Origin of the sequence: Nocardia sp. NPDC059228 (assembly GCF_042754245.1) — a bacterium.
Classification (GTDB): Bacteria; Actinomycetota; Actinomycetes; order Mycobacteriales; family Mycobacteriaceae; genus Nocardia.
Genome location: NZ_JBHZAL010000005.1, coordinates 360,265 through 413,922 on the forward strand (window position 1 = coordinate 360,265; position 53,658 = coordinate 413,922).

The following is a 53,658-nucleotide window of genomic DNA, read 5'->3' on the forward strand; positions in this document are numbered from 1 at the left end:
CCCGTTGGGGGGTTGTGTTCTTGGGGTGTGGGGGGGGGGGGGGGGGGGGGGGGCGGGGGGGGGGCGGGGGGGGGGCCCCCCCCCCCCCCGCCGCCAGGGGCGGAAACAGCCGCCCTGTTCCTCGACCTGCCAGGCCGGGCCATCGGCGACGGTGCCGATGGCGGTGAAGGATTTGATCGGTTCGCCCTCGCGCATGCCGGTGCGGGGCGAGTAGTAGACCAGTCCGTCCCCGGCCTTCATGCGTTCCACGGCCGCGCGCTTGCCGTGATTGGCCTGCGCGAAGCCGAGTTCCACACCCCGGCGGACATGATCGCGGGAGACAACCGCGAGCCAGTACCTGGTGCTCATACCAGCACCGCCTCGGCGGCCGCGACCAGCGCCTCGACATCGCCCTGCAGGGACTTGGCGAGATTGCCGCCCATGATCTTGTTCCAGAGGCCGCGCAGCGGCCCCTCCATGGTGATGCGGACCTGCACGGTGGTGCGCTCACCGTCGCTGGTGACCTCGTGGGCGAAGATCAGCCGCGCGCCGATCAGCTTGGACGAGTCGATGAATTCGGTATCGGTGAGCTTGGTGACGACGAACTTGGTCTTGGGACCGCCCTTGGGCTTGATAACGCCGGTCGCGCCCTGCTCGAACTTGCCGTCGAGCTCGGCCCATTCGGTGTCCTGGTTCCACTCGGGCCAGGTGGCCATGTCGGCCCACTTGGTGAAGAAGGCGGCGGGGGTGGCGGTCGAGGTGGCGGAGGCTTCAGCGATGAACGTCATGCAATTAGTATGCGCGCTTAGTACTTCTGCGTCAACCCCTGATCTTCGATCGGTTCGGAACGGCGTCGATCGGCTCACAACCGACCCTCCGCGGGGAACACGATCCGCGGCGAGTATGTTGCACCGACCGTGACTGCTACCGATCTGACCATGTACTCGACGACCTGGTGCGGCTACTGCCGTCGCCTCAAGAAGCAGCTCGACGAGGCCGGCATCACCTACGAGGTGATCGACATCGAGGACCACCCCGATGCCGCCGAATTCGTGGGCAGTGTGAACAACGGCAATCACGTTGTGCCGACCGTGAAGTACCGCGACGGCTCGACGGCCACCAACCCGACCCTGGTACAGGTGAAAGAGGCCCTCGCCGCCATCGGCTAGCCCCGGGGATGAAGAAAGAAGCCGCACACCAGTAGGTGTGCGGCTTCTTGTTGTGCCCGATCAGCTTTCGGCGGCCCAGGATTCGACAATGGTCCGGGCGATCGAAATCGACCCCGGCAGCAGCAGTTTCGCCTCGCCGCCGGTGGCGCCGGTGGGCGACCCCCACGCGCCCGCGGCCAGCGCGGCCCGCACCTCGTCGCGGGTGAACCAGTAGGCCTCGGCGATCTCACCGTCGTGGAAGGACAGCGGCTGGTCCGGGTCGGCGACGGCGGCGAAGCCGAGCATGAGCGAGCGCGGGAAGGGCCAGGGCTGGCTGCCCAGGTAGCGGATCTCGTGGACGTCGACGCCGACCTCCTCCTTGATCTCGCGTTCGACGCAGCGTTCCAGCGACTCCCCCGCCTCCACGAAACCGGCCAGCAGCGAGAACAACCCCTGCGGCCAGGTGTGCTGGCGGGCCAGCAGCACGCGGTCGCCGCCGTCGTGGATGAGGCAGATGACGGCCGGATCGGTACGCGGGAAATCCTCGTGCCCGGTTTCGCTGATGCGCGACCAGCCGCCGTTGGCAGAGGTGGTGGGGGTGCCGTCGACGGCGCTGAAGGCCGCCTTGTCGTGCCAGTTCAGCAGGGCGATGGCGGTGGAGAGCAGGCCGGTGCCGAAATCGTCGAGGTCCAGGGTGGAGCCGTAGGCGCGCAGGTCGGCCAGCGTGCCCTCGATGGTGTTGTCGCGCACGGCCCACAGGTGGGTGCCGTCGTCGACGCCGAGGAAGACGGCCTCGGGCGCACGTTCGGGGGCGAGGGTGAGCGCGGGCTCGAGCACCACGGTCCCGTTGTCGGCGCGGACCTGGCCGCGCTTGTTCATTCGCAGGAGTTTGGCCTGGGCCCAGCCCTCTTTCAGGGCCTGTTCGTCGGAGCGGAGGTCTTCGGCCCGGTCGAGTGAGGTACGGGACAGCACCGGAACGGCATTCAGCTGGAAACCTGACACACCCCGAGATTAGACGGGCGCGATGGTCAGGCGTGGACGCGGCGCAGATAGAGGAGCTTGTCCCCGGTCTCGAGGGCGTCGGTCTCGGGATCGCCGACGCGGATGAGGCGGCCGTCGCGGACCACGCCCAGCACGATGTCGCGCAGGTGACGCGGGGAGCCGCCGATCTCCTCGGTCTCCACGTCGCGTTCGGCGATGGCGAAACCGGCCTCGGGGGTGAGCAGGTCTTCGATCATGTCGACCACCGCCGGGGTGGTGGTGGCGATGCCGAGCAGGCGGCCGGCGGTCTCGGAGGACACCACCACGGAGTCGGCGCCGGATTGACGCAGCAGGTGGGTGTTCTCGGCCTCGCGCACCGCCGCGGAAATCTTTGCCCTGGGATTGATTTCGCGGGCGGTGAGCGTGACCAGGACGGCGGTGTCGTCGCGGTTGGCGGCCACCACGACGGCCGCGGCGTGCTGAACTCCGGCCAGCCGCAACACATCCGACTTGGTGGCCGAGCCATGCACCGTCACCAGCCCGGCATTGGCGGCGAATTCGAGCACCTGCGGGTCGGTGTCGACCACCACGATGTCGCCGGCCTGCGCGCCGTCGGCCAGCATGGCGTCCACTGCGGTGCGGCCCTTGGTGCCGTAGCCGACTACCACGGTGTGATTACGCACGGTGCGCCTCCATCGCTGAATCTTGAACGCCTGCCGGGACCGTTCGGTGAGTACCGCCAGGGTGGTGCCGACCAGGACGATGAGGAACAGGATCCGCAGCGGCGTGACAATGAGGATATTGATCAGCCGCGCGGTGGGGGTGACCGGTGTGATGTCGCCGTAGCCGGTGGTCGACAGCGACACCGTGGCGTAGTAGGCGCAGTCCAGCAGGCCCATCCGGTCGCGGGCATTGTCGTGGTAGCCGTCACGTCCGATGTAGACCACCAGGGTGGCCGCCACCAGCAGCAGCACCGCCACGCCCAGCCGTCGCACCAGGGAGTACCAGGGGCTGGACTGGGCGGAGGGGACCCGCAGGACGCCGACCAGCGCGTGGTCGGGCCGCTCGGTGAGACCGGCCAGCCCGCGCGAGGAGTCACCGAACACGTGAATCACCGGTCATTTCGGGCACTTCTGGCTGCGGCACAGGTCCGGAGCGTACCGGGCGAAACGCCGTGCGGCGGTTTCGGCGGGCGCGCGTCGCGAAGTCGCGCGACGGTCCGGGACTCAGTACAGCGGGTCCGGCGGCACCGATTCCGGATCGGGTGGCGGCTCGAAATCGGGTGGGAAATCGAAGCCCGGCACCGGATTCCGGTGCGAGCCCGGGTGGGCATCGGCGCGCTCGGTGGGCATCGGCGCCGAGGGCGGTGGCGCATCGGAGCTGAGTGGCGCATCCGGGACGGGTGGCGCTTCCGGGTCGGGCGGTGGTTCGAGCCCGGGCGCGGGTTCATCGTCGAATCCGGCGGGTGCGGATCGTCCCGAAGCGGCCGGGAGACGCAGCATTTCGACATCGGTGGGCTCGGCAGGACCCGGGTCGTCGTCGTCCGGCTCGGGCGGGAGCGGGGGTTCGGGCGGGGTCGGCGGAATCCGGCGGGGGGCCGCGTCGGTGATGATGGCGGCGAGTTCGGCTGGGCCGGGCAGGTGTTCGGGGGCGATGGTGCGGCCGGTGCGGACGTAGTGGAAGGCGGCGACCGTCTCGGCCAGCAGGTCGGATTCGGCGCGGCCGCTGCGGGCGGCCTCCAGACGGGCCCAGGCCAGCCGGTAGACGGCGAGCTGGACGGCGACCGAATCCTCGTCGGCGCGTTGCGGTTCCGCGCCGGTCTTCCAGTCGACGATGACCCAGATGCCGTCGGGGCGGCGGAAGACGGCATCCATGCGGCCGCGAATCACGGTGCCCGCGATGGTGGTTTCGAAGGAGACCTCCACCTCGACGGGATTGCGGTCGGCCCACGGTGAGGCGAGGAAGGCCTCCTGCAGGCGCATGAGGTCGGCGTCGGCGTCGCTGATGTCGGCCGCGCCGGGCAGTTCCTCGAAGCCGAGCAGGCGCGCGCCGCCGAACCAGCGCTGCAGCCAGGCGTGGAAGGCGGTGCCGCGGCGGGTGTAGGGACTGGGTGGGTACGGGAGCGGACGGCGCAGGCGCGCGGCGAGTTTCGCGGGGTCGGCGCTCAGGTCGACCAGGGCGGTCGCGGCGAGCTGGCCGGGCAGTTCGACCTCGCGTACGGCCTGTTCGGCGGCGCGGTGCTCGGCGATGAGGGCGCTGACATCCTCGGCCCAGCCTTCGGGATCCTCGTCCTCCGGCTCGGGATCGGCTGCGGCGCCGCCGAATTCGGGCCCGAAGTCGAGTTCCGTCTGCTGTGGGCGGGATTCGGCGCGCAGGGTGTCGAGTGCGGCCTTGACCAGGGTCACCCCTTCCTCCACGAATTCGCGGCGGGAGCCGAGCGGGTCGCGCGGCCAGGTGGCGGTCTGCGGGTTGTCGGTGAAGGGGTTGGGGGTGTCGGGCAGGGGCGGATCGTCCCAGCGGTCGATGCGCGCACCGCGCGCCAGCTCCGAGCCCGGGGCCTCGGTCTCGTGTTTGAGCTCGAGCAGAAAAGCGGAGGGGCCCTTGGGTTTCGAGCCGGTTTCCGACCAGTGGTGGGCGGAGACGAACAGGGCGCGCTCGGTGCGGGTGAGGGCCACGTAGAACAGCCGGCGTTCCTCGTCGAGGCGGCGGGCCGCGAGGGCCTTCTTATGGTCGTCGAGGGCGCGTTCCAGGTCGGCGCGGTCGTAGAGGTCGGCCAGGTCGAGGACGGGGACGCCGTCGGTGGCGTCCTCCTGCTCGCGGTCACCGCGCAGCGCGGTCGGGAGTTCGGCGAGCGCGCCCATCCAGGTGGCGGTGCCGGTGCCGGACGGGAAGGTGCCGTCCACCACGTGCGGGACCGCGACCACCTCCCACTCCAGGCCCTTGGCCGCATGCACGGTGAGCACCTGGACGCGGTCGTGGGCGACCTCGACTTCGCCCGGCTCCAAACCGTTTTCGACCTCTTCGGCGGCGGCGAGGAAGTCGAGCAGGCCGGACAGGGAGGAGCGGTGGTCGGCGGAGTATCCGGCCACCACCTCGGCGAAGGCGTCGAGGTGCTCGCGCCCGGCGGCGGCGTGGGTGCGGCGGGCCTGGGTCTCCACGCCGATGCCGATGGTGCGCTCCACATCGGCGACCAGTTCGGCCAGCGGCTGGCCGGCCCGCTCGCGCAGCGCGGAGAGCTCGCGGCCGAGCGCCGTGATGCGGGCGAAGCCCTGGGCCGAATACTGTTCCGGCTCACCGGGATCGGCGATGGCGTCGCCGAGACCGGCCTTCTCCGCGGGTTCGGGCGCGACCTCGCGCAGCGCCTCGTCCAGGGTGGCGGTGTCGGTGATGGCGTCGGTCTGCCCGGCGGGGCGGCGGATGGACAGCTCCCGCGCACGGCGGGACAGGGCCGCGATGTCCGCGACGCCGATCCGCCAGCGGGCACCGGTCAGAATGCGCACCGCCGCGCTACCGGCGGACGGGTCGGCGACCAGGCGCAGGGTGGCGACGATATCGGCGACCTCCGGCGTGTGCAGCAGCCCGCCCAGGCCGACGATCTCCACGGGTAATCCGCGGTCTCGCAGGGCTTCCGCGAGCGGCGCGGCATCGGCATTGCGCCGCACCAGCACCGCGGAGGTGGGCGGCGGGTCGCCCGCGTCGTTCGCGGTCTCCCATTCGGCGGCGATCCGCTCTGCGACCCACTCCCGTTCCACCGCAACGGTTTCCGCGAGCGCCATGGCGACCAGTCCGGCGGTGGCGTCCGGGCGGGGCCGCAGCGCGTCCACCGTCACTCCCCCGCCGCGCGCCGCCCGCTCGCGCAGGGGATCCGACACCAGGTTGGCCAGATCCAGGGCCTCCGGCGGATTCCGCCAGCTGGTGAGCAGCGGCAGGATCGGCGCGGGAATCCCCGGGGCACTGCAGAAGTCGGTGGCGAAGCGCGGCAGATTGGCCGCCGACGCGCCACGCCAGCCGTAGATCGACTGCATGGGGTCGCCGACCGCGGTCACGGCCAGCGGTTGCCGGGTCGGCGCCGCTGCCGGGTCGGGCGGAGCCGTCGCACCGAAGAGGGAGGAGAGCAGGATGCGCTGGGAGTGACCGGTGTCCTGGTATTCGTCCAGGAGGACCAGGCGGAAACGATCGCGTTCGGCCGCACCGACTTCCGCGTGGGTGGCGGCCAGGCGGGCGGACAAGGACATTTGCGCGCCGAAGTCCAGGGCGCCGCGGCGGCGCAGTTCCTCGGCGAGGCGATCCACCAGGGGCAGCAGGGCGACGCGCTCGTGCTGGGCTTCGAGGAGGTCGAGGAGCGCCTTCTTGGGGCCGCCCTTCTGCCGGGGTCCGGCGGGGAGGGTGTGGACGAGGCGCTCCAATTCCAGGTGGGCCGAGGCCAATTGGTGCGGTTCCACCAGGTGTTCGGCGAGCTGGCCGGAGAGGGCGAGCACGGCCTCGGTGACGCCGACGGGGCTGCGGTCGGTGTCGAGGTCGCCGTCCCAGGTGGAGACGACCCGGTAGGCGAGCTGCCACAGCTGGGTCTGGGTGAGCAGGGTGGCGGTGGGTTCGACCGGCAGCAGCAGGCCGTATTCGGTGAGCAGGCGGCCCGCGTAGGAATGGTAGGTGCTGATCTCCGGTTCGGACGCGGTGAGCTGGGCGCGCAGGTGGCCGGTGGGGTCGATGTCGCGCAGCACCGGTGCGCCGGCCAGCCGGGCCAGCCGGGTGCGGATGCGCTGGGTGAGCTGCTGGGCGGCCTTGCGGGTGAAGGTCAGTCCCAGCACCTGTTCGGGTTCGACCAGGCCGTTGGCCACCATCCAGACCACGCGGGCGGCCATGGTCTCGGTCTTGCCCGCGCCCGCGCCCGCCACCACCAGGGTGGGCCCCGGCGGGGCGGCGATGACGGCGGCTTGTTCGTCGGTGGGCGGCGGCAGGCCCAGCGCGTCGGCGAGCTGACGCGGGGTGACGCGCACTAGTCCGTCACCTGCCGGCCGGTGTCCTGCACGGGGCAGCTGCCGGCGACCTTGCAGTGACGGCAGCCGTCATTGCGCATGGCGAGGTAGCTGGGGCCCTTGGAGGCATCGGCGGCGTCGTGGATGACGGTGCGCCAGGTCTCGATTCCGTCCGCGTCCAGCGGCGGCTGGGTGCGCTGGGTCGCGCCCTCCTTGCTACTGGGCTTGGCCACGTACACCAGGCGCGCGCCGCCGGGCTCGCCCTCGCCGAGCGCGCCCTCGGCGGCGGCGACCTGATAGGTGGCCAGCTGTGCGTGCTCCTCGGCGGCCTGCTTGGAGATGGGGGTCTTGCCGGTCTTCACGTCGACGATGACGAAGCGGCCCAGGGCATCTCGCTCCACCCGGTCGACCCGGCCGCTGATCCGCACCGGCTGTTCGCCGGGGCCGCGGGCGGGCAGCACGCAGTCCACCGGCACCTCGACGCCGATGGCGGTGAGCTCGTCGCGGGTATTGCGCAGCCAGGCCAGGAAGGTGTCGACCATGGTCTCGGTGCGGCGCAGTTCCGCCCGGGAGTGCCAGTTCTCGCCGTCGCGGGCGGTGGGGTCGACCTTCTTCCACGCCTTGGCCAGGGCCTGTTTGACCTGGTCCTCGCTGACCTGCCCGGCCAGCGCCTGTACCAGGGTGTGCACCAGATTGCCCTTGAGCGCGTGCGGGTTCTCGCCGTCCCCGCCGCCGTGCCGCTCCAGCGCCCAGCGCAGCGGGCAGGTCTTCAGCTGATCCACGGTGGACGGCGACAGCGAGATCGCGCCGTCCTCGCTGTCCCACAGCGGATTCGTGGAGGAGAGCTCCGCGGTGCCGTACCAGTCGTCCGGGTGTGCGCCGCGCACCCCGGCCTCCGCCAGCCGCGCCAGCTGCCGGGCCGCGCGCAGCCGGCGCTCCGGCGCGGTCTCGGGATCGCAGGCGGCGGCACGCAATTCGGCGATGAGGGCGTGCATGGCCAGGGCGCGGCCCGGGTCCACCGGCGGCGGAATCCGGCCCGGCTGCCCATCGGCGGCCTCGCCGTCCATGTCGGCCAGAAACCGCGATGGCACGAGATCCTGGTCCCCCGTGACGGATTCGACCGCGGTCACCAGCAGTGACCGGCACGCCCGGCTGCACGCCACCAGCAGCAGTCGCCGCTCCTCCGCGAGCAGCGGCGCGGCCCGGCTCACCTTCTCCCCCGAACCGCCCACGCCCGCAAGCAGATCCACCAGATCCTCGACGCCGAGCAGGGTGCCGCGCGGCCGCAGATTGGGCCAGATGCCCTCCTGCACGGCCGCCACCGCCACGGTGTCCCACTCCCGCCCGGCGGCCGCGTGCGCGCTGCAGATGGTCACCGCCTCGCCCGGATCGGTGACCGGCGCGCTGTCCTGCGGAATCTCCTGCTGCTCCAGGTATTCCACGAACCCTTCGATGGTGGCGCGCGGCAGCCGGTCCACATACGCCGCGGCCGCCTCGAACAACCCGACCACCGCGTCGAGATCCCGATCGGACTGCATCCCGACCGCTCCCCCGCGCTCGGACTGCCCCACCCACCGCCGCTCCAGCGTGGAGCCCGTCCACACCCCCCACATCACGTCTTCCAGCCCGCCCCCGTCCCGCCGCACCTTCCGCGCCCGGCCCAGCGCCTTCAGCACCCGCCGCAGCGGCGCGGCCTCCACCGGCGTGAGCTTCTCCAGCACCACCCGATTCCCGGCCCCCACCAGCAGATCCCGCAGAATCTCCGCCGACGACCGGTCCAGGTCGGCGAATCGCTCCGCGTCCCGGTCGTATTCGGCATCCGGTCGCGGCCGGACCGGGCTGTCGCCACGCGGCGGTGTGGCAGCGGACGAAGGGCCCGCACCCGCGCCGGGCGACTCGGAGGGCCGCCCGCTGTCCGCCGGATCCGATTCCGTCGCATCGGATTCGGCCGCGCCGATCGAATCGCGCTCGGCGTCGTCCTCGGTCGCACGCTCCGGATATCCGAGCTCCATGACCGTGCGCCGGATGCCGCGCCGCAGCCGCCGCAGGCTGATCTGGTCGGCCGCGCCCAGCGGTCCGGCCAGCAGGTCGAGCGCGTCGTCGGCGGTGAACGCAATCGGCCGCGGATGCCGCACCGAGGTCGGATCGCCCGCGGTTACCGCCCGCAGCGCCAGCAACATCCACACCGCGCCCCGCCGCCGCGCGAGCGGAACATCCGCGGGCGGCTGTCGCACCGGCACACCGGCGGCCAGCAGCGCCCGCCGCAGCGGCGCCAGCGACAGCGGCACCGACCGCACGATCACCGCCATGTGCGACCAGGGCACCCCGTGGGTGAGATGCGCGCGCCGCAGATGATCGGCGATCAGTGCCGCCTCCTTGGCCGGTGTGGTCAGCACCTGCACCCGCACCTCGCCACCGGACTGCGAACCGCCCCGGGCATTCCCGGATCGGCCGCGTTCATCGGTACCCCCGGCCGAGCGCCGCGCCGAATCGCTCGCTCCGACCTGACTTCGCCCGGTGCCGCCCCGATCGCCTGCGCCGGCCTGGTGCGGCGGGGCCGCGGCGGCGGGCCGGAGGCCGTTCGAACGGCGTGTGCCGCCGTTGGCAGTCGTGGACGTCGTGTCGTTCGGTCCCGATGTGCCGGCTGGGCCGTCGATGTGCGGCGGGGTTGCGGCACCGCGAGATTCGTCGCCGTCCACGAGGCCGGCGGCGATCTCGTGCAGGAAATCGAAGGTGGCGGCAGTGGGGCGCGGATCGGGCGGTGGCGTGCGATGGGGCGCGGCGCCGGGGAGGCGGGCGGCGATGCGGTCGGCTACTTCCTGGATAGCCGGGGTGGAGCGGTGGTTGTGGCGCAGGATGATGCGGCGGTCGGCGGGAGCGTCGGGGTCGGCGGCGAAGCGGGGGTCGGCACCGCGGAAGGTGTAGACGGCCTGGTCGGGGTCGGCGGCGATGACCGTGGTGGCGGCGCCGCTGCCCAGGGCGCGGATGAGCTGGGCGGCATGGGGATCGAGGTGCTGGGCGTCGTCGGCGAGGATGCAGTGCAGCCGATTGCGTTCGGCGGCAAGGAGTTCGGGGTCGGTGTAGAAGGCGTCGAGGGCGGCGGTGACGAGTTCGGCGGCGTCGAGGGCCGGGGCGCTGGCCTCGGGCACGTCCATGCCGACCGACCAGCGCAGCATCATGATCTGCTCGTAGCGTTCGGCGAAGCGCCCGGCGGCGACCCATTCCGGATGGCCGTGGGCGCGCCCGAGTTCGATGAGATCCTCGGGGCCCAGACCGCGTTCGGTGGCCCGCAGCATGAGGTCCCGCAATTGTTCGGCGAATCCGGCGGCGGGCAGCGCGGGATGCAGCCTTTCGGGCCATGCGGCGGCGCCGTCGGCGAGGTCGCCGCGCAGCAGTTCGCGCACCACGATGTCCTGCTCGGATCCGGTGAGCAGACGCGGCGGCGGATTGCCGTGCGCCGCCGCGAAGGAACGCAGCAGTCCGAAGGCGTAGGAGTGGATGGTCCGCACCAGCGGCCCGCGGGTGGCGCCGGGCACCCCGCCCAGTTCCGGATCCGCCGTGGCGACGCGGGCGGTGATGGCGGCGCGCACGGCGGTCGCGGCGCGCTTGGTGTAGGTGAGCACCAGCACCGATTCGGGTGCGGCCCCGGCCAGGATGCGCGCGGCGGCCACATCGACCAGCAGTGCGGTCTTGCCGGTCCCGGGTCCGCCGAGCACCTGCCAGGGCCGCCAGCCGGGGTCGGCGCCGAGGTCGTCGAACAGCGGCCGGAGGGTGGCGTCCCACTCCCGTGAGGGGGTCGCCGCCTCGGCCCGGCGCACCAATTGCACCGAGCTATCCGATCGCATCACGTCGGCTATTTCAACAGACTGCCCCGACAGGTTTCGTTTGCCATGAGTTGGCCGTGCCGCCGATCACAGTCCGGAAGCTGTTCATATCGGGCCCAGGCAGCAGAATGGGCAGCGTGGTGGAGCTTCATAGTCATCGTTTCGGTCCCCCGACCGGTCCGGTCGTGCTGGCGTTGCACGGGTTGACGGGCCACGGCCGGCGCTGGCAGGCGCTGGCCGACGAGCATCTCCCCGATGTCCGGATCATTGCACCGGATCTGCGGGGGCACGGGAGGTCGCCCGGCGTGCCGCCCTGGGATTTCGAAACTCTCGTCGATGATCTCGCGGCGCTGCTGGAGCACGAGACGAGCGAACCCGTGGTGGTGCTCGGGCATTCGTTCGGCGCGGCCACCGCGGTGCATCTGGCGCATCGCCGCCCGGAGCTGGTGCGCGGGCTGGTACTGCTGGATCCGGCCATCGGCCTGGAACCCGAGCGCATGCTGACCATCGCGAATTCCATGCTGGCGGCGCCGGATTACGAGAGTATCGAACAGGCCCGGTTCGACAAGCTGGAGACGTCCTGGGCCGAGGTGGACCCGGCGGTCCTGGATGCCGAGCTGGCGGAGCACCTGGTGCCCACCGCGAACGGCCGGGTCGGCTGGCGCATGACCATGCCGGCGATCATCGCCTTCTGGGGTGAGATCGCCCGGGACTTCGTGCTGCCGCCCCGCGAGATGCCGACGGTCATGGTGCAGGCGATGAAGGTGAACCCGCCGCTGGTGTCTCCGGACTTCCGGGCGGCGCTCACCGCTCATCTGGGTGACCGGCTCACCGTCCACGAATTCGATTGCGACCACATGGTCGCGCAGGCGCGGCCGGTGCGGACCGCCGCGCTGGTCCGTGCCCTGCTCTGACCCAGGAGGCGCGAAATGCCAACCACCGAAGCCGAAGTCGAGCGAGTGCGCGAATTGGTCGCGGCCATTCCGCCCGGCCGGGTCGCCACCTACGGCGATATCGCGGCCGCGGCGGGTCTGTCCACGCCCCGCACGGTCGGCTGGATCATGCGCACCGATTCCGCGGACCTGCCGTGGCACCGGGTGCTGCGCGCAAACGGCACGCCCGCACCACATTTGGCGCATCGACAGCTGGCCGAGCTGGCCGCGGAGGGCTGCCCGATCGCGGACGGCCGGGTGGACCTGCGGCGCGCCCGTTATCGGTTCGCCGAAACCTGATACGCGCCACCCCGCCCGCCGGTTACCGTGAAAAGATGTCCACCCGTCTGGCCTGCGTGGTGTTCGATGCGGTCGAGCCCAGGGCGGCGGCCCGCTTCTGGGCCGAGCTGCTGGGCTGGGAGGTGACGGTGGACCGTCCAGGCGAGGTCGATGTCGCCGCACCGGACCCGGACGCTCCGGACGTGGCACTCACCTTCCTCCCGTCGCGGCGGCCCAAGACCGCCAAGAACCGCATCCACCTTGATCTGTGCAGCCGCTCGCTGGATCATCAGCGGCTGCAGGTGGACCGGGCGCTGGCCCTGGGCGCCCGCCGACTGGACATCGGCCAGGGCGCGGTGCCGTGGACGGTGCTGGCCGATCCCGAGGGCAATGAGTTCTGTGTGCTGGAGCCGCGTGAGCAGTACGTGGACACCGGTGCGGTCGCGGCCATCGTGATGGATACCCGGGACCCGTCGCGGCTGGCCGAGTTCTGGTCCGCCGCCTGCGGCTGGCCGCTCACCCACCGGACCGCCGGCTACGCGGGTATCCGGGCCGCTACCGGGCAGGGCCCGTGGCTGGAATTCCTGCTCGAGCCGGCGGCGCCGGGTGAGCGCAGCCGTCTCCATCTGGATCTCGTCGCCTTCCCCAGCGACGATCCCGTCGTGGAGGCGGCCCGGTTGCGGGCCGCGGGCGCGGTTCCGGTCGGCCCCGACGCACCGCCGTCCGGCGGTGAGTCACCGGCTGTCGAGCCGGTTCTGGTCCTGGCCGATCCGGAGACCAATGAATTCTGTCTCTTACGAGCGACTATCGATTGACGCTGCTGATCCCGACCGCTTCCCCGCGCGAGGATCAGGCAAGTCCGTGCTCCGCGCTGAGCCGGATCACCCAGCGGGTCCGGTCAGCCGTCAGGCCGCGCCGCGCTCGTAACGACGGCGCTCGCGCGGCGAAAGGCCGCCCCAGATGCCGAAGCGCTGATCGTGGGTGACTGCGTAGTCGAGGCATTCCTTGCGCACCCCGCAGGAGGAGCAAATGCGCTTGGCCTCCCGGGTGGAGCCGCCCTTGTCGGGAAAAAATGCCTCCGGATCGGTTTGAGTGCACAGCGCCTGCTGATGCCATGATTCGCTCTCGGATCCGTCGCGGCGGGCGAGGGATTCGAACATTGCGTCGAAATTGGTGAAAAGCAGCTTCACTTCCTCTATCCCTTCAATAAGTTTCAGAAAGAAAAACGCGCGGTATGTTTTACGCGCGTCCCATACCGCAGTCGCCACTGACGGCGGCGAGGCGGGCCTGCTCACCATTGACGAAGATACGACGGGCGTGCACGGCAGCCGGCGCACCCGACCAAGGCGCGAGCGCGGTGGTGAACATGAGTTCGCACCAGCTCAATGCCGGAACCTCACCGCACGCGAGGGTATTCAGCAGAGACAGTTCCTGATCGCTGTCATTCCAGGCGGCGAACAGCCACGAGGCGTCCAGTCGGCCCAGGAATTCTTCGGCGTCTTCCGGAATGCCGAGCGGAGCATCTACCGCGAGGTGTACTACGGCCGAAATCGCATGGCGCATCCGCGCATCCAGGCCGACCCCGTCGTGCAACAGCAGACCTTCGAGCGACTCCCGCAATCCCGCGCCGCGATCGATCCGGAAGTCGTTGCGCCGAGCTGCGGTGGTGACGTCGAACATTTGTTTCCTCCCTTGAAATTGCGCTTGTCCCAAAAGCGCCACGGCCTGATTAAAAGTGGCTCGTGATCTTGTTGTCCAGTTTTGAGGCAATCTGGGGCAAACCCCTAGCAGTACTGACACTGGCCAGTGTGGGTACCCATCGGGAACCTCACCGAACGGTGCCTGGCACCACGCGGGCAAACATGTAGGGAGCGGCCGCTTCCGCCGTCTAGGGTCCGACCATGCCTTATGTGCGATCAGGTTCTGCAACAGTTCATTACGTCACCAGCCAGATCAACGGCCCGACCCTGCTGCTCGCCCACGGGTTCTTCATGGACGAGTCGATGTTCGAGCCGATGCGCGAACCTCTGGCAGACGCCGGTGTCAATCTCGTAACGGTCGATGCGCGGTGCCATGGTCGCACCCAGTCACCAGATGGCGAACCGTTCAGCTATTGGGATCTGGCGGCGGACGGATTTGCGGTACTCGATGACCTCGGAATCGAGAAGGCGGTCGTCGGCGGAATGAGCCAGGGCGGCTACGCCGCATTGCGCATGGCACTGCTGGCGCCGGAGCGGGTGCAGGGCCTGGCCCTGATCGATACCGAGGCCACCGCGTGCAATCCGGCCGAATTGGCCTACTACCGCGAATTCTTCGAATGCTGGACCGGTCCGGAGCCGCTGGCCCCGCTGGTCGCCGAATTGGCGCCGCAGCTCATCGGCGGCACCGATCCGCGGCTGTGGCGCGCTTGGACCAGCCGCTGGTACAACTCCGACCGCCAGAGCATCATGCCCGCCGCCCGCTGCCTGATGGACCGGCGCTCGGTACTGCATCGACTACCGGAGATCACCGTGCCCGCCCTGGTGGTGCGCGGTAGTCACGACGCCAACAGCACCGCCCAGAAGTCCGAGGCGTTGGCCACCGGGCTGGCCGGGGCCGGCGGTGTGGTCACCATTCCGGGCGCGGGGCACGGCGCGGCCTGGACTCATCCGGAAGTGGTTGCGCCGCTGCTGATCCGGCTGGTCGAGCTGTCCAACGCCCGGCGGGAGAACCGGCTGACGCGAGCGCTGTCGACACCGTGGCCGCGGATGCGTGGGGGACGCGAGGTCCAGGCCGTGCGGTGACGGGGAGCCTTCCGCTCCGAGTGTTCGAGGGAGCGGGCCGTGCCCGGGGTGGTCACGGCCGGCGGATTCTCACCCGGCCTCGTGCCAACTCGGAATGCCGAGGAAGATTTGAATCTGGCTGGGGTAGGCCGCATTGAAGACGCTGAACAACTGCACCGCGATATCGAAGCGCCGATTGCGCTCGCGGTCGCGTAGCCGCATGGTGGCGCGGGGCCTGCCGTAGGCCGCGACGCCCTCGTCCCACATTTCCCGGAAAAGTCCGAAACGTCCGAGTTCTCCAAGAAATTCAACCGACCAGGCGGTATCTCCAGAGCTCGCGATCAGACCGCGCAGCCAGTGCACGGTCAGCCGGACCTCCTCCTCCCACTCGACCATGACCTCGCGAGCGGCCTCGTTGCCCAGAAACCAGCGCAGGATATTGGTGTCCCGCTCCAGCCCGGGGAACGCGCGGGAGTAGCTCTCGTTGCAGGCGAGCACATTCCAGCGGGTGTCGACGTAGGCGGCGAGATTTGGTTCGTGCAGGTCGAGGGCGCGGCGCATGTCATCGGTGATTTCACCGCGCAGTTGTTCCACGGTGGGGAATTCGCTCACGCCGAGTCCGGCCAGGTCGAGCAGATGCCGGCGCTCGACGGCCGACAGCGGGGTTATTCGGTCCAGATATCGCAGCAGCGCATCCACCACTTCGCGGGTGGGGTGGCCGCGATCGCCCTTCTCCAAATGGCTGATGTAGCTGGCGCTCACGCCGGCATTGAACGCCAGCCTTTCTCGTGATACGCCTCGTTCATCACGCAGGCGGCGCAGCAGCAGTCCGAATGTCGGCGGCTTCAGATCGTCGGAGTCCCTATCCGGTTTCACGCCCAGCACCACGCCGTTCCCTCTCCACAAACATTCAGCAAACCAACCTTCATCGCTCTGAGTCCTCCCGGTACCGGACAGTGGGACCCCGGTGTGACGCCTGGTGTGAACTGTGACGAGCGCCGTGTACTCCGCCAGTTCTCAGGTCGCATACTGCCATATGCGATTGTTCTCAACGTTAAAACAACACCATTTCTACTATGTGTCGTAACACATCTCATAACGTAACGACTAACGGCAATTGCTTAGCAAGCGCAGGTTTCCGGGTGCGCCCAACAAGCTCCGAACAGCCTGCCACTACGATCTTCAACCATGCGCTGCGAACGAAGGACACGCCCCCGCCCCGGAACGGGCTCGTGACACCCGTCGACGCCATCGTGCTGGCCGGTGGAAAGGCCAGCCGGATGGGCGGGGTGGACAAGCCGGCCATCGTGGTCGGCGGGCAGTCCATGCTGGACGCGGCGCTGGCGGCGGTCGCCGGCTGTGCACGCACCGTGGTGGTGGGCCCGCATCGGCCCGAATTGCCGCCGGAAATCCTTCAGGCACAGGAGATACCGGCCGGAGCGGGCCCGGTGGCGGCCATTGCCGCGGGGCTGGGCGCCCTCGCCGGCTGTGAGTTCCCGGCCGGGCTGATCGTGGTGCTGGCCGCCGACATGCCCTTCCTCACCGCCTCGGCGGTGGACGAATTACTTTCCCATGCAAGGGAATCCGGCAGCGACGCGGTCTTCGCCACGGATGCCTCGGGCCGCCCGCAGTATCTGGTCGGGGTGTGGCGGCGCGCCGCCCTGGTCGCTGCTCTGAAAGACCTGGATTCCCTGGTGAACCGGCCGATGAAGGCGCTGGTGCCGGTCGATACCGCCATGGTTACGCTACCCGGCGTGGACGACTGCGACACCCCCGAGGACGTGCGGCGGGCCCGGACCGGGGCGGCACTCACGGCCGCCCCGCTGTGGCTCGACGAGGCCCGGGATGTGCTGCGCGGGCGCATATCCCCGCTGCCGGTGCGCCACGCGGTGCTGCGGGCCGCGCGCGGCGCGACGCTGGCCGCGCCCCTGCTCGCGGCGGACGCGCTGCCGCGCTTCGATGTCTCGGCCATGGACGGTTACGCGGTGAGCGGCGACGGGCCCTGGCGGCTGCGCCGCGATATCGGTTTCGCGGGCGGGCAACGACCGGTGGGTCTGCTGGACGGCGAGGCGGTGCGGATCGCCACCGGCGCGCACGTGCCCGACGGGACCGGTTCGGTGGTGCGCGACGAGTTCGTCCGCCTCGAGGCCGACGGCATGTTGTACCGGCTGCCGGACACCCCGATTCGCGAGGATGTGCGCCGGCGCGGCGAATACTGGCTCCCCGGTGCGGAAGTCGCGGCCGCGGGCACCCCGGTGACGGCCGCGCTGATCTCGGTGGCGGCCAGCGCGGAGGTCGCAGCGGCGGACGTGCGCGGCCCGGTGCGGGCGCGAATCGTCATGACCGGCGACGAGATTCGCGGCGAGGGGCCGCTGCACACCGGTCAGACCCGGGACTCGATCGGTCCCATCCTGCCCGATGTCCTGGGCTGGTACGGCGTGACCACCATCGATCGGGTTCACCTGCGCGACACCGCGAATGCCTTCGACGAGGTGCTGGCCGCGGCCGCGGACTGCGATCTGCTCGTCATCGTCGGCGCGACCGGCGGCGGCGCGGCCGATCAGCTGCGCTCGGCACTGGACCGCTCCGAGGCCACCATGCTGCTGCGCCGCCTGCGCCTGCGGCCCGGGGGTTCCACCGTGGCCGCGCAATTGGCCTCCGGCACAGTCGTTCTGGGGCTGCCGGGCAATCCGTTCGCGGCGATCGCCACCCTGCTCACGCTGATCGGCGCCACGGTCGAGGGCCTGACGGGTGCGACCCCGGCCCGCGCGATCGTGGGCCCGCTGGTGAACGCCGCCGAGCTGACCGCGCCGGTGTTGCGCATCGTCCCGGCCCAGGCGCTGCCCGGCGGCGGCTTCCGGGGCGATCTCCGGCTGCGCACCGCGCACCTGGCCGATCTGCTGCACCGCGACGGCGTGGTGGTCGTCCCGGCCGACGCCGTGGACGGCGCACCGGCCGAATTCATCCCGCTGCGTGGGTGACGCGGGTTCAGGCGGGTAGCCCGAGAACTGTCAGCAACTGGCCGGGGTAGACGGCGCTGTCGAGCCGGCCGTACTGGGCGTAGACCTTGTGCCGCAGCCCGGTGACCGGATTGCGCAGCTGCACGGCCCACACATGCGGTGCGAACTCCACGCCGCCCTCGGACCAGGCCTGCCGGAATTTCGGGAATTGCCCGAGATCACGAATGAGATCGGCGAATCCGTCGGTATTGCCCGATCGCCCGATCAATCCGCGCATCCAGCGGGTGACCCGGCGGGCATCGGCCTCCCAGTTCACGATGACCCGGGTGGCCAGCTCATTGCCGAAGAACCAGCGCAGCATATTGCCGTCCTCGGTCAGGCCCGGGAAGGCGGCGTCCCAGCTGTCATTGCTGGCCAGCAGGTTGGCGCGGGTGTCGAGCAGGGCGGCCATATTCGGGCTGTGCAGCTCCAGGGCCCGCAGCATCTCGGGTGTGATCGCCGCGCGCAGTTCGCTCGGGGAGGGAAGCTCGCCCGATCCCAGGCCCGCGAGGTCGCCGAGCTGGCGGCGGTCCTCGGTGGAGAGCGGATCCAGCCGGTGCAGATAGCGGGTGAGCGCCTCGACCACTTCCCGGGTCGGGTTGCCGCGGTCACCTTTCTCCAAATGCGTGATGTAACTTGCGCTTACACCGGCGTTGAATGCCAGGCGTTCGCGCGAAACACCGCGATTGTCACGCAGGCGGCGGAGCAGGTTTCCCAAGGTGGGTGCTTCGAGTTCCTGAGAATCCTGTCCATATACCGCTTTCGCGCCCACCTGGTTCCCTCCTGTACGGAATCCCGGTGGCCCACCGCGCCTCCCTGTGGAGGCGCCGCCGAGATCTCCTTCGAGACGGATACTTACACAGATTCGGATACGAACCGTTCCGCGCGGCAAATCCAGTCAGTATCACCGGATACTCCTATTGGTATAAGTTCCGGTGTGTCGTGACAGTCGGCGCGGAATGGCGCTCCCCAAATTACTCTCAGGCCCCCAATGCGAGGGGTACTTGGACGGACACGATTTCGTCTCGGCGCGCGCGGGCCGGATCCGGGGCGGGAACCGCGTCCAGCAGGCGCCGCGTGTACTCTTCGCGCGGATGCTGAAAAACGGCTGTGACCGGGCCTGATTCGACTATGCGGCCCTCCCGCAGCACCACCGCGCGGTCGGCCACCTGATGCACGACGGCGAGATCGTGGCTGATGAACAGGCAGGCGAATCCGTATTCGGCGCGCAGATCGGCGAAGAGTTCGAGCACCTGCGCCTGCACCGAGACATCCAGCGCGCTGGTCGGCTCGTCCGCCACCAGCAGCCGTGGCGCGAGGGCCAGCGCCCGCGCCAAGGCCACGCGCTGACGTTGCCCGCCGGACAGCTCGCCCGGCCGCCGGCTCGCATACTCGCGGGGCAGGCGCACGGATTCGAGCAGATCCCCGACCCTGGCCCGCAACAGCGCCCCCGACGCCGCCCGATGCACCCGCAGCGGTTCGCCGATCGAGTCCTCGAGGCTGTGCCGCGGATCCAGCGAGGCGGCCACGTCCTGATGCACCAGCGCGACGTTCTTGCGCAGCCCCCGCAATTCCCGCTGAGACAACCCGGTCAACGAGACGCCTTGCAACACGACCTGTCCCGAAGCCGCGGGCACCAAGCCCAGCGCGGTACGGCCGAGCGTGCTCTTACCCGAACCCGATTCCCCGACCAGACCCACCACTTCGCGCGGAGCCAGCGTCAGCGAGACATCATGCAGGGCCTGAAAGCGCTTACCGTGGCGGCGGTAGACCACCGACAGGTCGCTGAGACGCAGCACTGGCTCGGCCGCCGACTCAGCGGTCGGCGCTGACTTCCCCGCGCCCGCGGGCACACTGGCCCCGGAAACATCGGACGCCGAGTCAGTGCCCGAAATGTCCAAAGCGTCCCGGGATACGACTACGCCCGCGGGCACCGGGGACACCCCATTGAGCGGGGGCACCGCCGCAGCACGTGGGGTGGCCGATGCGACTCGTTCCGCCGACCCGTCCGCATTCGACGACGGCGCGGAAAGACCTCCGACGGTCGTCGATGACACAGACAGCCCTGTCACAGACGCCGATGACGAAGATGGCGCCGCCAGAGTCGACGGTGACGCTGGGCCGGCAGGCAGCACGGGGACCGCGGCCAGCAGTTCGCGGGTGTAGGCGGACTGCGGAGTCGCGAAAAGGTCGTGGACCGGTTGGGTTTCGACTATTTCGCCGGCGCGCATAACCACCACGCGGTCGGCGATGGCGGCTACTACGCCCAGGTTGTGGGTGATGAAGAGGATGGCGGTGTCGTTGCGGCGCTGGAGGTCCCGGAGGAGGCGGAGGATTTCGGCCTGGACGGTGACGTCGAGGGCGGTGGTGGGCTCGTCGGCGATGAGGAGGTCGGGGTCGCCGGCGAGGGCCAGGGCGATGACTACGCGTTGCTTCTGGCCGCCGGAGAGTTGGTGGGGGTACCAGTCGACGCGTTTGGCCGGTTCGGGGAGGTCGACCTGGGTGAGGAGTTCGATGGCGTGGGCGCGGGCCTCGGACCTGCTGATCGGGCGGTGGGCGCGCAGGGCTTCGGCGATCTGGGTTCCGATGCGGCGTACCGGGTTCAGCGCGGTCTGTGGTTCCTGGAAGACCATGGCCGCCCGGGCGCCGCGGAGGGGGCGCAGGTCGGTCTCGGTGGCGCCGATGATCTCGGTGCCGTCGAGGCGGATCGAGCCGGTGGCGGTCGCGCCGGTGGGGAGCAGCCCGAGGACGGCGCGGGCGGTGAGGGATTTGCCGGAGCCGGATTCGCCGACCAATGCGACGGTTTCACCGCGCGCGACGCGCACGCCGACGCCGTTCACCACCGTGCGGGGGCCGAAACTCACCACCAGGTCGCGAATGTCGAGCAGAGTGTCGTCGGTCATCCGATCCTCCGGGCGCGGCCCAGAGCCTGGGCGATCAACAGGAATCCGAGGGTGAGCGCCGAAACCACCAGCAGCGGGCCGACGGCCATGGCGGGATTGGCGTCCAGGTTGCGGGTGGACTCGGCGATGATCGACCCGAGTGACGGGTCCGGCGGGCGCACGCCGATGCCGATGAAGCTCATGGCGCTGTCCACGAACACCGCCAGGGACAGTGACAGCGCCAGCTGCACGGCGAGCGGTTCGATCACATTGGGCAGCACGTGTTTTCGCAGTGTCCAGCCGGTGCTCGCACCGATCACCACCGCGGCCTCCACGTAGGGCTGTTCGCGCACGGCCAGTACGGCGGTGCGGATCTGGCGGCCGAAGATGGGGAGTTCGGCGGCGATGATGACGATGACGACCGCGTGCGCGCCCGGTCCCGTGACCGCGGTGAGCGCGATGGCGAAGATGAGAGCCGGGAAGGCGAGGATCAGGTCGAAGACGCGCTGCGCCAGCACATCCGCCACCGGATTGACGGTGGCCGCCAGACCGATGATCGAACCCAGCATCGCGCCCGCCGGGACCGCCAAGAAGGCGATGAGCAGGTCCACGCGGATGCCGTAGAGGGTCCGGGTGAACACATCCCGGTTGAGTTCATCGGTGCCCAGCCAGTGCTCGCCGCTCGGGCCGAGCAGGTTCGCTCCCGGAATCTGCTCCAGCGGGCCGTATTTCGTGAGCAGACCGGCGGCGAGGGCCGCCACCGCGATGACGGCGATCAGCAGCACGCCCGCCAGCCCCTGCCCGCGGGTCAGCGCCCGCAGTAGCGGCCGCCCCGGATTCGGTTCGCGGCCAGGGCTTTCCGTGACCGTCGTGGTGTCGCCGCGCTCGGCGACGGCGGGCTCGCTCATGCGCGACCTCCGATACGAATGCGCGGATCCAGGTAGGCGTGCGCGATGTCGGTGGTCAGCTGGATGGCCACGAACACGGCCACCGAGAACAGCAGCAGCGCCTGCACCACCGGATAGTCGCGCCGGTTGATGCCCTGCTCGATGAGCTGGCCGATGCCGGGCCAGGCGAAGGCTGCCTCCACCAGCACCGCGCCGCCGAGCAGATTGCCGGTCTGGATGCCGAGCGCGGTGAGCATGGTGGGCAATGCGTTTCGCAGTGCGCCGTGGGTGATGATGCGGCGGCGCGGAATGCCGAGGGCGCGGGCGGTGAGGACGTAGGGCTTGGCCAGTTCGGTGCGCAGGGCCTCGGTGAGGAAGCGGGTCAGCGCGGCGGCCACCGGCAGGCCCAGGCAGATGGCGGGCAGCAGCAGGTACTGGACGGCGATGTCGGGCCGGGCCAGGAACCCGTCCGGCGGGATGCCGCCCGCCGGCAGGATCGGAATGGCGACCGCGAACACCAGCACCAGCAGCACACCGGTCACGAAGACCGGGATGGCGACGGTCACCGTATTGGCGGCCGCCACGATCGCATTGAGCCAGCGCCGATCCCACAGGACCGAGGCGACGGATACCGCCAGGCTCACGATCACCGCCAGCGACAACGCCGCGGCGGTCAGGATGAGCGTGTTCGACAGACCCCGCACGATGAGATCCGCGATCTGGCCACCGATCACGTAGGACCGCCCCAGGTCTCCGGTCACCACGCCGTGCAGCCATGACAGGTACTGCGCCGGGATGGGCCGGTCCAGGCCGAGCTGATGCCGGATGGCGGCAATGGTTTCCGGGGTGGCGTCCGGCCCGGCCAGGGTGGTGGCCGGATCGCCGGGCACCAGTCGCAGCAGCAGGAAGATCAGCACCGACGCCCCGAAGAGGACCGCGAGGGCCGACGGCACCCGGCGCAGCAGATAGGCGGTCATGCCAGGAACGCCTGGGTGAACACGTGCTCGCGGCGCTTGGTCCAGTCGAAGCCGTGCAGTTTCCGGGATGCGCTGTCCTGCGGGTAGTGCACGCCGATCTCGATCAGGAACAGGCTGTCCAGCAGTTGATCGCTGAGTGCCTGGTAGGCGCGGGTGGCGTCCGGGCCGGTGGCGCGCGGCAGCTGCCAGGCGGCGTCGGCGGCCGAGACGTAGTCGGGCGATTCGTAGCGGGAGGCGTTCTTGCGCGCGTTGAACGGGTAGGCGCTGACGGTCAGCGTGGACGGCACGAACTGCGCCCAGGAGTGGTCGGTGATCCACAGGCCCGGGAACTGCGCGCCGATCAGCTGTTTGATGAAGGTGGCGTTCTCGGTGGGCGCGAGTTCCACCTCGATGCCGATCTCGGCGAGATTGGCCTGCACGATCTGTGCGGTGGCCTCGAAGACCGGGTAGGCGGTGTTGTAGGTGAGCGGCAGCTTGGGCGGTTTGGGCAGCTGCGCCAGAATCTGCTTGGCCTTGGCCACATCTCGCGTGTAGCGGCTGTTGCGGGAGTCGTCGAAGGCGGGAGAGTTCTTGGGCCACGGCAGGTTCAGCGGATAGCCGGCGCCGCGGAAGACCTCCTTGATGATGCGCTCACGATCCAGGGCGTAGGCGATGGCCTGGCGCACCCGCACATCGGCGAGGGCGGGGTCGGCGACGTTCGCGCCGACGTAGACCTGGAGTTCGGCTCCCTCGAAGGTGATGACCCGGAAGCCGTCGGTCTTGGCGAGGTTCTCGTTGTCGCGGTAGGTGATGCCGTCGGCGAGGTGGATCTGGCCGGTCTTGAGGGCGTTGAGCTGCGCCTGATTGTCGGCGATGACGGTGAATTCGACGCGATCCAGGTAGGGGCGGTCCGGCACCCAGTAGGCCGTGTTCTTCTCGAATACCAACTGCTGGTTGGGGATTCGCTGCACGAACTGGAAGGGGCCGGTGCCGATGATCTTGTCGCCGGTGGCGAGCTGGTCGATGGACTCGCTGTCCAGGATGGGGACGGTGTCGAGCAGGTCGAACAGATTGCTCAGCGGGTGCGCCAGCGTCAGCGTGATGCGGTGCGGATCGCTGGTGTCGAAGCCGGTGACGGCGGCGGCCGTGCTCTTCAGCTGCGCCGACCACTTGGGATCGGCGTAGGTGCGCAGCGAGAACTCGACGTCCTTGGAGGTGAAGGGGCGGCCACTGTGGAACTTCACGTCGTCGCGCAGGTCCAGGGTGATGGACTTGCCGTCGGGGGCGAGGGTCCAGCTCTTGGCCAGCAGCGGCTGGGGTTCGAGCTTGTCGTGCGGGTAGCGCACCAGGGATTCGAAGACCAGGCCGATCACATACGGTGTGGTGCCGGTATTGGTGAGCAGGTTGGCGGGCACGAGGTCCACCAGCACGCCGTACTTCAGCGTACCGCCGCGCACGGGTTGCGCGTTGTCGTCGCCGCCGCGTTGCTGGTTCACCGCCGAGGTGCAGGCGGCCAGCGCTCCGCTGCCGAGGATCGCCAGGGCGGCGACGGCGGAACCGCGCAGGAAATGACGGCGGTGCAGACCGCCGGGGGACGAATTCATCTGGAAAACCTCGAGTGTGGACCGGGGCCGAATGGTGTGCGGCGACGCTATCCGCGGATGTATGACGGATCACCGGTTGCACGCAGCCAGAGTGAAACCCTGGCTCCGGCACGGGCCCGCGCCCTTTGCTGGGAGCATGTCAGTCCCCGCCCATGCCCGTGGCTATGAGAATTTCGCCGGCGAGATCGGCCGCACCACCGCCGATTCCACGCCGGAGTGGAACTATCCGCCGACCGCGCCCGCCGGTGCGCCCAATATCGTCGTGGTGCTCGTCGACGATATGGGCTTCAGCGATATCGGCCCGTTCGGGTCGGAGATCGAGACCCCGACCCTGGATCGGCTCGCCGCGAACGGATTGCGGCTCACCAACTTCCACACGACCCCCTTGTGCTCACCGTCGCGGGCGGCGCTGCTGACCGGAATCAATTCCCACCGTGCGGGTTTCGGCTTCGTGGCGAATGCCGATCCCGGCTATCCGGGGCTGCGGCTGGAATTGGCCGATGACGTGCTGACATTGCCGGAAATATTGCGCGCCAACGGATATGCGACATACGCGGTCGGGAAGTGGCATCTGGTCCGCGATGCCACGCTGCATCCGGCGGCGCACCGGGATTCGTGGCCGACGCAGCGTGGATTCGACCGGTACTACGGGTCGCTGGAGGGGTTGAACTCCTTCTACTATCCGAATCAGCTGATCTCCGACAGTTCGGCGGTGGATGTCGAGGAGTATCCGGAGGGGTACTACCTGACCGACGACTACACCGATCGCGCCATCGGCTACCTCAAGGACCTGCGGGCGCACGACGCGGCCAAACCGTTCTTCCTCTACTTCGCGCACACCGCCATGCACGGGCCGTTGCAGGCCAAGCCCGCGGATCAGGCCAAGTATCGGGGGCGGTATCGGGAGGGCTGGGATCGGTTGCGGCAGAGCCGATTCGCCGCACAGATCGCGCAGGGGCTGTTCCCGGCGGGGACACAGCAGAAGCCGCGCAATACCGAGCCGGGTTATGAAGCGCAGGAGTGGGATGCGCTGACCGATGAGCAGCGGGCGCGGTTCGAGCGGTACATGGAGGTGTACGCGGGCATGGTCGACAGCATCGACCAGAGCCTGGGGCGGATCGTGGAGGTGCTCGAGCAGTTCGGCGAGTTGGACAACACCATTATCGTGTTCACCTCCGACAATGGCGGCACCGCGGAGGGCGGGCCCGAGGGCACCCGGACCTATTTCGCGCAGTTCGCCCAGGTCGACGAGCCCGACTGGGAGCGGGATGTGCCGCACGACGACGAGTTGATCGGCACCGCGAAACTGGGGGTGCACTATCCGCGCGGGTGGGGGCAGGCGTCGAATACGCCGTTCCGCTTCTACAAGGGGCAGACCTTCGCCGGCGGGGTGCGGGTGCCGTTCGTGCTGTCGTGGCCCAGGGGGCTGCCGCGCACGGAGGCCGATACCGGGGTGCGCGAGGAGTACGTCTACATCACCGACCTCGCGCCCACGCTGCTGGAACTCGCCGGGCTCGAACGGCCGACGGTCCGGAACGGACTGCCCGCCAAGGACTTCGACGGCGTCTCGGCGGTGGATGTGCTGAGCGACCCGGCCGCCGTCTCGCAGCACGTCGAGCAGTATTCGGAGATGACCGGCCACCGCGGCTTCTACCGCGACGGCTGGAAACTCCTCGCGCTCTATGAGCCCGAGCGCGGCATCGACAATCCACGCTGGCAGCTGTTCGACGTCCGCACCGATCCGACCGAGCTCCACGATCTTTCCGAGCAGCGTCCGGACAAGGTCGCCGAGCTCTCGGCCGCGTGGGACGAAGCCGCGTGGCACAACACGGTTTTCCCGCTCGTCACCCGGCAGGACCTGGCTCGGCGCCGACCGGAGGAGGCCCGGCTCGGCGAGCAGGTCCGCATCCTGCCCGGCACCCCCACCCTCGAGCGCTATCGCTCCCAGCGACTGATCGCCTACCGCGACTTCACGATCACAGTGGAATTGGCTGGTTACCGTCCCGGCGATGAGGGCGTTCTCGTCGCCCACGGCGACCCGCTGGGCGGCTACCTCCTCTACGTGGAGAACGACCACCTGATCTTCGGCTACAACGCCTACGGCCGCTACACCGAAGTCGACGCCGGTGAAATCCCCTCCGGCAGCGGCCATTTCACCGTCTCCGCCACCGTCCAACCTCACCTGCGCTGGGATTTCACCATCGGCATCGACGGCGTCCGCGCCGCCACCCTCCCCAATCAGGTCCAACTCGTCGGCATGTCCCCCTGGACGGGGATCTCCGTCGGCCTCGACGCCCGCGGTCCCGTCTCCTGGCCCCTCCGCGACCGCCGAGGCGTCTTCCGCTACTCCGGTTCCCTCCACTCCATCACCTATCGGCCCGGCCCCGTCGGCGTGCCCGAGTCAGCCCAACAAGTCTTGGATTCCGAAGCCGAACTGATAGCGGAGTAGCAGACCCAAAACCCGAAGCCGGCAACCCGAAAGGACGAAAAGACAAAGAACCAAAAGATCAAAAGACAAAGACGCCTGGAGAAGGGAGGGGGCCGGGGTTGAGGACGCGCCTACACCTACCAGCCCAATCACCTTTGAACCTGCATGTGGGTGTCGCTGCAGGAGGTATTCGCTTGGATCTCGGGGTTGGGGTATCCGCAGGATGGGATCTAGCGAGGAGAAGACCGCTGTGGTTGTTCGGCGTTCGAGGAATTCAGGATGGACTTGCGATGGGTTGTGTCTGTAGAAGGTGATGCGTGCAGTCCCTGGGCCGGGGTCGGTGGGAGACGCTCCCGACCCGGCGTCAGCCCAAGTCCGGTAGGGCAGGCGAGGTGACCACACTTCCCCGTGCCCTGCGCACACCAGCCCGACACGAGCAGCCGGGAATCACGCCGCCCGAGCACCCCACCTCCGGCAACTGGAATCGACCGCAGCCGCGACCCACTGCCCCACGCGATGCCGATCGTCCACCCGCACCTCCCCGGCGCCCCGCGCACGCCAGCAGGACACGAGCAGCCGGGAATCACGCGGCCCGTGCACCCACTTCTGGCAACTGGATTCGACGGCAGCGGCGACCCACTGCCCCACGTGGTGGCGGTCGTTCACCCGTACCTCCCTGTGCTCTGCGCATGCCAGCAGAGCACGAGCAGCCGGGAATCACGCCACCCGTGAACCCCACCTCCAGCAACTGGAATCGATCGCAGCCGCGACCCACTGCCCCACACGAGGCCGATCGTCCACCCGCACCTCCCCATGCCCTGCGCACGCCAGCAGCACACGAGCGGCCAGGAATCACGCTGCTCGTGAACCCCACTTCTGGCAACTGGATTCGATGGCAGCGGCGACCTGCTGCCCTACGTGATGTCTGTCGTTCACGCGAGGAATGCCGGTGGGGTCGAGGCGTTTCGGGGCAATCCACCCGGTCCGGCCCCGATACGGGGAATCCTTGCCCATGACAACGGTTTTCCAACCGTCGGGACTGTCGTTGACCAGTGCGTGGCAGTGATCGCACACCAGGGTCAGATTGGTCAGATCGGTCGGCCCGCCCTTGGCCCAGTCGGTGATGTGGTGCACCGCGCACATACTCGCGGGCGCATCACATCCCGGGCGGGTGCAGCCCTTGTCGCGGGCGATCAACGCCAACCGTTGGGCGGGGGTGGCCAGGCGTTGGCAGCGGCCCAGGTACAGCGGCAGCCCGTCGGCGTCGAGGACCACCAGTACCGGGCGGGTGCCCTCGGCCAGCTTCAACGCCTCGTTGATCGAGACGTGGCCGCCGGAGGCGGTGGTCGCGACCCCGGCTCCACGCTCGAGGTCGGCGAGGTTCATGGTCAGGATGGCTTGGACCGGCAGACCGCGGTGGGAGCCGAGTTTGGCGGGGTCGACGCCGGGCTGCAGGAGCGCGAACAGGGCGTCGTGGGTGCGCTGACCGGCGTCGCGGCGGTCGCGGCGGGCGGCGGCCTCGAGGGCCTTCGAGTCGATGACAGTGGCGGTGGCGGTGGGGCTTTCGGGGTCTTCGAGGTTGCACATGCCCGGGCGCGCGAACTTGGCGAACACGGCATCGAGCAGGGCCCGCAGTTCGGGGGTGATCCAGCCTTCGATCCAGGACATGCCATCGATGCCGGGGCGGCACAGCAGGATTCCGCGCTTGCGACGGCGGTCGGTGTCCGAGACGACCTTGCCGTCCGGGTCGACCCGGGCGAGGATGTCACGGCCGATCTTGGGCAGATCATCGGGCCAGCCGACACGGGAATGGCCGACCAGGATGTCCTCGGCTTCCGCGCGCGTCTCTGCCGCGATGTCGGCGGGCAGGTGGTTCATCACGTCGATGATGTTGCGGACATGATCGCGTGAGATATCGCCTGTCTCATAGGCTTCGGCGGTCTTCTCCAACGCCGCTGGGCGCAGGTGTCCGGTGGGTTCGAAGAATTCCCCGCACTGCATGGTGATCTTCACCCGCACCGATGCGTCGTACTTCGACAGACCCAAGGTCTGCCGCAGGAACGGCACCACCCCCTTCGCCCCACTGCCTTCGGGCAGCGAACGATTGCAGGCCTCGATGATCAGGCGTGAATCCAGCGCCGACAGTTGACGTTTGCAGGTTTCCAACCGCTGCATCAAATCCACGACATCACCGTCAGCGAGCGGAGTGAGGTTCCCGTGGAGGACCGAATCGGACAGGGCTTCGACGGCGGCCGCCAGTTCTGCGATGCCGCACGTGTCGAGTGTCACCCCCGTCGAATCCATGCACTAATTCTATCGCTATCCTTAAATATCAGGAACCCGAAATGTCCTATATTACAACGTAATTCAACGGATCAGATATGAAATTGCAACTCCGTCAACGAATTTCGATGTGACATCGGATCCGTTTCAAGAACCGCCGGCGAGGGACTCGACGATCTTGCCGATCCGGCGAGTGCGAGTCTCCGGTTTCTTGGCATCGGTCACGGCGGTGACGTGCTCACGGCGGTTGGTGTACGAGAGCCTGTCGAAGGCGTCCTGCACCCCCGCATCCCGCAGTGCGGCGGCGAGGTCGTCGGGGACAGTTATGGTGCGCTCCACTGTGTCACGCTCGACAGTGACGGCGACCCGGTCGCCGGCCCCCTTGCCGAGTTCGGCGCGGATCGCCTTCAGCAGTCCCAGGCACAGTCCCGCACCCATGTTGGCGATGGAGCCGCGATAGCGGATGCCGTCGAAGGTGGCCTGGACTGGGATGCGGCCGCCGCCACCGAGGGCGGTGATGATGTCGGGGGGAATGCGAATGTATGCACCGCCGTTGGCAGCGGTCTCGATGACGCCGTCGAATCGTTGCATGGGTGCACGATATAGCGATCACTCAGCAATCCGAAGGTGTGTTAACAAATATTAAGTAACCGAGAACCAACCGTTTCGGAAGCTTCACCGCCACTGCCCCGGAAGCCCCTTCCGAGAACGTGTTTCACCGCCTGCGAAGGGGTTTCCCCAGGTCGCGACCGGAAGGTGTGACCTCGGCCGCTACCCCGCAGTGACCGGAACATTGCGGCGATCTCACAGCTCACAAATGCGCTTCGAGCATTGTGAGCAAACCGTTTTGATGCCTCCCCCCGCGTCCCTACAGTCGAGCCGGCAGCCCGGTTTTCCAGCTCGAAGGGGGCGTTATGGCTATTACGCAGAACGGACACTCGTCCGCCGATGCGCTGCTTCGACTGGGGAAGTACTTCAACCGCGGCGAGGTGTCCGGTGATCTGCGCACCCTGCACAAGGTGGGCGGGCGCGAGGCCGACGAGTTCTACCGGGATCGGTGGTCGCACGACAAGGTGGTGCGGTCCACGCACGGCGTGAACTGCACCGGTTCGTGCTCGTGGAAGATCTACGTCTCCGACGGCGTGATCACCTGGGAGTCGCAGCAGACCGACTACCCGAGCGTCGGCGCCGACAAGCCGGAGTACGAACCGCGCGGCTGTCCGCGTGGCGCGTCGTTCTCCTGGTATACCTACTCCCCCGCGCGCATCCGCTACCCGTACGTGCGCGGCACGCTGCTGGAGCTGTACCGCGAGGCCAAGACCCGGCTCAAGGATCCGGTGCTGGCGTGGGAGTCCATTGTCGAGGACGCGGACCGGGCCAAGGCCTACAAGTCCGCGCGCGGCAAGGGCGGGTTCGTGCGCGCCGAATGGTGGGAAGCCGCCGAAATCGCCGCCGCCGCACACGTTTACACGATCAAGCAGTACGGCCCCGACCGCATCGCGGGTTTCTCGCCGATCCCGGCCATGTCCATGGTCTCGCATGCGGTCGGCGCCCGGTTCATCTCGCTGATCGGCGGCTCGATGCTGTCGTTCTACGACTGGTACGCCGACCTACCCGTCGCCTCCCCGCAGGTCTTCGGCGACCAGACCGACGTTCCCGAGTCCGCCGACTGGTTCGACGCCGGCTATCTGATCATGTGGGGCTCCAATGTCCCGGTCACCCGAACCCCGGACGCGCACTACATGACCGAGGCCCGCTACCGCGGCCAGAAGGTCGTGGTGGTCTCCCCGGACTACGCCGACAACACCAAGTTCGCCGACGAGTGGGTGCCCGCGCGCCCGGGTACGGACGCCGCCCTGGCCATGGCCATGGGTCACGTGGTGCTGCGAGAGTTCTTCGTGGACAAGCAGACTCCGTATTTCAACGACTACGTCAAGCGCTACACCGATCTGCCGTACCTGGTGGTGCTGGACGAGCACGAGGGCGGCTGGTCCACCGAAGGCGACTACAGCGGTCACACCTTCACACCCGGCAAGTTCCTCACCGCCGCCGATCTCGGCCGCACCGGCGAGGGCGTCGAGCACCAGACGGTGTTGCTGGACGCGGACGGTAATCCGCAGGTGCCCAATGGCTCTCTCGGCCACCGCTTCAACGAGACGGGCAAGGGCCGCTGGAACCTGGACCTGGGGGACACCGATCCCCTGCTGACCCTGTACGGGCGCACCGATGATGTTGCGGCCGTGCAGTTCCCCCGCTTCGACGGGCCGCCGGGTGGGTTCGAGGGCAGTGATGCAGCTGTCCTCACCCGTGGCGTGCCCACCACCGTCATCGCGGGACGACGGGTGACGACGGTGTTCGACCTGCTGCTGGCGCAGTATGGCGTAGCCCGGTCCGGCCTGCCCGGCAGTTGGCCGACCGGCTATGACGATGCGACCCAGCCGTACACTCCCGCCTGGCAGGAGTCGATCACCGGCGTCCCCGCTCAGCAGGCCGAACGCCTCGGCCGCGAATTCGCCGACAATGCCGAGCGTTCCAAGGGCCGGTCCATGATCCTCATGGGCGCGGGCACCAACCACTGGTTCCACTCCGACCAGATCTACCGCTCCTTCTTCACCCTGACCCTGCTCACCGGCTGCCAGGGCGTGAACGGCGGCGGCTGGGCGCATTACGTGGGCCAGGAGAAGTGCCGGCCGGTGACCGGTTGGGCCACACTGGCTTTCGCCTCGGACTGGCAGCGGCCGCCGCGGCAGATGCAGGGCACCGTGTTCTGGTACCTGGCCAACAACCAGTGGCGCTACGACCCGTTCACCTCCGAGTCGTTCGCCTCACCGTTGAGCAAGGGCACCTTCTCCGGGCGCACGGCGGCCGACAATATCGCGCTCGCAACACGCCTGGGCTGGATGCCGTCGTATCCGACGCTCAACCGCAATCCCCTCGATCTGGTCGACGAGGCCGAGCATGCGGGCAGGACACCCGCGGATTACGTGGTGGACGGCCTGAAGTCGGGCGATCTTCGCTTCGCCTGCGAGGATCCCGACGCACCCGAGAACTTCCCGCGCGTGCTGACGGTGTGGCGCGCCAACCTGCTGGGTTCCTCCGGCAAGGGCAACGAGTACTTCCACAAGCACCTGCTCGGCGCGGACTCCAACCTGCAGACCACCGAGACCACCGGGGTGCGCCCGCAGGAGCTGGAATGGCGCGACGAGGCCGCCACCGGCAAGCTGGATCTGCTGATGTCGATGGACTTCCGCATGACGTCCACGACCCTGTTCTCCGACATCGTGTTCCCGGCCGCCACCTGGTACGAGAAGCACGACCTGTCCTCCACCGACATGCACCCGTTCGTGCACGCCTTCTCCCCGGCCATCTCCCCGCCGTGGGAAGCCAAGACCGATTTCGAGGCCTTCCACCGCATTGCCCGCGGGTTCTCCTGGCTGGCCGAGAAGCACCTGGGCGTGCGCCGGGACCTGGTCGCGGTGCCGCTGCAGCACGACACGGCCGACGCGCTGGCGCAGGCCGGCGGGCGGGTGCTGGACTGGAAGCACGGCGAATGCGAGGCCGTTCCGGGTGTCACCATGCCGAAACTCGTTGTCGTCGAACGTGACTACCCGAATGTCGCGGACAAGATGGCCGCGCTCGGGCCGTTGGTCGAAACGCTGGGACTCACCACCAAGGGTGTCACCACTCTGCCCGATATCGAGGTAGATTACCTGCGCGGCGTCAACGGCACTGTGGTTTCCGGTGTCGCGCAGGGCCGTCCGTCCCTGGCCAAGGACACCCACGCGGCCGAGGCGATCCTGGCACTGTCCGGCACCACCAACGGCCGGCTCGCGGTGGAAGGGTTCCATGCGCTCGAAGAGCGCACCGGAACCGAGCTGGCCGACCTGGCTGCCGAACACGAGGGAAAGCGAATCACCTTCGCCGACACGCAGGCCCGGCCCGTTCCGGTGATCACCTCACCGGAATGGTCCGGGAGCGAGACGGGCGGACGCCGGTATTCGCCGTTCACCATCAATGTGGAGCGGTCCAAGCCCTGGCACACGCTGACCGGGCGGCAGCACTTCTATCTCGATCACGACTGGATGATGGAGCTGGGCGAGCAGCTGCCGATCTACCGGCCGCCGTTGGACATGACCGCGCTGTTCGCGGAGCCCGGTATCGGCAAGGTGAGCGAGAACGGCGTGACCGTGCGGTATCTGACGCCGCACTCGAAGTGGTCGATCCACTCCGCCTACCAGGACAACCTGCACATGCTGACGCTCTCGCGCGGCGGTCAGGCGATCTGGATGTCGGACAGGGACGCCGCGAAAATTGGTGTCGCCGACAATGATTGGATCGAGGCCATCAACCGCAATGGCATCGTGGTGGCGCGCGCGATCGTGTCGCACCGCATGCCCGAGGGCACGGTGTTCATGTACCACGCCCAGGACCGCGCGGTGAACGTGCCGCGTATCGAAGGCACGGCGGATGTCAAGCGGGGCAAGGGTAAACGCGGTGGTATCCACAATGCGCTGACCCGGATCATGATCAAGCCCTCGCACCTCATCGGTGGCTATGCGCAGCAGTCGTTCGCGCTGAACTACCACGGCCCCACCGGAAATCAGCGCGACGAGGTCACCACGATTCGCAAGCGCTCGCAGGAAGTGGAGTACTGATATGCGTGTGATGGCGCAACTGGCCATGGTCATGAACCTGGACAAGTGCATCGGCTGCCACACCTGCAGCGTCACCTGCAAGCAGGCCTGGACCAACCGTTCCGGCACCGAGTACGTGTGGTTCAACAATGTGGAAACCCGTCCGGGACAGGGTTATCCGCGTCGCTACGAGGACCAGGAGAAGTGGAAGGGCGGCTGGACCCTCGACAAGAAGGGCCGGCTGACCCTCAAGTCCGGGTCGCGGATGAAGCGACTGCTCAATATCTTCGCCAACCCGGATCTGCCCACGGTGTCGGACTACTACGACCCGTGGAGCTACGACTACGACAATCTGCTGTCCGCGCCACAGATGGACACCACGCCGGTGGCGCGGCCCAAGTCGCTGATCACCGGTGAGGACACCAACGTCACCTGGGGCGCGAACTGGGACGACTCGCTGGGGTCGGGCCCGGAGCAGGTGGGCAAGGACCCGTTGCTGGCCAAGCTCTCCGAGCAGGTCAAGCTGGAGTTCGAAGAAACGTTCATGTTCTACCTGCCGCGCATCTGCGAGCACTGCCTCAACCCCTCGTGTGCCGCGTCGTGCCCGTCGGGCGCGATCTACAAGCGCGCCGAGGACGGCATCGTGCTCGTCGACCAGGACAAGTGCCGCGGCTGGCGGCAATGCGTCACCGGATGCCCGTACAAGAAGATCTACTTCAACCACAAGACCGGCAAGGCAGAGAAATGCACCTTCTGCTACCCGCGTGTGGAAGTCGGCATCCCCACCGTCTGCTCGGAAACCTGCGTCGGGCGACTGCGCTACATCGGGGTCATGCTCTACGACGCCGACAAGGTTCTCGAGGCCGCCTCGGTGGAGAACGACCAGGACCTCTATCCCTCCCAGCTGGGTGTGTTCCTCAACCCGCACGACCCGCGCGTCATCGCCGAGGCCGAGCGGGCCGGGATCTCGCCGGAATGGATTCAGGCCGCACAGGATTCACCGGTCTACAAGCTGATCGTGGACTACCAGATCGCGTTGCCGCTGCATCCGGAATACCGGACCATGCCGATGGTCTGGTACGTGCCGCCGCTGTCGCCGGTGGTGGACACCCTCACGCAGACCGGGCACGACGGGGAGAACCACAACAATCTCTTCGGCGCCATCGACACCCTGCGTATTCCGTTGGAGTACTTGGCCGAACTGTTCACCGCCGGTGAGATCGGCCCGGTCCGCGCCTCGTTGCAGCGGCTCGCCGGGATGCGGTCGTTCATGCGCTCGATCAACCTCGGCCAGGAGCCCGATCTGTCCATCCCGGACGCCGTCGGTCTCGAGCCCGAAGAGATCGAGGCCATGTACCGGCTGCTGGCCATCGCGAAGTACGAACACCGCTACGTGATCCCGTCGGGCGCGACTTCCCGTGCCCACGAACTGGATTCGCTCGCCACAGGATGCTCGCTCGACACCGACGGCGGCCCCGGCATGACGGCCTTCGACTACATGGCCGACAAATTCCACCTCACCGACACCAACGATGCCTCCCCCGACCAGAAGTCCAACCGCATCAACCTGCTGAACTGGGACGGCAAGAGCACGAAAGGCTTGGTGCCCACCGAAACCGGCACCAATGGCTCCGGTGCCAATGGCCATGGCGGAAATGGAGCGAACGGCAGCGGCGCCGGCGTATCCACCGCCACGTCCGGAAACGGCAACGGAAACGGCAATGGCCACCACGGTTCCGGTGTCGACGGCGTCAGCAGCGGCGCTGCCGCCGCCGAGCCGGAACCCACCGGAGCCACACGATGAGCCTGCTGAAACCGCGACGGCGCACCGAACCCGCCGTCACCGCGCACGAAGAGGATCGGCGGCAGGCCTGGCGGCTGAACGCGCTGTCGCTCGACTACCCGCACCCGCGCACACGCGCCATGATCGACGAACTCGCCACCGCCGCAACGGAATCCACCGGAGCCCCGCGATGAGCGTGCTGAAACTGCGGCGACGGCCCGAACCGGCCGTCGCCATGAGCGAACGCGATCGGCGACTGGTGTGGCGGCTGGGCGCGCTGCTGCTCGACTATCCGAGCGCGCAGACCCTGGCCATGCTCGACGAGCTCGACGCCGCCGCAGCGGAATTGCCGGACGCGGTCCGTCCGCTGCTGGCCGGGTTCCTCGCGCACCTGCGCACCGGCGATGCGATCGCGCTGGCCCAGGAGTATGTCGAGACCTTCGACATGCGCCGCCGGGCCAGCCTGCACCTGACCTTCTACGCCTACGGGGACACCCGCAAGCGCGGGATGGCGCTGCTGCGTTTCAAGCATGCCTACCGCCACGCCGGGGTCGAGCTCGGCGACGAGGAACTGCCCGACCACCTGCCCGTGCTGCTCGAATTCGCCGCCACCGTCGATCCCGTCGGCGGCGAACGACTGCTGGGCGAACACGTCCCGGTGCTGGAACTGCTGCGGTTGTCGCTTTCCGACAGTGGATCTCCTTACGCCGGGGTGCTGGCGTCGGTGGTGGCGACCCTGCCACCGGTCACCACCGCCGACCGCCGGCGTATCGCCGAACTCGCCGCCCAGGGCCCGCCCGAGGAAGAAGTCGGATTGGACCCCTTCGCCATGGACCCGCTCGCCTTCACCGGATCGGAGGCCCGCCGATGAGCTCCGCGCTCTGGCTGATGCTGCCCTACATCGCGTTCACGTCGTTCGTGCTCGGGCACCTGTGGCGCTATCGCACCGACCAATTCGGCTGGACCACACGGTCTTCACAGGTCTACGAGTCGCGCCTGCTGCGGCTGGGCAGCCCGCTGTTCCACTTCGGCATGCTCGGGGTGATCGGCGGGCACGTGCTCGGCGTGCTCATCCCGCAGTCCTGGACCGACGCCGTCGGCATCTCCGAGGAGACCTATCACGTGGTCGCCGTCTCCGCGGGATCCGTTGCGGGCGTGGCGGTCATCGCCGGGATCGGCATCCTGCTCTACCGCCGCGTCACCGTCCCCGCCGTCCGTCAGGCCACCACCACCAATGACAAGGTGATGTACGTCCTGCTGGCCGCCGCCCTGATCACCGGTCTGCTCAACACCGTCGGCAGCAATCTGCTCTGGGGCACCTACAACTACCGCGAGACCGTTTCCCCCTGGTTCCGCAGCCTGTTCACCCTGCATCCGCACCCCGACCTCATGGTCGGCACCCCCTGGACCTTCCAGGCGCACGGCCTGATCGTGTTGTCCCTCATCGCCTTCTGGCCCTACACCCGCCTGGTCCACATGTTCTCCGCGCCCATCGGCTACCTGGTGCGCCCGTACGTGGTGTACCGCGCCAAGCCGAACAAGTCCGCGGACAAGACCCGCTACGCCCGCGCCTGGGATACCCCCGCCATTCCCCGCCGCTGAGACACCGGGCGTGCATCGATTTATCGATGGCGCCCGGTCCCGGCCGGTGTTATGGTTCGGCGCGGCCGAGCCGAACGGTTGGGCTCGAATTGTCTTCGGGGGAAACCATGTTCAATTGGTATGTGGGCCTGCTCGCGCTCAGTGGCGTGATCATGCTGGCGCTGGCGGTGGTGCGACAAGGGCAGAGCAGCGCCTCACGCTCGATCAACGGCATTTTCGGCGCGGTCTATCTCGGCTACGCCTTCTATCTCGCCTTCCTTTTCGACGGCGGCTCCTACCTCATCTTCTTCCAGGCGTTCATTCTGCCGGTCGTGATGGTGGTCAATTTCTTCCGCAATCGCACACCGAAGCCCAAACTCACCGAAACACAGAAGGCGTGGCGCGAGTATCAGCGCTCCGCCGGGCAGCAATAGGCTCGCCGGGCGACAATAGCGCGGTGTTCTCCAGGAAGACCGAGCCCGAGCGGGTTACACCACCGGCCACGCCCTGCCCCGACTGCGGGGAACGCCGCGTCACCCTGAGCGGGAATATGGATACGTATCTGATCCAGCGCAATGGCGGGCGGGCCCTGACGGACCTGCTCGCCCTGCTCTGCCTCGGATGCGGACGCGTGTTCTTCTACGCCGAGCGGCTCGACAAGGTGCGGGCCGCGATGAAGTCGACGACGTCCTGAGCGCGCGAGTCGGGCTGCTCCCGCGCCGCACGTCGCGACGAACACGCCGCCACTAACGGAGGTACGGCACAGGCTGGACCCAGTGGAATCCGCGCGAGATCAACCGGAAGCGGTCGAGATCGACCCGGGTCAGGCGCAGATGGACCGGACGGCCGGCCAGCTGACCGTCCAGCATCAGCTGATCGGGCTGGGGCTGTTCGTAGTTCAGGACGGCGAGCTTCCACTGGTGCGCCAGATCCTTCGTAATGGTCACGGTGTGCAGATCGGTATCGATCTCCACCGGGAACGACACCAGCGAGTCGTCCATGCGCTGGGCGGTCACGCCCTGCGGGACGTCGAAGATGAGTCGGCGGGAGCGGTCCAGTGGACCTGCGAGCTGCCCATCCGGTGGCGAGGACCGGAAGTCGACCAGCGCCGGGACCTCCTGGCCTGCGACCGTATATTCGGTGACGTTCCAGATCCCGTAGAGCGGCGAGTGCGGCCGGCCGTTCCCGTACGCCTGCCAGGCGTCATGGCCCTCGGCGAGAGTTGTGAGGAATATCCACACCCCCAGAATCGCCTGTGCCGCCACCAGGATTCGCCGCCCGCGCACCGAGGAGACCAGCGGCTCGGGCACGCGCATCGGGACCGCCCGCCCGACCAGTGCCCGTACGGTGCGTCCGATATCCGGGGCCGCCAGCACCGTCGCGTACACCAGCAGCTCGCCGGAGAGGATCTTCACCGGCACATCGAAGGTGAGGTTCAGCAGGAACACCTGGAGGGTCACCACGACCGACAGGAGCGCACCCAGCCCCGCGGTGACCGGCAGGACCAGCAGCAGACCCGCGGTGACTTCCGCTGCGCCCAAGGCGATTTCGTACGGCTCGGAACTGGCCGTCTGCGACCACAACACCGCCATCGGGCTGAGATCGCCGAACGGCTCCACCAGCCGGTCCAGCGCGAACGCCATCTGCGAGGGCAACAGTTTCGTGACGCCGTACAGCAGCAGGGCGCTCATCAGGGCCAGACGTACCACCATCCGGAACCACGCGTACAGCCGCACATAGTCCGGCCGCCGCCGATCCAGCACCGACCACACCGCCGTGACCGGCGCGGCGACGACCAGCAGGGTGAAAATCGACACCCAATTCGCCGCGGTATCCCCGCTTCCCGTGAACGACCAGTCGACATGGACGCCGAAGACACGCTCCCCCAGCCAATCCGTGAGCGGATGCAGTGCCGTCCATTTCGCCACACCCATCACGGTCTGCTGCGAGACTCCCACCGACCGCAGCAGCATGTGCAACACCCACACCCCGGCCATTCCGACGCCCAGCGTCACGAATGAATACCGGAACACCATCCGCCGCAACGGACTCCATCGCGGCTCACCCGTCCCCGCGACGTCTGCCTCGACGGCCAACTGCACAACCACGCCGATTCCTCCGAGAGCTACCGCAACTGATTACCCTGCGGCGCTGAACGTTAGGTCAGCGAACGGCCGGTTCGTACCCGGCAAATCCCTTGCCCCCACACCCCTTGCCCCCCGGATCGGGGCCAGGGGTGGCGCCGGCCGACGGACCCGGTTGGGCACAGCCTGCGTCGGAGGCTGATCATGTGCCGGCTCTTCGCCCTGGCGTCCCGCTTCGGGTCTTATCCAGCGCAAGGGCGGGCCCTGACGGACCTGCTCGCCCTGCTCTGCCTGGGATGCGGACGGGTGTTCCTCTACGCCGAGCGGCTCGACAAGGTGCGGGCCGCGATGAAGTCGACGACGTCCTGAGTGCGCGAGTCGGGCTGCTCCCGCGCCGCGCGCGTCAGGCGGTCAAGAGCCTCGTCGAGGCGGGAGCTCGGGCCCTGCTCGACGAGCAGCACGGCGATGGCCTCCCAGGTGGCGACGGTCGGACTCGGTTGCGCCAGCAGCTCTTCGAGATAGTTGTCCGAGTCGAGCAGGCGCAGCGCGCGGCGGGCGTGGGCATGGACGCGCCTGGGCAGCTCAGCGCGAATCAGGTCGATATCGCCGGGCTGGACGTGCCCCGGCTGGTCGGGGTCGAGGCGTACCGACCACAGCTGGTCCGGGTCCTCGGGTAGACCCTCGCCCGGGAGCAGGCCGGGCCCCGCCGCGGACTCGATCGCGAGAGGCGCAAGGCCCAGGCGTTCGTTGCGCCAGTTGCGGAATTCCCACCACGCGGTCGGGGTCGCCCAGGCGCCCAGCCCGAATCGGAGCATCTGCTGTCCACCGGTGAACGTTCGGAATGTGCGCGTCCGCGCCACGGTGGCCGTACCGCCGGGCATCCCCCGCACCCAGGTCGGCTCGGCCCCCTCAAACCCATACGGCTGCAGCAGTTTTCCCGTATCGCGCATCAAGCGGCGCAGCGCCGACTCCGGTTTGACCATCCCCGCAGACTAGCCGTGCGAACCGACAGGATCCCGCACCTCGCGATCCGCCCAGCATGGCGCGCGTCGCCCGGACACGCCGCGCAGCAACACCGAACACGCCGCGCAGGCACACCGGGTGTGCCTGCGCGGTCGGACCGTCCGGACGAGCGACGGGACCGTCAGTGGCCGGACCAGATGTCGTTCACCGTGGCCGCGTAACCGTCGTTGTTGGTCAGGGGCTGGAGGCCGAGGGCGGTGTCGATGGTGCGGAGCAAGCCGTACTGGTCGGTGCGCTGGGAGCTGGTGTAGCCGGGCTTCACGGAGTTCTGCGAGCCGAGCACGATGGTCGGGACCCGGTTCGGGAACAGCGGGCCGAACGCCTTGGTGGTGCCCTCGTCGAAGGTCACGATCAGCAGGGAGCGCTGCTGATTCCAGGCCGGGGAGTCCAGGATCGCGGGCACCGTGGTGCTCAGCCAGCTGTCGCCCGAGGCCACGCCGCAGCCCTCCATGTTGTGGCATTCGTTGGCAGCGAACCACACGAAGTTCGGGGTGGTGGCGGCGGATTTCAGGTCGCTCGTCAGCTGCGTGAGCGGCTGCAGGTGTGCCGCGCAGTAGGACTGGTCGGACTTCATGTTCTTGAAGTACGCGAACGGCAGGTCATCCGGGTAGTACTCGCCGTGGGCAGCCAGGTCGCAATTGCCGTTGGCGTCCTCGGCGTAGCCCTTCCAGCTCTTGTGCGCCGCGTCCGCGCTGTTGCCGATGTGGCGCGCGTCGATGGTCGTGGCGCCCACGCTGTTGTCGACCAGCCCGTACAGTCCGCCGGCCGCCAGCGCGACATAGTTCGGATCACTCGGATGCGTGGTGGCGTAGGACTGGCTCAGTGTCGCGCCCTGTGACCGCAGGCCGTTGATGTAGGGGGCCTGGGGATTTCCGATGATGCCGGTGAGGCCGTCGTAGTCCTGGTTCTCCAGGTAGACCACGAAGACGTGGTCGTAACCAGGCACCGTCGAGGCGGGTGCGGTCAGCTTCGGTGCGGGCAGTGCGGCGCCGATGGTGAACGACAGGTTGTCGGCGTAGCCGTCGTTGGTGTCGCCGTAGGTCCAGCTGAAGTTCAGCTGGATCTTCACCGCGCGCGTGCCCTTCGGCAGGGTGCCCTTCGTATCACGCTGCAGCAGACCGGTTTTCAGGCCGCGATCGATACTGCTCACGTCGTCGCACTCGGCGGAGCCGAGCTCGGACCCCGATGCGCTGAGGAACGTCGCCGTCATGTTGACCCGATCGTCCTGGGCACCGAAACCGCCCAGCCAGCCATTGAGATCGAAGCTCACGCCACCCTGGTCGATGGCCGCACCCGCGGCCGAGACGCTGATGGTCTGATCCATCTCGGCATTACCGGTGCCGCCGCCGGCGAAGAACTTCGAACCCCGGTTCGACGGACCCGGCGAGGACGTGTCCGGCCATCCGGACTGTCCGTAGCACACCGCATTCGGCTCACCCTTGCCGATGGTCCAGCCCGGCAGCGTCATGCCGTCCAGCCCCTTCGGTGAGCACTGCGCCACCGCCTCGGCATCGCCATCCACGATCAGGTTCGGGCTGGTGACCGCGGCCTGCGCCACAGACGGCGTGACCGCGGAGCCCCCCAACACGGCCAGTGCGGCCGCAGCAGTGATAGCGAAGAATTTGCCATGGACGTTTCCAACGCCTTTGTGGCGCATACATGTTCCTTTGCGGGTCGTTACCGAAGTGCGCCCCGAATAGAACAGGTTCTAGGTGTCGGATCACCGCTCTGCCCATGGCCGGGTGGTGAACACCACCCGGCTTTAGGACGGACGACCAGCAGTGGGGAAGGTTGTGCCGCAAGGAACGTCGGTCAGCAAAGACAGCTATCGACAAGCAACAGTTCGAGCGTGGACTAGACCTTCGCGCGGGCGACCCGCTTCGAGCGAGCGAAGTTCCGCATGATGGGCAGGTCGACCCAGTGGTAGAGCAATGCGGCGAGGGCGGTGGACGCGACCAGGCACAGCAGGGAGAAGCCGGCCCAGCCGAGGATGCCGAACTCCCTGCCGCCGATCAGGTATCGGGTGACCACGACCATGACCGGGAACTGGATGAGGTAGAAGGCGAAGGAGACATTGCCGAGCCACACCATGCGCGGGTGGGAGTTGAGGCCGCGGATGCCGGCCAGGTCCCGGGCGGCCATGGTGGCCACCACCGCCGTCATCGGGGGCAGCAGCAGCACCGACATCTTGTAGTTCACCGGCACCACCCAGGTCGCCGCGTACGCGACGGTCAGCGCGACCAGCGGCCAGGCGAGATTGGTATTGCGCCAACGACCTTCGAGCACCATGCGGGCCGCCAGCACGCCGAGGAAGAACTCCGGCAGGCGCGACAGCGGGAAAGTGTAGCTGAGCCAGTACGACGGGGACACCGGGATGTCGGGCTGCTGGAACCAGGCCGGGGAGGCGTGCAGTTCGTAGTGCGGCGACGCATTGCCCGGAACCAGCCGCGGCGCAAAGGCATTCGCGATGCCCTTCGGACCGTCCACCCACAGGAAGTACGAGGTGTGCAGCAGGGCGATGCCCAGCATCAGCAGGCCCGCGGCCAGCAGCAGGCGGCGGGTCGGGATTCGCATGACCAGCGGCAGCAGTAGCGGAAAGCTCAGGTAGAACAGCACTTCCGCGGCCAGCGACCAGGACGGGACGTTCAGCCCGCCGACCGTGGTCCACTTCGGCACCCAGGTGTGCACCAGCAGCAGGTTCGGCACCCACACCACCGCGCGGTGCAGGGGCACGCTCGCCGCCACGATGAAGGCGGCGGCGGCCAACAGATGCGTCGGGTAGATCTTGAGTACCCGCCGCCGGTAGAAGGCGCGCACCGACATGCCCGGCCGGAACGACCAGTAGATGATGAAGCCGGACAGCACGAAGAAGAACGTGACGCCCGCGGCCCCGAGCTGCATCGGGATCCACTCGTGGATATGGCGGAACAGCGCCGACTTCTGGAACGGGTACACCGGCAGGAACACCAAGGCGTGCAACACGAATACCGCGAAGGCCGCCCACCACCGCGCGCCGGTCAGCGAGGGCAGCGCGGGCCGCTCCCGCCGGGCGCGCTCGGCGACGTACTCGGTGAGACCCTTCGTCCGGACCGGCTCGGCCGTCAGGACCGGTTCGGCGGCCCGCGTGGACTGGGCGGGCTGGAGGAGCTGGGTGGCGTACTGCTCCACCGCGAGCGCGGCGGAGGCCTCGCGCGGGGCGACTTCGGGCGGGCGGGTCATCGTGTGTACCTCTCGTACAGTGCGTTTGCTACCACGGCGTCGCCCTGCGGAGCGGGGTGGAACGGCAGCCCGGCGATATTGACTTTCGGGTCGAACACTCCGTTGACCCACTGCTGCGGCGTGCACAGCCCGTGCCCGGCGGTGAGCGCACGGGCGTCCAGGTATTCCAGGTTCAGCTGGGCGGCGGCTTCACGCCCGGCCTGGTCGAGGCGATTGAGGTACTCGACGACGGTGCGGCCGCGCGGCTGGGTGGCCGGGATGCCCGCGATGTCGTAGCAGATCGAATCCTGGTCGGGCCGGAACAGTTCCGGGTAGCCGACGATCACGATGTGCGCGTTGGGAGCGTAGTACCGGATGTAGGTGATGATCTTGGCGATGCGGGCGGCGTACTCGGTGCCGGTCACGTTCTGCGGATCGGTCATCCGGCCGGCGGCCACCGCGTCGGGACCGCAGCCACCGAGGACGTCGTAGAAGCAGTGCTCGATCGAATTCCACGGGGACTGCTTCGCGCCGCCCCAGAAGTCGTTGAGCCCGAACTGCAATGTCACCAGTTTGGTGTTCGGCCCGAACGCGCCCGCCTTGTCGGCATTGGCCACCTGGACCTTCAGGGTGTACCCGTCCCCGGTGTCGAACGACGCGCCCGGACACGACTGGTTCCACATCTGATCCGTGCCCTGCACGCCCATCAGCGCGCCCAGCTGCACCGGCCACGCGGTGTCGCCGTGGTCGCACTTCTTGTCCTGCGACAGCGGGTTCCAGCCGTTGGCCGTGAACGAGTCGCCCAGGATGACGAGTTCCTTACCCTGCGGAACCGAATCCGCTTGCGCCCCCGATGTTCCCGTCATGGCCGCGGCGAAAGCGACCACCGCGGCACACAGCCACCGACCGTTGATTCCCGACACGTGTGTACTCCGGTTTCGTCAGTAGCCTGCGCGGGGCTCGAACCCGGGGGCATCCAGGGTCGGCGGCGCGGGCTTGGGCGCCTGCTGGGTCTGCGGCGCGGGCTTGGGCGCAACCGGTTGTGCCGCAGGCGCTTCGGGCGCTGCGGGGGCCGCCGGCTGCGGGGCGGGTGCTTCGGTGGCGGCCTCCGGGGCCGCGGCGGGTGCGGGGGCCGCGCTCGGCGCCGGGGCGGCGCTGCTCGCGGGAGCGGCCGAACTGCTCACGACGGCAGCGGTGGTGCTCGCCGGGGTGGTGGGCGTGTCGGCGGCCTTGTCGCTTCCGCACGCCGCCAGCGCGCCGATCAGCACGACCCCGCCGATGGCGGCCACCGCGGTGCGCGCGCCTGGGATACGGAACTTCATGAAACCCTCGAATCGCAAATTGAACGGTGAACTTTTCACTTTTGCGCGGAGTGTACAAGAGGCCCCGAGGGCCGGGGTGCGCGATTCAGCAAACCGCAAAACCCCTGGACAATCGGGAAACTCGACGAGGAGGCTATCGATGGTCAACGGTCCGATCGACGAAATCTCGATGGCATCAGTGCCCGTATCGGTCGTAGATGGCATTGGCGACCACGGCATCACCCTGGCTCGACGGATGGAAGAACAGTCCGTCGAGGTCGGTCCGCGGATCGAACACGCCATTCAGCCAGGGCTGCGACGAGCAGAGCCCATGACCGGTGGTGAGCGCGCGGGAATCCAGGAACTCGATGCCCAGCAGCTGGGCGGCTTCCCGCTGCGCCTGGTCGATGCGGTCGAAGTACTCCACCACCGCGCGACCACGTGGCTGGATGAACGGCGCGATGCCGCCGATGCTGAGACAGACCGTGCTGGTGCCCGGGGCGAACAACTCCGGATAGCCGACGAACACGATGCGGGCGTTCGGTGCGTAGTACTTGATGTAGGTCACCGCATTGCTCATGCGCTTGGCCATCAACGCCCCGGACACCCCGTTGTAGTCGGGCATCCGGCCCTGGTCGACCGACTCCGGATCGCAGCCGTCGGCCAGGTTGAACACGCAGCCCTGCAACGACTTCCAGAGCGTCTGGTCGTTCTTGCCCCACTTGTCGTTGAGCCCGAACTGCAGCGTGACGACCTTGGTATTCGGCCCGAAAGCGCCTGCCTTGTCCGCTTTCTGGGCCTCCTGGGCCAGGCTCCACCCTGGGCCGCTGTCGATCGACGCGCCCGGGCAGGAGGGATCGGCCATCTCGTCGGTCCCGTACACGCCCATGAGCCGGCCCAGCTGCACCGGCCAGGCCGTCCGGCCGTGGCGCAGGCAGCTGTTGCCCTCGTCGAAGAAGTCCCAGGCGTTCGCGGAGAACGAATCACCCAGCACTACCAGCTCTTTGCCCGCGGGGGCGGCATCCGGCGAGGCCGGATCCGCGTTCGCCGCGGCCACGGTCGACACCGAGGCCGCGAGCGCTACCGCAGCGGCACACAGCCACCGCCCGCCATTACCCAGCACGAACCTGTCCAGCCCTCTCAGTAACCCGCACGCGGCTCGAATCCGGGCGCGTCCAGGGTCGGCGGCGCGGGCTTCTGCTGCTGCTGCGTCTGCGGCGCAGGCTTGGGCGCGGCCGGCTGCGGCGCGACCGGTTGCGGCGCGACGACCTCCGGCGCGACGGGCTGCGGCGCGGCCGGTTCCGTGGCCGCCGGTTGCGGCGCGGGGGCCTCGGTGGTCGGCGCGGGCGCGACGGTCGTCGGTGCGGGGGCGGCCGTGGAGCTCGCCGAGGTGGCGACGGTGCTGGTGGCACCGCCCGGCGAACTGTCGGACGACTTGTCGCTGCCGCACCCGGCAACGCCCGCGATCAGCAGCCCCCCGCCGATCACGGCCGCGGCGACACGGACGGCAAACACCCCCACCGGTGTTGAAGACTTCATGGGTACCTCGAATTCAGGATCTGAAGTGACGTCTATTCACTTCAGCGGGCAGTGTACAAAACGCGTTCACCCCACCCACCCCGATTCGGGAAACTGCCCCCAACTTCCGGGGCATCGAATCCGATAATCCCTGGTCAAACCCACCTCACCCAGTGAAACAGGTTCCAGCGGACGGTCACATCGGACCACCTCGCCGGCCGCCCAGGTTCGCGTATCCAAGCACAGATTCCGGACGGAGGGGCCGCTATCGGCTTCGCCGGCCGAGCGCCCGGCGCCACCTGCGCAATCCCACCCAATTTGAAGCAATGTCACTTCATACCGAATCTTCACGAACTACAGTGTTCGCAAATCGATACTCTCCCGCCAAGGAGGACCAATAATGAACATTGCCAAGCGTTTTGGTGCAGCAGCCATCGTCTCGATCGCGCTCGCGTCGGCCGCGCCCGCCGCCACAGCAGCGGCAGCACCCGCTCCCGCCCCCGTCGTCGCGACCCCGGTGGCCACCACCGGCTCAGCCCTCACCGATGCGCTGACCGCACCGATCCTCTTCCCCCTGGGCTTCCTGGTCCTGGTCTTCTGCGGCGGCAACCCCCAGCCCACCTGCCCCATGGCGCAGATCTACAGCAACGCCGCGACCGGCTCCGGCGTCCACTGACACGAACACGACGAGGTTGCATCGACGCGGCCGGCCCACGAAATGCCCGCCGCGTCAACGCATTCTCACCGGCAACGACTTTCGGCCACCGGCACCTGAGGCAGCACGACACCATCGAAAGCCTTTGACAACCGAGGCTGTTCGCGGATCTCGACAGTCGCGGCTAGCGGCAGCAGTTCGGGTCGAGGACGACGCACAGGGCGGCGAGGGAGTCGCGCTGGGCGCGGTGGTAGGTGTTCATGCCGCGGCGTTCGGACTCGATCAGGCCGGCCTTCTTCAGCTGGCCGAGGTGGTGGCTGACGGTGGATTCGGCGAGGGTGACAGCTGCGGCCAGGTCGCCGGTGTTCTCCTCGCCGAGAGGGCTGGCAAGGAGTAGGGACAGGAGTTTCACGCGAGCCGGGTCGGCAATGGCCTTGAGGCGCAGGGCGATTTCCAGGGCGGCGGCGTCGTCGACGGGACCGGCGGCGACGGGGGCGCAGCAGACCGGGGCGGACATGTCGATCACGGGCAGTGCCTTGGGCATGCGAACCAGGTTACCCACCTTCTTGACATATGTCGAAATAGTGGCGCAGACTCGGTCACACAAGTTCTTCGACATATGTCTCACAAGCGGAGGTGCAGTCTCATGTCCCGTGTTCAGCTCGCTCTCAACGTCGACGACATCGACCGGGCGGTGGCGTTCTACTCGACCCTGTTCCAGGCCGAGCCCGCCAAGCGCAAGCCTGGTTACGCCAATTTCGCCATCGCCGAGCCGCCACTGAAGCTGGTACTGATCGAGAACCCGGGGCACGGCGGCAGCCTCAACCACCTCGGGGTCGAGGTCGAGTCCAGCGACCAGGTGCACGCCGAGATCGCGCGGCTCTCCGAGGCCGGCATGTTCACCGAGGAGCAGATCGCGACCACCTGTTGCTTCGCCACCCAGGACAAGGTGTGGGTCGCCGCGCCCGACGCCGAGCGCTGGGAGGTCTACACGGTGCTGGCCGATAGCGAAACCTTCGGCACCGCACCGGTGCTGGCCTCGGGAGCGGTCGCGGACGACGCGCAGGCCACGGCGGTCTGCTGTGGCACCGCGGAGGAAGCCGCCGCCGAAGGGGCTTGCTGCGGCAGCGCGGCCAAGGCGGATGCCGTGGCCTCCGGGGCATCCTGCTGCGGCTGAGCCCGCACCGGGGCGTTCACCAGGTGTTCGCTTGCCCATTGATTCGATATCCATCAATATCGACGGGTGTCGAATCAAGTGCTTCCGCTGACCGTGACCCCACCCGCGTGTGAGATCACGCCCCTGGTCCGCGAACCGTTGACAGCACAGGCCGCGACGGAGCTGGCGGCGGTGTTCAAGGCGTTGTCGGACCCGGTCCGTTTGCGGCTGCTGTCGGTGATCGCCAGCCACACCGGGCAGGAAGCCTGCGTGTGCGATATCTCCGACGGCTTCGACGTTTCCCAGCCGACCATCTCCCATCACTTGCGGGTATTGCGCGAGGCGGGGCTGCTGTCGAGCGAGCGGCGCGGGTCATGGGTGCACTACCGGATCGAACCCGCTGCACTGCACCAGCTTTCGGCACTACTGGACATCGCGCTCCCCGAGGCTGCGGTCCGATGAACACGCTGAGACGACGACTGCTGGCCGAGTTCGTCGGCACCGGTCTGCTGGTGTGCGTAGTGGTCGGCTCCGGGATCGCGGCACAGCAACTATCCGCACACGATGTGGGTCTCCAACTACTGGAGAACTCGACCGCCACGGTGTTCGGGCTGGGCATCCTGATCCTGATGCTCGGCCCGGTTTCCGGGGCGCACTTCAATCCCGTTGTCTCGGTAGCAGATTGGTGGGCAGGACGCCGCCGCGGCACCGGGCTGAGCGCCACCGACCTGGCGGCCTACATCGGTGCGCAGATACCCGGCGGGGTCGCGGGGGCGGTGCTGGCCAACATCATGTTCGACCAGCCCGCCGCTCAGATCGCCACCCATCACCGCGTCACCACCGGTCACCTGGTCGGCGAGGTGGTTGCCACGGCCGGACTGATCGCGGTCATCTTCGCGCTCGCCCGCACCGGGCGCGCGGCACTCTCGGCCGCAGCCGTCGCCGCCTACATCGGCTCGGCCTACTGGTTCACCAGCTCCACCAGCTTCGCCAACCCGGCCGTCACCCTCGGGCGCGTCTTCTCCGACACCTTCGCCGGGATCGCCCCCGCGTCGGTGCCCGCGTTCATCGCCGCCCAAATCCTAGGCGCCGCACTCGGTTTCGGCTTGATCGGGCTGCTCTACCCCGATCCCGTGCCGGCGGACGACATCGTCACGCCCCCACAAAATCCAGACCTCCTGAAAGGCCCACCCAGCCGATGACCGCCACACCCAGCGTGCTGTTCGTCTGCGTCCACAATGCCGGACGCTCCCAGATGGCCCAGGGCTTCCTCACCCACCTGGCCGGCGACGCGATCGAGGTCCGGTCGGCCGGGACCGCACCCGCCGAGACCATCAACCCCGCCGCGGTCGAGGCGATGGCCGAACTCGGCATCGACATCACCGCTCAGACACCGAAGATCCTGACACCCGACACCGTGCAGACCTCCACCGTCGTCATCACCATGGGCTGCGGCGACACCTGCCCGTACTTCCCCGGCGTCGACTACCGCGACTGGCAGCTCGACGACCCCGCGGGCAAGGGCGTCGCCGCCGTACGGCCCATTCGCGATGAAATCCGCACGCGTGTAGAACAACTCATCCGCGAACTGCTGCCGACCGACCAGCACGCCTCTTGAATTCGCCGCCCGGCCCACTACTGCCGGGAGGTCCACAGATTCCACCCGGACGAGGCCGCCCGGCGCCGAGCGAGCATGTCCAGATACGGAACGAGCGCGGCGAAACAGCGTTTCGCCTCGCACCGCCCATCGCACGACTCGTGCGATGTCAGCCCGCGCTGGTTTTCGGACCGGTTGAGTGGGACGTGTTCACTCGGGCTGTGCAGGGCGGACGGTTCGATCTGTCCTGATAGCCGCCCCGCGGTCGCAGCGAAGCCGGTGGCGCCCGCCCGACTGCACGCAATCGGGCGGCGCGGCATTCCGGCTGGTCCGGGATCGAAGTTGACCCGGGTGGTGCGCCGCTGGTTCGGCACCACCCCGCAGCAGGTCGGGTTGGCCGCGCGTGCCCGGCACGGTTACCGTTCCCGAATCCCATTCCCTGGTCGGACGGCGAGGCGTGAGCTGAACCGCCCTGGGCTGGAACGTGTTTCGGGGCCCAGGGCGGGTTCCCGGCTCAGCCCGCGAGCTTCGCCAAGTTCGGGAAGTTGCTCAGCTCCCAGCCGCCGTCCACCACCATGTCGATGCCGGTGATGTAGGAGGCGTCGTCGGAGGCGAGGAACAGGCTGGGGGCGGCGATCTGTTCCGGGGTGGCGGGCGCGCCCATCGGGATGCGGTCCAGGAATAGCTGTTTGGCGGGCTCGTAGCCCATGACCGCCGCGACCAGCGGGGTGTCCACCAGGCCAGGGAGGATGGCGTTCACCCGGATGCGGAACTGGGCCAGCTCCAGGGCCGCGTTCTTGGTGAACATGACCACGCCCGCCTTGCCGGTGGAGTACGGGCTACCACCGGGCATGGGTACGCGGGCGTCGAGCGAGGAGATATTCACGATCGCGCCGCCACCGGTCGACTTCATCAGGCGCGCTTCATGTTTGGTGCACAGGAAGACGCTCTTCTGAATCAGGTCGATGGTGAAATCCCAGTCGGCCTCGGTGAGGTCGGTGACCGCGCCGATACGGGACGCGCCCGCCACATTGAAGGCCGCGTCGAGACGGCCGAAACGGGATGCGGCGGTGGCGATCCCGGCCTCCACCTGGGCCTCGTCGGTGACATCGGTGACCACGGGGACGAAGGCGTCGCCGAGTTCGGCGGCCTTCTTCCCGAGACCTGCCTCGTCGATGTCGAGGCCGACCACATTCGCGCCCTCGGCGATCAGCGCGGCGGCGATGGCCGCGCCGATACCGGAGGCCGCACCGGTGACGACCGCGGCGCGGCCGTCGAATCTACGGGCCTTCATCGGGCACCTGCCCGCAGGAATTCGCCGGTGCGTTCCTTGCCCAGGGTGTCGGCCTTCTCCCCCAGCCCGAAGACGAACTCGCCGTTCACCAGCACCGCGGTGACGGTGTCGTCATTGCGGTTGACCATGCGGGAGAGGTTGTCGAACTCCGGAATCGGGCTCTCGGCATAGGCTTCCAGGCTGTCGTCCAGCCGCGCCGGATCGATGATCAGCACATCGGCCCGATCGCCCTCGCGCAGGTGACCGGCATCCAGGTCGTACCAGTCGGCCAGCTCGCCGGACACCCGGTGCACAGCGTGCTCGACCGTCATGAACGGCCGCCCCGCCTGCTGCGCCTTGTGCACACGCTCGAGCAGCCGCAGCCCGAAGTTGTAGAAGGCCATGTTCCGCAGATGCGCGCCGGCGTCCGAGAAGCCCAGCTGCACACTGGGATCCGCCGCCAGCACATCCAGCACCTCGGGCCGGTGATTGGAGATGGTGGTCCGCCAGCGCACCTTGGGCCCGTACTCCACCACCAGATCCAGGAAGGCGTCCACCGGGTGCACGCCGCCGCGATCCACGCCGACCTGACCGAAGGTCTTGCCGATCACGCTCGCATCCGGGCACTCGGTGATCTCGGCGTCGAAGAAGTCCCGATGCCAGACCCGCGGCCCCCATTTCTTGTCGTAGTCCTTGCGGAACCAGCGGCGGTAGTTCTCGTCGGCCAGCAGTTCCCGCCGCTCCTCCAGCTGGTTGGACAGGTGCAGAGCCGCTGCGCCGGAACCGAATTCCTCGAACACCGGCAGATCGATGCCGTCGGAGTACACCTCGAACGGCACCGGCAGATGCTGCCAGCGGAAGTCGCCGCCGAGCCCGTTGATGATCCGGCCCAGCAGCGGAAAGACCTTCACCACACCGGGAATCGCCTTGATGTCGGCCGCCGACAGCAGGCTCACCTTCAGCTTGGGCCGGAAGAAGCCCAGGCTGCTGGCCGCCATACCGAGCATGCTCTGCGGCTTGGCGACATCGGGACCGCCCTGCAACGCGCGCTTGCGGTCGCGCAGAATGCGATTCAGCCGCCGCCGCTCCTTGCCGGTGGCATAGGTCGACGGCAGCGTCCGCGACCGGCACACCTCGCCGTCCAGCTTGTCGAACAGCAACTGCTGCGAGGACATGCCGACGAATCCGGCGTCCAGCGCCTCGGTCAGCTTGTGCTCCATGGCCGTCAGCTCGGACTCGGTCGGCTGCACATCCGGATCGGTGGCCCGCTGCAGGCCCAGCTGGGACGCCCGGATATCCGAATGACCGATGAAGGCAGCGACATTCGGCCCCAGCGGCAGCGACTCCAGCGCCGCCACATAGCCGTGCGCGCTGTTCCAGGTCTTCAGCGCGTCCACCGCCTCGACCACGTGCTTGCGCGGAATCGCCTCCACCCGGCCGAACAGGTCGCCCGCGTCCGAACCGCCGACATGCACGGTGGACAGCGAGCACGACCCGAGCAGCAGCGTGGTGACGCCGTGCCGCAGCGACTCCGACAGCGTCGGATCCAGCAGCACCTCCACGTCGTAGTGGGTGTGGATGTCGATCATGCCCGGCATGACCCAGCGGCCGGTCGCGTCGATCACTCGCGCGCAGCCGGTCTCGTCCAGCGGCGCGGCCGACACGGTCGCCACCCGGCCGTCCCGGATGCCGAGATTACGGATGGCCGAGGGTGCGCCGGTGCCGTCGAACCAGCGCCCGTTCTTGATGATGGTGTCGTACACAGGAATTCACTTTCCCAGGGAGAGGTCGCGGCGCAGTACCTTGCCGGTGGCGTTGCGCGGCAGGGGTTCCGCGGTGACCAGCCAGCGGGCGGGCACCTTGAAGTAGGCCAGCTGCTTGGCCACGTGATCGCGCAACTCGTCCTCCGACAGCTGCCGCGGGTCGTCGACCACCACGATCGCGGCGACCTCCTGGCCCAGATCCTCGTGCGGGACCCCGATCACCGCCGACTCGCGCACCAGCGGGTGCTCGTCGAGGACATTCTCGATCTCCTGCGGGTACACGTTCTCCCCACCCCGCAAGATCAGATCCGAACGACGACCGGAAATGTAGAGCTTGCCCGCCCGCAGCGTGCCGTAATCACCGGTACGCAGCCAACGGTTCTCATCGATCGCGGCCCTGGTCGCTTCCTCGTTGTTCCAATAGCCGAGCATCACATACGGGCTGCGGATGCAGATCTCACCCTCCTCACCATCGGGCACCGGGTTGCCGTCGAGATCACGCACCTCGACCGAGACACCGACCACCGCACGACCCACGGTCTCGTTGTCAGCAGCCAACTCCGGCGGGGTCGCCACCGTCGCGGCGGTACCGGACTCGGTGCACCCGTAACTGGTGGTCAGGCCCTGCAACGCGACCGGGAACCGCTCGCGCAGCCGCTGCACCAGAATCGGAGACGACGGCGCGGAATTGAGCGAGAACGCCGTCAGCGACGACAGGTCATAGCGCGAGATATCCACCGCCAGAATGCGACTCGCCAACGTCGGCACCGCCGCCCAGTTGGTGACCTGCTCGGTCTCGACCAGCTTCAACAGTGACTCGGCGTCGAACTCCCCCGAGGCCGGGAAGATCACCGCGTCACCGGTGGCCAGGCGCGGGATCGACAAGTTGTGCAGGCTCGCGATGTGGAACAACGGCATCGTCGCCAGGTAACGGCGACCCGCCGGGGAACCATCCCAGCCCTGGCCGCGGAAACCGGCCGCGAGGGCGTCCATGAACCGGTGATAGTCGGCCACGGCGACCAGGTTCTGCTGGGTGTGCACCACACCCTTCGGACGACCGGTCGTACCGGAGGTGTAGAGGATGATCGCCGGATCATCCTCGCCCACCTCCGCACTCGGATCAGCGCCGGCGAACTCCTCGACGAGAGCGGGCAGGTCGGACTCCATGGTCA

The 53,658-nt window shown here is 68.3% G+C and carries 48 protein-coding genes; 19 read left to right on the plus strand and 29 right to left on the minus strand.

The features are described from left to right. Positions 1-348, minus strand: a 348-nt coding sequence (locus ACFXKA_RS11945; RefSeq protein WP_379427219.1) for an EVE domain-containing protein, incomplete at its 3' end; no start/stop codon positions are given. Then, entirely contained in the window at positions 345-767 is a 423-nt protein-coding gene (locus ACFXKA_RS11950; protein WP_379427175.1) for an SRPBCC family protein, read from the minus strand. The genes ACFXKA_RS11945 and ACFXKA_RS11950, both read right to left, overlap by 4 nt. A gap of 129 nt (positions 768-896) precedes the next feature. On the opposite strand from ACFXKA_RS11950, the gene ACFXKA_RS11955 reads away from it, so the two are divergent. Beyond that, positions 897-1,148, plus strand: a complete 252-nt coding sequence (locus tag ACFXKA_RS11955; RefSeq protein ID WP_354840418.1) for a mycoredoxin — start codon at positions 897-899, stop codon at positions 1,146-1,148. A gap of 60 nt (positions 1,149-1,208) precedes the next feature. On the opposite strand, the gene nudC is transcribed toward ACFXKA_RS11955, so the two are convergent. The 4 genes from nudC to ACFXKA_RS11975 form a co-directional block, all read right to left on the minus strand. Next, on the minus strand, positions 1,209-2,129 hold the full coding sequence (gene nudC / locus ACFXKA_RS11960; RefSeq protein ID WP_379427176.1) for an NAD(+) diphosphatase: 921 nt from the start codon (positions 2,127-2,129) through the stop codon (positions 1,209-1,211). 26 nt (positions 2,130-2,155) lie between these two features. Then, positions 2,156-3,214, minus strand: a complete 1,059-nt coding sequence (locus tag ACFXKA_RS11965) for a potassium channel family protein (protein WP_379427177.1) — start codon at positions 3,212-3,214, stop codon at positions 2,156-2,158. 120 nt (positions 3,215-3,334) lie between these two features. Continuing rightward, entirely contained in the window at positions 3,335-7,105 is a 3,771-nt protein-coding gene (locus tag ACFXKA_RS11970) for an ATP-dependent helicase (RefSeq protein ID WP_379427178.1), read from the minus strand. Then, positions 7,105-10,929, minus strand: coding sequence for an ATP-dependent helicase (locus ACFXKA_RS11975; protein ID WP_379427220.1), 3,825 nt, complete (start codon positions 10,927-10,929; stop codon positions 7,105-7,107). Before ACFXKA_RS11975 ends, ACFXKA_RS11970 begins: the two co-directional genes overlap by 1 nt. 107 nt (positions 10,930-11,036) lie before the next feature. On the opposite strand from ACFXKA_RS11975, the gene ACFXKA_RS11980 reads away from it, so the two are divergent. From ACFXKA_RS11980 to ACFXKA_RS11990, 3 genes are read left to right on the plus strand one after another with little or no spacing between them, the layout of a single operon-like run. Next, positions 11,037-11,822, plus strand: coding sequence for an alpha/beta fold hydrolase (locus tag ACFXKA_RS11980; RefSeq protein WP_379427179.1), 786 nt, complete (start codon positions 11,037-11,039; stop codon positions 11,820-11,822). Positions 11,823-11,837: 15 nt separating this feature from the next. Further along, complete coding sequence (locus tag ACFXKA_RS11985; protein ID WP_354840404.1) at positions 11,838-12,140, plus strand: MGMT family protein; 303 nt, start codon at positions 11,838-11,840, stop codon at positions 12,138-12,140. A gap of 35 nt (positions 12,141-12,175) precedes the next feature. Next, the gene (locus ACFXKA_RS11990; protein ID WP_379427180.1) at positions 12,176-12,934 is read left to right on the plus strand and encodes a VOC family protein; all 759 of its coding nucleotides are present in this window, start codon (positions 12,176-12,178) and stop codon (positions 12,932-12,934) included. Between the two features lie 90 nt (positions 12,935-13,024). Here ACFXKA_RS11990 and ACFXKA_RS11995 read toward each other — a convergent pair whose 3' ends face one another. Beyond that, positions 13,025-13,387, minus strand: coding sequence for a WhiB family transcriptional regulator (locus tag ACFXKA_RS11995; protein WP_379427181.1), 363 nt, complete (start codon positions 13,385-13,387; stop codon positions 13,025-13,027). Further along, positions 13,359-13,799 carry a hypothetical protein gene (locus ACFXKA_RS12000; protein WP_354840398.1) on the minus strand — a complete coding sequence of 147 codons (441 nt, stop codon included), beginning with the start codon at positions 13,797-13,799 and terminating at the stop codon, positions 13,359-13,361. The genes ACFXKA_RS11995 and ACFXKA_RS12000 overlap by 29 nt, the downstream gene beginning before the upstream one ends. A 221-nt stretch (positions 13,800-14,020) precedes the next feature. Between ACFXKA_RS12000 and ACFXKA_RS12005 the strand changes: the two genes are divergently transcribed. Next, a complete protein-coding gene (locus tag ACFXKA_RS12005; protein ID WP_354840395.1) occupies positions 14,021-14,902 on the plus strand; it encodes an alpha/beta hydrolase in 882 nt (293 codons plus the stop codon). A gap of 69 nt (positions 14,903-14,971) precedes the next feature. Here ACFXKA_RS12005 and ACFXKA_RS12010 read toward each other — a convergent pair whose 3' ends face one another. Continuing rightward, entirely contained in the window at positions 14,972-15,757 is a 786-nt protein-coding gene (locus tag ACFXKA_RS12010) for a helix-turn-helix domain-containing protein (RefSeq protein ID WP_354840393.1), read from the minus strand. Between the two features lie 356 nt (positions 15,758-16,113). Between ACFXKA_RS12010 and ACFXKA_RS12015 the strand changes: the two genes are divergently transcribed. Then, positions 16,114-17,862, plus strand: coding sequence for an NTP transferase domain-containing protein (locus ACFXKA_RS12015; protein ID WP_379427182.1), 1,749 nt, complete (start codon positions 16,114-16,116; stop codon positions 17,860-17,862). Positions 17,863-17,869: 7 nt separating this feature from the next. On the opposite strand, the gene ACFXKA_RS12020 is transcribed toward ACFXKA_RS12015, so the two are convergent. The 5 genes from ACFXKA_RS12020 to ACFXKA_RS12040 all read right to left on the minus strand — a co-directional run bounded on the left by ACFXKA_RS12020 (position 17,870) and on the right by ACFXKA_RS12040 (position 24,209). Next, the gene (locus tag ACFXKA_RS12020) at positions 17,870-18,598 is read right to left on the minus strand and encodes a helix-turn-helix domain-containing protein (protein ID WP_379427221.1); all 729 of its coding nucleotides are present in this window, start codon (positions 18,596-18,598) and stop codon (positions 17,870-17,872) included. A gap of 262 nt (positions 18,599-18,860) precedes the next feature. Next, on the minus strand, positions 18,861-20,783 hold the full coding sequence (locus ACFXKA_RS12025; protein ID WP_379427183.1) for a dipeptide ABC transporter ATP-binding protein: 1,923 nt from the start codon (positions 20,781-20,783) through the stop codon (positions 18,861-18,863). After that, positions 20,780-21,670 (minus strand): ABC transporter permease, encoded by an 891-nt coding sequence (locus ACFXKA_RS12030; RefSeq protein ID WP_354840385.1) that lies wholly within the window; start codon positions 21,668-21,670, stop codon positions 20,780-20,782. The genes ACFXKA_RS12025 and ACFXKA_RS12030 overlap by 4 nt, the downstream gene beginning before the upstream one ends. Then, on the minus strand, positions 21,667-22,626 hold the full coding sequence (locus tag ACFXKA_RS12035; RefSeq protein ID WP_379427184.1) for an ABC transporter permease: 960 nt from the start codon (positions 22,624-22,626) through the stop codon (positions 21,667-21,669). The genes ACFXKA_RS12030 and ACFXKA_RS12035 overlap by 4 nt, the downstream gene beginning before the upstream one ends. Continuing rightward, positions 22,623-24,209, minus strand: a complete 1,587-nt coding sequence (locus tag ACFXKA_RS12040) for an ABC transporter substrate-binding protein (RefSeq protein ID WP_379427185.1) — start codon at positions 24,207-24,209, stop codon at positions 22,623-22,625. The genes ACFXKA_RS12035 and ACFXKA_RS12040 overlap by 4 nt, the downstream gene beginning before the upstream one ends. Positions 24,210-24,345: 136 nt before the next feature. On the opposite strand from ACFXKA_RS12040, the gene ACFXKA_RS12045 reads away from it, so the two are divergent. After that, complete coding sequence (locus ACFXKA_RS12045) at positions 24,346-26,658, plus strand: arylsulfatase (protein WP_379427186.1); 2,313 nt, start codon at positions 24,346-24,348, stop codon at positions 26,656-26,658. 426 nt (positions 26,659-27,084) lie between these two features. Here ACFXKA_RS12045 and ACFXKA_RS12050 read toward each other — a convergent pair whose 3' ends face one another. From ACFXKA_RS12050 to ACFXKA_RS12060, 3 genes are all read right to left on the minus strand, one after another. Continuing rightward, positions 27,085-27,303 carry a hypothetical protein gene (locus tag ACFXKA_RS12050; protein WP_379427187.1) on the minus strand — a complete coding sequence of 73 codons (219 nt, stop codon included), beginning with the start codon at positions 27,301-27,303 and terminating at the stop codon, positions 27,085-27,087. Positions 27,304-27,489: 186 nt separating this feature from the next. After that, positions 27,490-28,941: a DUF222 domain-containing protein gene (locus ACFXKA_RS12055; RefSeq protein WP_379427188.1), complete on the minus strand. Its 1,452-nt coding sequence runs from the start codon at positions 28,939-28,941 to the stop codon at positions 27,490-27,492. A 126-nt stretch (positions 28,942-29,067) separates the two neighbouring features. Continuing rightward, the gene (locus tag ACFXKA_RS12060) at positions 29,068-29,511 is read right to left on the minus strand and encodes a YdeI/OmpD-associated family protein (protein WP_379427189.1); all 444 of its coding nucleotides are present in this window, start codon (positions 29,509-29,511) and stop codon (positions 29,068-29,070) included. Positions 29,512-29,834: 323 nt separating this feature from the next. On the opposite strand from ACFXKA_RS12060, the gene ACFXKA_RS12065 reads away from it, so the two are divergent. The 7 genes from ACFXKA_RS12065 (at position 29,835) to ACFXKA_RS12095 (ending at position 37,612) form a co-directional block, all read left to right on the plus strand. Continuing rightward, positions 29,835-33,575, plus strand: coding sequence for a nitrate reductase subunit alpha (locus ACFXKA_RS12065; protein ID WP_379427190.1), 3,741 nt, complete (start codon positions 29,835-29,837; stop codon positions 33,573-33,575). Between the two features lie 10 nt (positions 33,576-33,585). Next, positions 33,586-35,358 carry a nitrate reductase subunit beta gene (gene narH, locus ACFXKA_RS12070; protein ID WP_379427222.1) on the plus strand — a complete coding sequence of 591 codons (1,773 nt, stop codon included), beginning with the start codon at positions 33,586-33,588 and terminating at the stop codon, positions 35,356-35,358. Then, complete coding sequence (locus tag ACFXKA_RS12075; RefSeq protein WP_379427191.1) at positions 35,355-35,531, plus strand: hypothetical protein; 177 nt, start codon at positions 35,355-35,357, stop codon at positions 35,529-35,531. Before narH ends, ACFXKA_RS12075 begins: the two co-directional genes overlap by 4 nt. Further along, positions 35,528-36,208 carry a nitrate reductase molybdenum cofactor assembly chaperone gene (gene narJ / locus ACFXKA_RS12080; protein WP_379427192.1) on the plus strand — a complete coding sequence of 227 codons (681 nt, stop codon included), beginning with the start codon at positions 35,528-35,530 and terminating at the stop codon, positions 36,206-36,208. The genes ACFXKA_RS12075 and narJ overlap by 4 nt, the downstream gene beginning before the upstream one ends. Next, the gene (gene narI / locus ACFXKA_RS12085) at positions 36,205-36,939 is read left to right on the plus strand and encodes a respiratory nitrate reductase subunit gamma (protein ID WP_379427193.1); all 735 of its coding nucleotides are present in this window, start codon (positions 36,205-36,207) and stop codon (positions 36,937-36,939) included. Before narJ ends, narI begins: the two co-directional genes overlap by 4 nt. 122 nt (positions 36,940-37,061) lie before the next feature. Then, entirely contained in the window at positions 37,062-37,352 is a 291-nt protein-coding gene (locus ACFXKA_RS12090; RefSeq protein ID WP_379379444.1) for a hypothetical protein, read from the plus strand. Positions 37,353-37,375: 23 nt separating this feature from the next. Next, the gene (locus ACFXKA_RS12095; protein ID WP_354840357.1) at positions 37,376-37,612 is read left to right on the plus strand and encodes a hypothetical protein; all 237 of its coding nucleotides are present in this window, start codon (positions 37,376-37,378) and stop codon (positions 37,610-37,612) included. Between the two features lie 52 nt (positions 37,613-37,664). On the opposite strand, the gene ACFXKA_RS12100 is transcribed toward ACFXKA_RS12095, so the two are convergent. The 8 genes from ACFXKA_RS12100 to ACFXKA_RS12135 all read right to left on the minus strand — a co-directional run bounded on the left by ACFXKA_RS12100 (position 37,665) and on the right by ACFXKA_RS12135 (position 46,063). Then, complete coding sequence (locus tag ACFXKA_RS12100; protein WP_379427194.1) at positions 37,665-39,026, minus strand: DoxX family protein; 1,362 nt, start codon at positions 39,024-39,026, stop codon at positions 37,665-37,667. Positions 39,027-39,316: 290 nt separating this feature from the next. Next, entirely contained in the window at positions 39,317-39,985 is a 669-nt protein-coding gene (locus ACFXKA_RS12105) for a hypothetical protein (RefSeq protein ID WP_379427195.1), read from the minus strand. 161 nt (positions 39,986-40,146) lie between these two features. Then, complete coding sequence (locus ACFXKA_RS12110; RefSeq protein WP_379427196.1) at positions 40,147-41,682, minus strand: alkaline phosphatase family protein; 1,536 nt, start codon at positions 41,680-41,682, stop codon at positions 40,147-40,149. A gap of 197 nt (positions 41,683-41,879) precedes the next feature. Beyond that, on the minus strand, positions 41,880-43,244 hold the full coding sequence (locus ACFXKA_RS12115; protein WP_379427198.1) for an acyltransferase family protein: 1,365 nt from the start codon (positions 43,242-43,244) through the stop codon (positions 41,880-41,882). Beyond that, positions 43,241-44,146: an SGNH/GDSL hydrolase family protein gene (locus tag ACFXKA_RS12120; protein ID WP_379427199.1), complete on the minus strand. Its 906-nt coding sequence runs from the start codon at positions 44,144-44,146 to the stop codon at positions 43,241-43,243. Before ACFXKA_RS12120 ends, ACFXKA_RS12115 begins: the two co-directional genes overlap by 4 nt. An 18-nt stretch (positions 44,147-44,164) precedes the next feature. Further along, positions 44,165-44,545, minus strand: coding sequence for a hypothetical protein (locus ACFXKA_RS12125; RefSeq protein WP_354840341.1), 381 nt, complete (start codon positions 44,543-44,545; stop codon positions 44,165-44,167). A gap of 175 nt (positions 44,546-44,720) precedes the next feature. Continuing rightward, a complete protein-coding gene (locus ACFXKA_RS12130; protein ID WP_379427200.1) occupies positions 44,721-45,647 on the minus strand; it encodes an SGNH/GDSL hydrolase family protein in 927 nt (308 codons plus the stop codon). 17 nt (positions 45,648-45,664) lie between these two features. Continuing rightward, positions 45,665-46,063 (minus strand): hypothetical protein, encoded by a 399-nt coding sequence (locus tag ACFXKA_RS12135; protein ID WP_379427201.1) that lies wholly within the window; start codon positions 46,061-46,063, stop codon positions 45,665-45,667. A 379-nt stretch (positions 46,064-46,442) separates the two neighbouring features. Here ACFXKA_RS12135 and ACFXKA_RS12140 point away from each other — a divergent pair, with 379 nt between their 5' ends. Then, positions 46,443-46,718 carry a hypothetical protein gene (locus tag ACFXKA_RS12140; RefSeq protein ID WP_354840333.1) on the plus strand — a complete coding sequence of 92 codons (276 nt, stop codon included), beginning with the start codon at positions 46,443-46,445 and terminating at the stop codon, positions 46,716-46,718. A 163-nt stretch (positions 46,719-46,881) separates the two neighbouring features. Here ACFXKA_RS12140 and ACFXKA_RS12145 read toward each other — a convergent pair whose 3' ends face one another. Continuing rightward, the gene (locus ACFXKA_RS12145; RefSeq protein ID WP_379427202.1) at positions 46,882-47,241 is read right to left on the minus strand and encodes an Rv2640c family ArsR-like transcriptional regulator; all 360 of its coding nucleotides are present in this window, start codon (positions 47,239-47,241) and stop codon (positions 46,882-46,884) included. 102 nt (positions 47,242-47,343) lie between these two features. Between ACFXKA_RS12145 and ACFXKA_RS12150 the strand changes: the two genes are divergently transcribed. From ACFXKA_RS12150 to ACFXKA_RS12165, 4 genes are all read left to right on the plus strand, one after another. After that, positions 47,344-47,874, plus strand: coding sequence for an ArsI/CadI family heavy metal resistance metalloenzyme (locus ACFXKA_RS12150; RefSeq protein WP_379427203.1), 531 nt, complete (start codon positions 47,344-47,346; stop codon positions 47,872-47,874). 66 nt (positions 47,875-47,940) lie between these two features. Next, positions 47,941-48,315 carry an ArsR/SmtB family transcription factor gene (locus ACFXKA_RS12155; RefSeq protein WP_379427204.1) on the plus strand — a complete coding sequence of 125 codons (375 nt, stop codon included), beginning with the start codon at positions 47,941-47,943 and terminating at the stop codon, positions 48,313-48,315. Beyond that, entirely contained in the window at positions 48,312-49,055 is a 744-nt protein-coding gene (locus tag ACFXKA_RS12160; protein ID WP_379427206.1) for an aquaporin, read from the plus strand. Before ACFXKA_RS12155 ends, ACFXKA_RS12160 begins: the two co-directional genes overlap by 4 nt. After that, on the plus strand, positions 49,052-49,471 hold the full coding sequence (locus ACFXKA_RS12165) for an arsenate reductase ArsC (protein ID WP_354840318.1): 420 nt from the start codon (positions 49,052-49,054) through the stop codon (positions 49,469-49,471). The genes ACFXKA_RS12160 and ACFXKA_RS12165 overlap by 4 nt, the downstream gene beginning before the upstream one ends. Before the next feature lie 493 nt (positions 49,472-49,964). Here the strand turns inward: ACFXKA_RS12165 and ACFXKA_RS12170 are convergent, their stop codons facing one another. From ACFXKA_RS12170 to ACFXKA_RS12180, 3 genes are all read right to left on the minus strand, one after another. Further along, a complete protein-coding gene (locus ACFXKA_RS12170) occupies positions 49,965-50,744 on the minus strand; it encodes an SDR family NAD(P)-dependent oxidoreductase (protein WP_354840315.1) in 780 nt (259 codons plus the stop codon). Next, positions 50,741-52,486, minus strand: coding sequence for an amidohydrolase family protein (locus tag ACFXKA_RS12175; RefSeq protein WP_379427207.1), 1,746 nt, complete (start codon positions 52,484-52,486; stop codon positions 50,741-50,743). The genes ACFXKA_RS12170 and ACFXKA_RS12175 overlap by 4 nt, the downstream gene beginning before the upstream one ends. Positions 52,487-52,492: 6 nt before the next feature. Continuing rightward, a partial coding sequence (locus ACFXKA_RS12180; protein ID WP_379427208.1) for a class I adenylate-forming enzyme family protein occupies positions 52,493-53,658 on the minus strand: 1,166 nt, incomplete at its 5' end.

Excerpts from the sequence above, each read along its gene's own strand:
- ACFXKA_RS11950 (WP_379427175.1), bottom strand. The coding sequence starts at position 767 with ATGACGTTCATCGCTGAAGCCTCCGCCACCTCGACCGCCACCCCCGCC.
- ACFXKA_RS11975 (WP_379427220.1), bottom strand. The coding sequence starts at position 10,929 with ATGCGATCGGATAGCTCGGTGCAATTGGTGCGCCGGGCCGAGGCGGCG.
- ACFXKA_RS11980 (WP_379427179.1), top strand. The coding sequence starts at position 11,037 with ATGGGCAGCGTGGTGGAGCTTCATAGTCATCGTTTCGGTCCCCCGACC.
- ACFXKA_RS11985 (WP_354840404.1), top strand. The coding sequence starts at position 11,838 with ATGCCAACCACCGAAGCCGAAGTCGAGCGAGTGCGCGAATTGGTCGCG.
- ACFXKA_RS11990 (WP_379427180.1), top strand. The coding sequence starts at position 12,176 with ATGTCCACCCGTCTGGCCTGCGTGGTGTTCGATGCGGTCGAGCCCAGG.
- ACFXKA_RS12000 (WP_354840398.1), bottom strand. The coding sequence starts at position 13,799 with ATGTTCGACGTCACCACCGCAGCTCGGCGCAACGACTTCCGGATCGAT.
- ACFXKA_RS12005 (WP_354840395.1), top strand. The coding sequence starts at position 14,021 with ATGCCTTATGTGCGATCAGGTTCTGCAACAGTTCATTACGTCACCAGC.
- ACFXKA_RS12025 (WP_379427183.1), bottom strand. The coding sequence starts at position 20,783 with ATGACCGACGACACTCTGCTCGACATTCGCGACCTGGTGGTGAGTTTC.
- ACFXKA_RS12030 (WP_354840385.1), bottom strand. The coding sequence starts at position 21,670 with ATGAGCGAGCCCGCCGTCGCCGAGCGCGGCGACACCACGACGGTCACG.
- ACFXKA_RS12035 (WP_379427184.1), bottom strand. The coding sequence starts at position 22,626 with ATGACCGCCTATCTGCTGCGCCGGGTGCCGTCGGCCCTCGCGGTCCTC.
- ACFXKA_RS12040 (WP_379427185.1), bottom strand. The coding sequence starts at position 24,209 with ATGAATTCGTCCCCCGGCGGTCTGCACCGCCGTCATTTCCTGCGCGGT.
- ACFXKA_RS12045 (WP_379427186.1), top strand. The coding sequence starts at position 24,346 with ATGTCAGTCCCCGCCCATGCCCGTGGCTATGAGAATTTCGCCGGCGAG.
- ACFXKA_RS12055 (WP_379427188.1), bottom strand. The coding sequence starts at position 28,941 with ATGGATTCGACGGGGGTGACACTCGACACGTGCGGCATCGCAGAACTG.
- ACFXKA_RS12060 (WP_379427189.1), bottom strand. The coding sequence starts at position 29,511 with ATGCAACGATTCGACGGCGTCATCGAGACCGCTGCCAACGGCGGTGCA.
- ACFXKA_RS12065 (WP_379427190.1), top strand. The coding sequence starts at position 29,835 with ATGGCTATTACGCAGAACGGACACTCGTCCGCCGATGCGCTGCTTCGA.
- narH (WP_379427222.1), top strand. The coding sequence starts at position 33,586 with ATGGCGCAACTGGCCATGGTCATGAACCTGGACAAGTGCATCGGCTGC.
- ACFXKA_RS12075 (WP_379427191.1), top strand. The coding sequence starts at position 35,355 with ATGAGCCTGCTGAAACCGCGACGGCGCACCGAACCCGCCGTCACCGCG.
- narJ (WP_379427192.1), top strand. The coding sequence starts at position 35,528 with ATGAGCGTGCTGAAACTGCGGCGACGGCCCGAACCGGCCGTCGCCATG.
- narI (WP_379427193.1), top strand. The coding sequence starts at position 36,205 with ATGAGCTCCGCGCTCTGGCTGATGCTGCCCTACATCGCGTTCACGTCG.
- ACFXKA_RS12105 (WP_379427195.1), bottom strand. The coding sequence starts at position 39,985 with ATGGTCAAACCGGAGTCGGCGCTGCGCCGCTTGATGCGCGATACGGGA.
- ACFXKA_RS12110 (WP_379427196.1), bottom strand. The coding sequence starts at position 41,682 with ATGCGCCACAAAGGCGTTGGAAACGTCCATGGCAAATTCTTCGCTATC.
- ACFXKA_RS12115 (WP_379427198.1), bottom strand. The coding sequence starts at position 43,244 with ATGACCCGCCCGCCCGAAGTCGCCCCGCGCGAGGCCTCCGCCGCGCTC.
- ACFXKA_RS12125 (WP_354840341.1), bottom strand. The coding sequence starts at position 44,545 with ATGAAGTTCCGTATCCCAGGCGCGCGCACCGCGGTGGCCGCCATCGGC.
- ACFXKA_RS12135 (WP_379427201.1), bottom strand. The coding sequence starts at position 46,063 with ATGAAGTCTTCAACACCGGTGGGGGTGTTTGCCGTCCGTGTCGCCGCG.
- ACFXKA_RS12140 (WP_354840333.1), top strand. The coding sequence starts at position 46,443 with ATGAACATTGCCAAGCGTTTTGGTGCAGCAGCCATCGTCTCGATCGCG.
- ACFXKA_RS12145 (WP_379427202.1), bottom strand. The coding sequence starts at position 47,241 with ATGCCCAAGGCACTGCCCGTGATCGACATGTCCGCCCCGGTCTGCTGC.
- ACFXKA_RS12150 (WP_379427203.1), top strand. The coding sequence starts at position 47,344 with ATGTCCCGTGTTCAGCTCGCTCTCAACGTCGACGACATCGACCGGGCG.
- ACFXKA_RS12160 (WP_379427206.1), top strand. The coding sequence starts at position 48,312 with ATGAACACGCTGAGACGACGACTGCTGGCCGAGTTCGTCGGCACCGGT.
- ACFXKA_RS12165 (WP_354840318.1), top strand. The coding sequence starts at position 49,052 with ATGACCGCCACACCCAGCGTGCTGTTCGTCTGCGTCCACAATGCCGGA.
- ACFXKA_RS12170 (WP_354840315.1), bottom strand. The coding sequence starts at position 50,744 with ATGAAGGCCCGTAGATTCGACGGCCGCGCCGCGGTCGTCACCGGTGCG.